Annotated in this window: 44 protein-coding genes and 1 pseudogene (1 of these 45 running past the window's edge); 27 read left to right on the top strand and 18 right to left on the bottom strand. The window is 64.9% G+C overall.

Annotated elements, in window-relative coordinates; genetic code table 11:
* Positions 1 to 88, bottom strand: the 5' end (the start) of a protein-coding gene (locus GKO32_RS40260; protein ID WP_154759576.1) for a FadR/GntR family transcriptional regulator. The gene continues 725 nt to the left of window position 1, outside the view; the window shows 88 of its 813 coding nt (coding positions 1–88); it begins with the start codon at positions 86 to 88; its stop codon lies off the left edge, out of view.
* Positions 89 to 370: 282 nt separating this feature from the next.
* Here GKO32_RS40260 and GKO32_RS26245 point away from each other — a divergent pair, with 282 nt between their 5' ends.
* From GKO32_RS26245 to GKO32_RS26200, 10 genes are all read left to right on the top strand, one after another.
* A complete protein-coding gene (locus GKO32_RS26245) occupies positions 371 to 1,297 on the top strand; it encodes a fumarylacetoacetate hydrolase family protein (protein ID WP_166459738.1) in 927 nt (308 codons plus the stop codon).
* 274 nt (positions 1,298 to 1,571) lie between these two features.
* A complete protein-coding gene (locus GKO32_RS26240; RefSeq protein ID WP_154759574.1) occupies positions 1,572 to 2,561 on the top strand; it encodes an amidohydrolase family protein in 990 nt (329 codons plus the stop codon).
* Between the two features lie 5 nt (positions 2,562 to 2,566).
* Positions 2,567 to 2,995 carry a NifU family protein gene (locus tag GKO32_RS26235; protein ID WP_154759573.1) on the top strand — a complete coding sequence of 143 codons (429 nt, stop codon included), beginning with the start codon at positions 2,567 to 2,569 and terminating at the stop codon, positions 2,993 to 2,995.
* The gene (locus GKO32_RS26230; protein ID WP_154759572.1) at positions 2,992 to 4,005 is read left to right on the top strand and encodes an ABC transporter substrate-binding protein; all 1,014 of its coding nucleotides are present in this window, start codon (positions 2,992 to 2,994) and stop codon (positions 4,003 to 4,005) included. The genes GKO32_RS26235 and GKO32_RS26230 overlap by 4 nt, the downstream gene beginning before the upstream one ends.
* The gene (locus GKO32_RS26225) at positions 4,002 to 4,871 is read left to right on the top strand and encodes an ABC transporter permease (RefSeq protein WP_154759571.1); all 870 of its coding nucleotides are present in this window, start codon (positions 4,002 to 4,004) and stop codon (positions 4,869 to 4,871) included. The genes GKO32_RS26230 and GKO32_RS26225 overlap by 4 nt, the downstream gene beginning before the upstream one ends.
* Complete coding sequence (locus GKO32_RS26220) at positions 4,838 to 5,647, top strand: ABC transporter permease (RefSeq protein WP_154759570.1); 810 nt, start codon at positions 4,838 to 4,840, stop codon at positions 5,645 to 5,647. Before GKO32_RS26225 ends, GKO32_RS26220 begins: the two co-directional genes overlap by 34 nt.
* Positions 5,644 to 6,537, top strand: coding sequence for an ABC transporter ATP-binding protein (locus GKO32_RS26215; protein ID WP_246244697.1), 894 nt, complete (start codon positions 5,644 to 5,646; stop codon positions 6,535 to 6,537). The genes GKO32_RS26220 and GKO32_RS26215 overlap by 4 nt, the downstream gene beginning before the upstream one ends.
* On the top strand, positions 6,534 to 8,318 hold the full coding sequence (locus tag GKO32_RS26210) for an FAD-dependent monooxygenase (RefSeq protein WP_154759569.1): 1,785 nt from the start codon (positions 6,534 to 6,536) through the stop codon (positions 8,316 to 8,318). The genes GKO32_RS26215 and GKO32_RS26210 overlap by 4 nt, the downstream gene beginning before the upstream one ends.
* Positions 8,315 to 9,424 carry an amidohydrolase family protein gene (locus GKO32_RS26205; protein WP_154759568.1) on the top strand — a complete coding sequence of 370 codons (1,110 nt, stop codon included), beginning with the start codon at positions 8,315 to 8,317 and terminating at the stop codon, positions 9,422 to 9,424. Before GKO32_RS26210 ends, GKO32_RS26205 begins: the two co-directional genes overlap by 4 nt.
* Complete coding sequence (locus GKO32_RS26200; RefSeq protein WP_154759567.1) at positions 9,421 to 9,867, top strand: DUF59 domain-containing protein; 447 nt, start codon at positions 9,421 to 9,423, stop codon at positions 9,865 to 9,867. Before GKO32_RS26205 ends, GKO32_RS26200 begins: the two co-directional genes overlap by 4 nt.
* Before the next feature lie 191 nt (positions 9,868 to 10,058).
* Here the strand turns inward: GKO32_RS26200 and GKO32_RS26195 are convergent, their stop codons facing one another.
* On the bottom strand, positions 10,059 to 10,484 hold the full coding sequence (locus tag GKO32_RS26195) for a nitroreductase family deazaflavin-dependent oxidoreductase (RefSeq protein WP_154759566.1): 426 nt from the start codon (positions 10,482 to 10,484) through the stop codon (positions 10,059 to 10,061).
* Positions 10,485 to 10,783: 299 nt separating this feature from the next.
* Here GKO32_RS26195 and GKO32_RS26190 point away from each other — a divergent pair, with 299 nt between their 5' ends.
* Positions 10,784 to 11,980 carry an IS110 family RNA-guided transposase gene (locus GKO32_RS26190; RefSeq protein WP_154759565.1) on the top strand — a complete coding sequence of 399 codons (1,197 nt, stop codon included), beginning with the start codon at positions 10,784 to 10,786 and terminating at the stop codon, positions 11,978 to 11,980.
* Positions 11,981 to 13,333: 1,353 nt separating this feature from the next.
* The gene (locus tag GKO32_RS26185) at positions 13,334 to 13,570 is read left to right on the top strand and encodes a hypothetical protein (protein ID WP_154759564.1); all 237 of its coding nucleotides are present in this window, start codon (positions 13,334 to 13,336) and stop codon (positions 13,568 to 13,570) included.
* A gap of 211 nt (positions 13,571 to 13,781) precedes the next feature.
* Here GKO32_RS26185 and GKO32_RS26180 read toward each other — a convergent pair whose 3' ends face one another.
* Entirely contained in the window at positions 13,782 to 14,939 is a 1,158-nt protein-coding gene (locus GKO32_RS26180) for a PucR family transcriptional regulator (RefSeq protein WP_166459737.1), read from the bottom strand.
* 194 nt (positions 14,940 to 15,133) lie between these two features.
* Between GKO32_RS26180 and GKO32_RS26175 the strand changes: the two genes are divergently transcribed.
* The 3 genes from GKO32_RS26175 to GKO32_RS26165 are packed head-to-tail and all read left to right on the top strand — an operon-like array spanning position 15,134 to position 20,342.
* Positions 15,134 to 16,819 carry a hydantoinase B/oxoprolinase family protein gene (locus GKO32_RS26175; RefSeq protein ID WP_154759562.1) on the top strand — a complete coding sequence of 562 codons (1,686 nt, stop codon included), beginning with the start codon at positions 15,134 to 15,136 and terminating at the stop codon, positions 16,817 to 16,819.
* A 29-nt stretch (positions 16,820 to 16,848) separates the two neighbouring features.
* Positions 16,849 to 18,936 (top strand): hydantoinase/oxoprolinase family protein, encoded by a 2,088-nt coding sequence (locus GKO32_RS26170; protein ID WP_154759561.1) that lies wholly within the window; start codon positions 16,849 to 16,851, stop codon positions 18,934 to 18,936.
* Between the two features lie 44 nt (positions 18,937 to 18,980).
* Complete coding sequence (locus GKO32_RS26165) at positions 18,981 to 20,342, top strand: MFS transporter (protein WP_154759560.1); 1,362 nt, start codon at positions 18,981 to 18,983, stop codon at positions 20,340 to 20,342.
* Positions 20,343 to 20,379: 37 nt separating this feature from the next.
* Here the strand turns inward: GKO32_RS26165 and GKO32_RS26160 are convergent, their stop codons facing one another.
* Entirely contained in the window at positions 20,380 to 20,541 is a 162-nt protein-coding gene (locus GKO32_RS26160; protein WP_154759559.1) for a hypothetical protein, read from the bottom strand.
* A 90-nt stretch (positions 20,542 to 20,631) separates the two neighbouring features.
* Positions 20,632 to 22,050, bottom strand: a complete 1,419-nt coding sequence (locus GKO32_RS26155; protein ID WP_312868556.1) for an aldehyde dehydrogenase family protein — start codon at positions 22,048 to 22,050, stop codon at positions 20,632 to 20,634.
* A 160-nt stretch (positions 22,051 to 22,210) separates the two neighbouring features.
* Here GKO32_RS26155 and GKO32_RS26150 point away from each other — a divergent pair, with 160 nt between their 5' ends.
* Complete coding sequence (locus GKO32_RS26150; RefSeq protein ID WP_166459736.1) at positions 22,211 to 23,002, top strand: enoyl-CoA hydratase/isomerase family protein; 792 nt, start codon at positions 22,211 to 22,213, stop codon at positions 23,000 to 23,002.
* Positions 23,003 to 23,170: 168 nt separating this feature from the next.
* Here GKO32_RS26150 and GKO32_RS26145 read toward each other — a convergent pair whose 3' ends face one another.
* The 8 genes from GKO32_RS26145 to GKO32_RS26110 all read right to left on the bottom strand — a co-directional run bounded on the left by GKO32_RS26145 (position 23,171) and on the right by GKO32_RS26110 (position 34,869).
* Positions 23,171 to 24,124 carry a hydroxymethylglutaryl-CoA lyase gene (locus tag GKO32_RS26145; RefSeq protein WP_312868555.1) on the bottom strand — a complete coding sequence of 318 codons (954 nt, stop codon included), beginning with the start codon at positions 24,122 to 24,124 and terminating at the stop codon, positions 23,171 to 23,173.
* On the bottom strand, positions 24,115 to 25,332 hold the full coding sequence (locus GKO32_RS26140; protein ID WP_154759555.1) for a CaiB/BaiF CoA transferase family protein: 1,218 nt from the start codon (positions 25,330 to 25,332) through the stop codon (positions 24,115 to 24,117). The genes GKO32_RS26145 and GKO32_RS26140 overlap by 10 nt, the downstream gene beginning before the upstream one ends.
* Before the next feature lie 31 nt (positions 25,333 to 25,363).
* On the bottom strand, positions 25,364 to 26,848 hold the full coding sequence (locus GKO32_RS26135) for an aldehyde dehydrogenase (protein WP_154759554.1): 1,485 nt from the start codon (positions 26,846 to 26,848) through the stop codon (positions 25,364 to 25,366).
* Positions 26,841 to 28,583: a phytoene desaturase family protein gene (locus tag GKO32_RS26130; protein ID WP_154759553.1), complete on the bottom strand. Its 1,743-nt coding sequence runs from the start codon at positions 28,581 to 28,583 to the stop codon at positions 26,841 to 26,843. Before GKO32_RS26130 ends, GKO32_RS26135 begins: the two co-directional genes overlap by 8 nt.
* Positions 28,584 to 28,585: 2 nt before the next feature.
* The gene (locus GKO32_RS26125; RefSeq protein WP_154759552.1) at positions 28,586 to 28,936 is read right to left on the bottom strand and encodes a RedY/HapK family protein; all 351 of its coding nucleotides are present in this window, start codon (positions 28,934 to 28,936) and stop codon (positions 28,586 to 28,588) included.
* Between the two features lie 30 nt (positions 28,937 to 28,966).
* Positions 28,967 to 30,403, bottom strand: coding sequence for a gamma-aminobutyraldehyde dehydrogenase (locus tag GKO32_RS26120; RefSeq protein WP_154759551.1), 1,437 nt, complete (start codon positions 30,401 to 30,403; stop codon positions 28,967 to 28,969).
* Positions 30,403 to 33,321, bottom strand: coding sequence for an aminotransferase class III-fold pyridoxal phosphate-dependent enzyme (locus GKO32_RS26115; protein WP_154759550.1), 2,919 nt, complete (start codon positions 33,319 to 33,321; stop codon positions 30,403 to 30,405). Before GKO32_RS26115 ends, GKO32_RS26120 begins: the two co-directional genes overlap by 1 nt.
* A 69-nt stretch (positions 33,322 to 33,390) precedes the next feature.
* The gene (locus tag GKO32_RS26110) at positions 33,391 to 34,869 is read right to left on the bottom strand and encodes an APC family permease (protein WP_154759549.1); all 1,479 of its coding nucleotides are present in this window, start codon (positions 34,867 to 34,869) and stop codon (positions 33,391 to 33,393) included.
* 151 nt (positions 34,870 to 35,020) lie between these two features.
* On the opposite strand from GKO32_RS26110, the gene GKO32_RS26105 reads away from it, so the two are divergent.
* A complete protein-coding gene (locus GKO32_RS26105; RefSeq protein WP_154759548.1) occupies positions 35,021 to 36,268 on the top strand; it encodes an RsbRD N-terminal domain-containing protein in 1,248 nt (415 codons plus the stop codon).
* On the opposite strand, the gene GKO32_RS26100 is transcribed toward GKO32_RS26105, so the two are convergent.
* Positions 36,226 to 37,407, bottom strand: coding sequence for an ROK family transcriptional regulator (locus tag GKO32_RS26100; protein ID WP_154759547.1), 1,182 nt, complete (start codon positions 37,405 to 37,407; stop codon positions 36,226 to 36,228). The two genes, GKO32_RS26105 and GKO32_RS26100, sit on opposite strands and share 43 nt — an antisense overlap.
* A gap of 123 nt (positions 37,408 to 37,530) precedes the next feature.
* On the opposite strand from GKO32_RS26100, the gene GKO32_RS26095 reads away from it, so the two are divergent.
* Entirely contained in the window at positions 37,531 to 38,880 is a 1,350-nt protein-coding gene (locus GKO32_RS26095; protein ID WP_154759546.1) for an aspartate aminotransferase family protein, read from the top strand.
* A 452-nt stretch (positions 38,881 to 39,332) separates the two neighbouring features.
* Here the strand turns inward: GKO32_RS26095 and GKO32_RS26090 are convergent, their stop codons facing one another.
* Complete coding sequence (locus GKO32_RS26090; RefSeq protein WP_208024546.1) at positions 39,333 to 39,809, bottom strand: VOC family protein; 477 nt, start codon at positions 39,807 to 39,809, stop codon at positions 39,333 to 39,335.
* A 207-nt stretch (positions 39,810 to 40,016) separates the two neighbouring features.
* Between GKO32_RS26090 and GKO32_RS26085 the strand changes: the two genes are divergently transcribed.
* Complete coding sequence (locus GKO32_RS26085) at positions 40,017 to 41,009, top strand: IS110 family transposase (RefSeq protein ID WP_154759583.1); 993 nt, start codon at positions 40,017 to 40,019, stop codon at positions 41,007 to 41,009.
* A 5-nt stretch (positions 41,010 to 41,014) separates the two neighbouring features.
* Here the strand turns inward: GKO32_RS26085 and GKO32_RS26080 are convergent, their stop codons facing one another.
* Together GKO32_RS26080 and GKO32_RS38175 are read right to left on the bottom strand one after the other, a co-directional pair.
* Positions 41,015 to 41,962, bottom strand: coding sequence for a fumarylacetoacetate hydrolase family protein (locus GKO32_RS26080; RefSeq protein WP_154759545.1), 948 nt, complete (start codon positions 41,960 to 41,962; stop codon positions 41,015 to 41,017).
* Between the two features lie 95 nt (positions 41,963 to 42,057).
* A complete protein-coding gene (locus GKO32_RS38175) occupies positions 42,058 to 42,276 on the bottom strand; it encodes a response regulator transcription factor (RefSeq protein ID WP_166459735.1) in 219 nt (72 codons plus the stop codon).
* A gap of 51 nt (positions 42,277 to 42,327) precedes the next feature.
* On the opposite strand from GKO32_RS38175, the gene GKO32_RS26070 reads away from it, so the two are divergent.
* A complete protein-coding gene (locus GKO32_RS26070) occupies positions 42,328 to 42,660 on the top strand; it encodes a hypothetical protein (protein WP_166459734.1) in 333 nt (110 codons plus the stop codon).
* Here the strand turns inward: GKO32_RS26070 and GKO32_RS26065 are convergent.
* A pseudogene (locus GKO32_RS26065) lies at positions 42,657 to 43,476 on the bottom strand (IS5 family transposase). The gene GKO32_RS26070 and the pseudogene GKO32_RS26065 overlap by 4 nt on opposite strands.
* Positions 43,477 to 43,639: 163 nt before the next feature.
* Between GKO32_RS26065 and GKO32_RS26060 the strand changes: the two are divergent.
* From GKO32_RS26060 to GKO32_RS26030, 7 genes are all read left to right on the top strand, one after another.
* The gene (locus tag GKO32_RS26060) at positions 43,640 to 44,764 is read left to right on the top strand and encodes an IS701 family transposase (RefSeq protein ID WP_154759582.1); all 1,125 of its coding nucleotides are present in this window, start codon (positions 43,640 to 43,642) and stop codon (positions 44,762 to 44,764) included.
* Positions 44,765 to 44,911: 147 nt separating this feature from the next.
* Complete coding sequence (pglX, locus tag GKO32_RS26055; RefSeq protein WP_312868558.1) at positions 44,912 to 48,877, top strand: BREX-6 system adenine-specific DNA-methyltransferase PglX; 3,966 nt, start codon at positions 44,912 to 44,914, stop codon at positions 48,875 to 48,877.
* On the top strand, positions 48,874 to 51,801 hold the full coding sequence (gene pglZ, locus GKO32_RS26050; protein WP_154759542.1) for a BREX-6 system phosphatase PglZ: 2,928 nt from the start codon (positions 48,874 to 48,876) through the stop codon (positions 51,799 to 51,801). Before pglX ends, pglZ begins: the two co-directional genes overlap by 4 nt.
* Positions 51,798 to 53,120 carry a BREX system ATP-binding protein BrxD gene (brxD, locus tag GKO32_RS26045; protein ID WP_154759541.1) on the top strand — a complete coding sequence of 441 codons (1,323 nt, stop codon included), beginning with the start codon at positions 51,798 to 51,800 and terminating at the stop codon, positions 53,118 to 53,120. Before pglZ ends, brxD begins: the two co-directional genes overlap by 4 nt.
* Complete coding sequence (locus GKO32_RS26040; protein WP_208024544.1) at positions 53,117 to 55,882, top strand: DEAD/DEAH box helicase; 2,766 nt, start codon at positions 53,117 to 53,119, stop codon at positions 55,880 to 55,882. Before brxD ends, GKO32_RS26040 begins: the two co-directional genes overlap by 4 nt.
* A gap of 908 nt (positions 55,883 to 56,790) precedes the next feature.
* Entirely contained in the window at positions 56,791 to 57,069 is a 279-nt protein-coding gene (locus tag GKO32_RS26035) for a hypothetical protein (RefSeq protein WP_154759540.1), read from the top strand.
* A 150-nt stretch (positions 57,070 to 57,219) separates the two neighbouring features.
* The gene (locus GKO32_RS26030; RefSeq protein ID WP_154759539.1) at positions 57,220 to 57,552 is read left to right on the top strand and encodes a hypothetical protein; all 333 of its coding nucleotides are present in this window, start codon (positions 57,220 to 57,222) and stop codon (positions 57,550 to 57,552) included.
* Positions 57,553 to 57,671: the final 119 nt, after the last annotated feature.

The raw sequence follows: 57,671 nt of genomic DNA, 5'->3' as shown, positions 1-57,671 counted from the left end.
ACTGGACGATGTCTCCTGCCCGGCGTGTACGCCTGAGCTGAAAGGTGGATCCGTTGGGCCACGCCGCGGGAGTGCTCCGTTCCGTCACTCCCGGATTGTAGGCGGTTTGTAACCCCGGGGCGTTCACAGTGGTGCTGGATCTTGGTGTGGCGGGACGAAAGAAATGGTGCTCGGGCTGCGGTGACACGGCCTGTCCGGCCTGGTGACGGCCACGCGGAAGACCCGGCTGAAGTCACTGCCGGGGCCGCCGGCTCATTTATACAAGATTACCTGGACATCGGGTGGATGGGGATTTTAAGGTGACGGCAGGTACGGCCGGCAGGTCGCCCGGTCCCGCATGACGGGAACGCCGAAAGTGGAGGGAGCCCCAGTGCAACTCGTGAACTTTGGTCCGGCGGGCCTGGAACGACCGGGAGTCGACTGCGGAGAGCGGATCCTTGATGTCGTCGGGGCGCTGACCCGTCGCGGTCACCATGCGGTCTCGGCGATGGTCGACCTGATCTCGCTACCGGAGTGGCGGCTGGTCGTGGACACACTCGTAACCGGGGCGACTGAAGCCGACTACGTGACGAAAGAAGGGCTGCGCCTCGGCCCGCCCGTCACCCGGCCCCCGAAAGTCCTGGTGGTCGGTGCGAACACCTATTCGCATGTGAAGGAGGCCGCGGTCGTCTCGAAGGGCCGGACGCCGAACCGGCCGATGATCGTCGCCAAGGCGAGCACGGCGGTGGTGGGGCCCTACGACGACGTGGTGTGCCCCACCGAAGCTGTCACCATGGATTACGAGGTCGAACTCGGCGTGATCATCGGCCAAGCGGCTCGACATGTGACCGTCGAGGACGCATATCGGTACATCGCCGGCTACACGGTGGTCAACGATATGTCCGACCGTAATCTCCAGACGGCCGCCCATGAGGACGTCGACTTCTACCGGGGGCACTATCTGGGCAAGAGCTACGACGGCTTCTGTCCGGCCGGGCCCGCGCTGATCACTCCCGACGAGGTCGGCGACTTGCTGGACCCTGCGTCCATCACGTTGCGCTCGTATGTCAACGACGATCTGCGCCAGGACTCCGACCTGACCGACCTGTGCTTCGGGGTACCTGAGCTCGTGTCCTACATGTCGGGCGTGATGACCCTCTTACCCGGCGATCTGATCTGCACCGGCAGCCCCGCCGGAGTGGGTGCCTTCCGGAATCCACCGGCCTACCTCCGCCCTGGCGACACCGTGCGCACCGAAGTGGGGCGGGTGGGTGTCATGGTCAACCGCATCGTCGCCCCGGGGAACCGTGCCGGCTGAGTGATCCGTGGCGCTGTCGCGTGACCCGGTGGTTCGGCGGCCTGGTGCCGCTGCCTCGGTCGTTTCGAGGTCCGGGGTCTTGACATGTGACCGCTGTAACAACTACAAACAGCAGGTCACTAGATGACCTCGCACTATCTGAGCGAGAAGAAATTACCGCGGTCAGCGGCACACATGACAGGGCGCGCCGACGGGCGCACGGGCCCGCTTCCACCGGACAGGTTCAGCGCAGGCCGAGCAGTAACACTCACCCAGAGGGCAAAGGAGCCACGACATGCGTGAGGGCGCGACGATTTTCGACAACGTCGTCCACATTCACAACCTGAGTGAGGACAACGTCATCGAGCCTATGGGCCGCCTCGCTCAGAACTTCTTTTACCGCAACCTGCGTGAAACGCGCGGTGAGGGCGTCGACTACGGCAGGTTCGCGCAGGCCTGGAGCGCTCGGGAAGTGGGCAATCTGCTCTTCCACCCCGGGTCACAGATCGACTACGCGATGGTGCAGACGGTTCCGATGTTCGACCTGTACGTCGACGGGCTGGATGCCGTCGAACGTCAGCACGAGCTGGTTCGGCTGTTCCCCGACGCCGTGGTGTTCTGCGGTGGGACCGACCCGATGCTCCGCGGGCTGAACACGGCGATGCACGACCTCGACCACCAGATCGTCGACCTGGGTGCTCGCTCCATCAAGTTCTACACCGCGCACACAGGCGGCATGTCGTGGCGGATGGACGACCCGAAGGTGGCCTTCCCGATGTACGAGCGGATGCTCGAGCACGGAGTGGACATCGCCCAAGTGCACAAGGGCAACCCGATCGGTCCCGAACCGCTGGCGGCCCTGGCTGCGCACGACGTCGGCGAGGCCGCGCTGGCATTCCCCCAGATGCGGTTCATCATCCATCACCTGGGTGTCCCGTACGAGGACGAGACGATTGCGATCGCCGCGCGCTACCCGAACATCTATCTGTCCATGTCGACGTGGATCAACTTCATCGAGGTCGCGCCTCGGCTGACTGCCGAGCGGTTGGGCAAAGCGCTGTACGGCGTGGGGTCCGACCGGATCCTGTTCGGCAGCGAGGCACCGATCGGACCGGACCCGCAGTCGCTCCTCGACGCAGTGTGGAACTTCCAGATCCCCGAAGACCTGCGGGAGGGCTACGGCTATCCGGCAATATCCGACGCCGACCGTGCCAAGATGTGCGGCGGCAACCTGCTCGATCTCCTGGGCATGCCACCGCTGGCCGAATCGGCTGTGGCGTCGTGACCGCCATGCGCGAGACGCCCCAGCCGTCGGACTACACCGACGCCGAGCTGGCGCTGGGCCTGTCGGTGCAGTCGGAGCTCAACAGCACGATCCGGCCTCTGCTGAACGTCGACGCCGGTGACGTCATGATCACCTCGGTCCATGACCACCACGTCACGCTTGAGCTCTTGGGAGGTTGCTCCCGCTGCCTGCTCAGCGCCGGGTGCATCAGCTATTCGGTGCTGAGCAGGCTCGACGAGCGGTTCGCCGCTGACGGTGCAACCTTCGAGGTGGTCAACGCGCCGGTGTCGAACAACCCGGTGCTCATCGGTCCGGCTCAGCCCGGCCACTCGCCCGCATCGGAGCGCGCTGCGACTCAGTCACAACGGCCGGACAGGACTTCTCGGGGAGACACGCAGGAAAGGACTCCTCGACGATTGGAGTACAGACAATGACGAAGCGACCAGTGCGCGAGGTGGCCTTGGTGGCCATGGCCTTCGCCCTTGCCGCGTGCGGGGCCACCGCCGGGCCCACCGATGAGGGAAACGGCGCGAGCGACGGCTCTCCCGGAAAGGCCGGCACGATCAAGGTCGGGGTGAGCCCGACGCTGTCGGCGACCTCCCTGTACCAGGCGATGGGCGACGGCGGACAGCTGAAGGACGCCGGCATCACGGTCACCACCGAGCCGATCACCTCGGGGCCGCAGGCGATTCCGCTGCTCCTGAACGGCCAGACCCAGATCACGTCTGCCGACCCGATGAGCGTAGCCGTGGCCATCTCGAAGAACGTCCCGATCGAGATCGTTGCCCAGGGCGCCGCGTTCGCAGACCGTCCGGAGCTGGACGCCACCGCCCTTGTCACCAAGGCGGGCGGGCCGGCACGCCTCACCGACCTCAAGAACGCGAAGGTCGCTGTCGTCGGGCTCAACACCATCAGCCAGCTGGGCATCCAGGCTGCTGTCGACAGCGCCGGTGGAGATTCCTCCACCATCAACGTCGTCGAGCTGCCCCTGCCCAACATGGTCGACGCGGTCAACCGCGGTCAGGTGGCGGCGGCACTCATCGCCGAGCCGTTCCTCTCGTCCGCTCTCCAAGTCGGACTGCGTCCGATGGCGAATCCGCTGTCCGAACAGATCGCCGGGGTGGGTCAGCTTGTCTACGTCGCCACCAAGAAGTGGGCGGCGGCCAACCCGGATGCAGTCCGAGGCTTCGCCACGGCGATGAAGGCCGCGAACGAGCAACTGGCCGCCGGCCCGGAACAGATCCGCAAGATCGGCGCGCGGATCACTCAGCTCACGCCGGCACAGCTGGGCCAGATCCGGCTGCCGAACTTCACGCCGTCCACTGTGGACGTGGACAAATTGCAGGGCCTGATCGACCAGATGGTCAAGTACCACTACCTGAGTTCGTCCCTGAAGGCGTCGTCCTTCGTCAATCCGGCGGCAACCGCTCGCGTAGGTCGATGATGACTTCAACACTCAAGGAATCCAGGTCGCCGCTGGTGCGGGCACTCATGCCTGGGCGTCCCCCGGCGACGCACCGAGAGCGGCGGCGGTCGAAGCGGCAGGCCCGGACGGTCGCCTCACAGCTCGTCGCCTGCCTGGCTGCTGTGCTCCTCTGGCAGATCGCGTGCTCCACGGGCGTCGTCTCGTCCACCAGCATCGCCTCACCAGTGGAGGTCGTGCGTGCCCTGGGACCACTGCTCAGGGCGAGCTCGTTCTGGGCGGCTCTGTCCGATACCCTGCAGACCTGGGCGCTGGGACTGGGCCTGTCGATACTCGTCGGGATTCCCCTCGGCCTGCTGCTCGGCGCGAGTTTTCTCGGCTACCGGCTGACCCGATTCACGATCGAGTTCTGCCGGTCGATCCCAGCCGTAGCGCTGCTCCCGCTGGCGCTGCTCCTGTATGGCGCGACTCCTCGTATGGCACTCGTCCTGGTCGTGTTCGGCTCCGTATGGCCGATCCTGGTGCAAAGCGTGTACGGCGCCCGTTCGGTGGACCGGGTGGCACGGGACATGGCGGCGTCCTACCGGATCCGCCGTCTGGACCGCGTGTTCCGCCTGCTGGTGCCGAGCGCAGGCCCACTGATGGCAACCGGCATCCGGATCGCCGCGACGATGAGCCTGCTACTGGTCATCGGTGCGGAGGTCATCGGCGGCGCTCCGGGCATCGGCCTGGAATTTCAGAACTACTCGCAGGCAGGTGACATTCCGGCGATGTTCGCCCTTGTCGTCGTGAGCGCGGTCCTCGGACTGGCTCTCAACCTCGGACTGCAAGCCACCGAGAGGAGGGTGTTGTCGTGGCACGCCGTGCACCGCGTACCCAGTCAGTAGTCCGAATCCCAGGGCTGCTGCTCCTCGAGATCGCGCTCCCCATCACGATCGTCGCGGTGTGGTGGGTGGCGAGCAAGGGCAGCCAGTCGCTCTACTTCCCGCCCTTGTCCGACATTGTCGACTCGTTCCAGAGGCTGTGGTTGTTCGACCATGTTCGATCCGATGTGATCCCGAGCCTCCGCAACCTGGGCCTCGGTTACCTCGCGGCCTGTGCCCTGGGCATCGGGCTCGGCCTGCTGCTGGGCGCGGTCCACTGGCTCGGCGACGCCCTCAGCCCGGTCGTGGAGTTTCTGCGAGCCATTCCCGGCGTGGCGCTCTTGCCGCTGGCCATCGTGCTGCTCGGGATCGAGCCGTCGATGCGGGTCGCCATCATCTGCTACGGCGCGACGTGGCCGGTGCTTCTGAACACCATCGACGGGGTGCGCAGCGTCGATCCCGTAGTCCGGGACGTCGCCGCGTGCTACCGCCTCCCGCGCCGCGACAGAATGCTGCGGATCGCCCTGCCGGCCGCCGGTCCCTACATCGTGGCCGGCATGAAGACCGCGTTGTCGTTGGGCATCACGCTCATCGTCGTGAGCGAGCTGATGGCCTCCACGGACGGCATTGGCTACGTCACGCTCCAGGCCCAGCGCAGTTTCGCGGCGACGGATATGTGGGCGGGCATCCTGCTGCTGGGCATCCTCGGGTACGTGCTCAATTTGGCTTTCCAGGGCTTCGAGAACCTCGCGCTGCGGTGGCACCACCGCATGCACCAGTCGATCAAAGGTGAAGGATGATGGAGAAGCTGGAGGCACCGGTGCTCAGTCAGGTGCGACCGAACCAGGATTCGCCGATGCCCCCGGACCGGGACGCCGCGCCGGGATCGGCGCTGCTGTCCGTGCATGAGCTCTCGAAGACCTACCGGTCCGCGGGTGCGGATCATCAGGTCCTACGGGACGTCGATCTCGATGTCCGAAACGGCGAGATCGTGTGCGTGGTAGGGGCGTCCGGCGCCGGCAAGACAACGCTGATGCGCTGTATCAGCGGTCTCCTGGCGCCGACCTCTGGCGAAGTACTCTTCGATGGTGCCCGGGTGGAACGACCACCTGCCCATCTCGCCGTCGTGTTCCAGGATTACAGCCGCTCGCTGTTGCCGTGGATGTCGGTGCTGAACAACGTCGTACTGCCCCTTCGGTCCCAGGGCTTGAGTCGTGACCGACGAACGCGGGGTGCCCGCACTGCCCTTGAGGCCGTCGGCATCCCGAGCACACACCACGGCCACTACCCCTGGCAGCTCTCGGGGGGTATGCAGCAGCGGGTGTCGATCGCCCGTGCCATCGCGTACGGCTCCAAGTTGCTCGTCATGGACGAGCCGTTCGCGTCGGTCGACGCGCAGACCCGCGCCGACCTTGAGGACTTGACGCTGGGTCTCCGTGATCGGCTCGGGGTATCGATCGTGCTTGTCACCCACGATATCGACGAGGCGGTCTATCTCGCGGACCGGGTCGTGGTCGTCGGAGGTTCCCCGGCCGGCGTCATCGAGACGGTGAGCGTTCCCCTCGGAAGCCCGCGCGATCAGATCGCGACCAAGGCGAAGCCGGAATTCGTCGAGTTGCGTGGGCACGTGTTCGAGCTCATCCGGCAATCGCTCGGCGCTTCCGCAGGAGTGGGGCAGGAGCCGTCGTGAGCACGGGCGCCGAGCAGCAGGAAATTGCGACTTCGGTTCTCGTCGTCGGTGGCGGGCCGGTGGGCTTGGCCCTCGCAGTCGGCCTCGACCGGCACGGAGTCGACTGCGTGGTCGTCGAGCGGCGAGCGGCCCCCACCGAACACCCGAAGTCGCGCGGCCTGACCTCTCGCTCCATGGAATTGTTGCGTGTGTGGGGCCTCGACGCGGAGGTGCGCGCCGGTGGACTCCAGCCGGAGCTGTCGTACGTCGGCGCGATGGGTTGGGTTCAGCACCACTGCGAGACCATCGCGGGCCGGGTTTTCGGTGTCACCAGGCCAGAGATGACATCGCACTCACCGGCCGGCAAATGCGCCGTGGCGCAAGACGTGGTGGAGCGCGTGCTCAGCGACGCCGCTGGTCGAGCACCGCGAGTCGACCTGCGGCGCGGTCACGAATTTCTTGATATCGAGGTACACGAAACCGGGGTGGTGGCGCGCGTCCGCCGGCTCGCGGACGGCCGTACGGTGCGGGTCCGGGCTCGATACCTCGTCGCGTGCGACGGCGCGAGCAGCGTCGTACGCGAGCGCGTGGGGGTGCCGACGACGGGGCCCGGCGTGCTCGCAGACATGGTCAGTTACTACTATCGCGCGGACACAGCGCACCTTCCACACGCCCACACGACTTCGGTCTTCATGGTCTACCCCGACGACCCCACCGTCCAACCTGGGCCGGTCCTGGCGAGTGACCCCACGGCTCAGCGCTGGCTGTATCTCCAGCGCCTCGAGAGTCCCGAGCAACCGGCTCTCACCGAGTCCGAGCTGGTTCGCACGGCGCGGGGCCATTGGGGGATCCCTGATTTGGCAGTGATCCCGCTCAAGACCATCCGCTGGCAGATACGCGCCGCTGCGGCGGCGACGTTCCGGACCGGACCGGTATTGCTCGCCGGCGACGCGGCGCATTGCGTGCCCCCGACCGGTGGACTCGGGCTCAATACCGGGCTGCAGGACATCCAGAACCTGGCCTGGAAGCTCGCCGCGGTCGCCAACGGGATCGCGGACGACGCCCTGCTGGACACGTACGACGCGGAGCGTCGACCGGTTGCCGAGGCCGTCCTCGAGTGGTCGGTGTCCAATTACCGGAGGCTGATGGTCGAAGCACCTGTCGCGGCCGGGTCGCGGACCACCGATCCTCAGCGGTGGCGCCGGCTCATCGTGGACACCGACAACCACACACATTGCGAGGGCATGTCGATGGGCTACGTCTACCGCAGCGATGCTGTGGTAGACGACGGCAGCCCGCTGCCCGCACCCGATGCCCGCCATTACTGGCCGACCGACCGGCCGGGGGCCCGCTTTCCTCACATGTGGCTCGATGTGGGGGAGACCGCGTCGACCATCGACTGGTTCGACACCGAGTTCGTCCTGGTCTGCGGCACCGAGGCGAGCGCGTGGTCCGCCGCCGGCGAAGCGTACGCGGGGAACGGACAGATCCCACTGGTCGTACGCACCCTGCCGTTCATGGCGCTCCCGGTCGACATCGGCACGGACGGTGCGGTGCTCGTGCGTCCGGACGGGCACGTGGCCTGGCGCTCCCTCGACGCGACCGGGGCCTCCGTAGAAGCCCTGACCGCGGTCCTCGACGCGGTTCACGGTCGTGGGCGGGCCGATCTGGTCGACGCCGCTCCGGTCCGGCAGCCCAGGCCGATCCAGCCCCCGGACGTCGGGCGATCCACTTCCAGTCCCCGCGAGGAGTTCAGCAGTTCGACCACGCTCGACCGCACCCAGGCAAGGAGATCGTCGTGACCACGACCGCCACCCCCAGCGTCCGGACCGCTACCCGGCCGCTCGAGGACGTGTTCGTCATGGACTCCACCGTCCACGGCTACAACACAACCCGGGAAAACCACACGCCGGGCCCGTTTCGGGAACGAGTGGGGATGCAGTTGTCACAGATGCTCATCGACGGTCACCAGAACTTGGTGCCGGACGGCGACCCCAAGTGGACTCTCAGCAAGGAGCGGTTCCGCCGCGGCGCTGACCCCGAGCTGCTGGGCCGGGCTCTGTTCCATGAGAGCGACACCGACGTGTGCGTCTACCACGGCATCCCGCTTTACGGCATCTACCGTGACGGAGGCTCGCCGCTGTGGGTCGGGAAGGCGATGCGGGAACGGTGGCCCGGCCGAGTCGCCCTTTACGGTCCGGTGTCGCCGTGGGAGCCGGGCGCCGTGGAGGAGGTCGACCGGCTGTTGGACGAGGACGAGGTCGTCGGCATCAAGATGTACCCGATGGACATCATCCGAGGGGAGATCCACAGCTACCGCCTGGATGACCCCGAGATCGCCTACCCGATCCTGGAGCGTATCCAGCAGCGCGGCATCAAGGTCGTCGCCACCCACAAGGCCATGCCCCAGGGACAGGTGCCGAGCGAGCCCTTCGCACCCTGGGACGTCGCGGGCGCGGCATCGACATTCCCCGATCTGACTTTCGAGATCGTGCACGGCGGCATAGCCTTCCTCGAAGAAACCGCCTGGCAGATCCAACGCTTCCCCAACGTCGCGGTCAACCTCGAACAGAGCAGCGCCATTCTCATGATCCGCCAGCCCACTCGCTTTGCACACCTGCTGGGCCAGCTGCTCTTCTGGGGCGGGGAGGACCGTATCTTCTGGTCCTCGGGCGCCATCGGGCGGCATCCGCAACCATTCCTGGAGCGATTCTGGCAATTCGAGATCCCGGAACGCATGCAGGAGGAGTTCGGGTATCCGCCGCTCACCGAGGAGGTCAAGCGGAAGATCCTCGGCCTGAATCACGCCCGGCTGCTCGGCTGGGACGTCGACCAGGTCCGCTCCGGCCTCGCAGCCGACTCGATCGGTCTGACGAAGGAATTGGACGAGCCGTGGAGCGCCGCGTGACGACCCCGACCGAAGCCGACGTCAGGCACTTGCTCAATACGATCATCGATCCGTGCAGCCGCGCAGCGGGCACCCCAGCCGGGCTTGACGACATGGGCCTCGTTCTGGATGTCGAAGTGACCCACGGAGCGCAAAGCAGCGTTCGCGTGACGCTGGGGCTGACAGAGTACGGCTGTCTGATGGGTTCACCGTTCATCGCCGAGGCCTACAAGCTGTTGGAGCCGCTGTTCGGGCCGGACCGCGTCCGCGTCGAGCTGGACGGGCGATTCGAATGGAAGCCGGAGCACATGAGCCCCGGCTACCAGAAGGTTCTCGCGGCTGCGCACGTCGATGGGCGCTTGCGATTGGACCCGAGAGCACACGCCATGCCGCTGCTGATGATCGAGCCCGTCGCGTCGCAAGCCGCCAGTCGCGACCGGCGCTGTCCAACGCAGCGGCACTGAGCTGGCCGAACGAAGGGTGCGCGGATCGCAGCACCTCGAGTCGTGTGCGAGGCAGGCGGTCGACGCGTCGACCGCCTGCCTCGGCACCCGGCACGGCCAGCTGGGCCACCCCGCAGCCGCTCCCGTTTTTTCTCGCCGAGCCCCGTCCCGGATTCGATGTTCTCGTTTTGTACCGGTTTCGGCGCCGGATCTTAGACGCGGCTGAGAGCCAGGACTGGAATCGTTCGGACGCCAGCCAATTTGTCGGCGTAGTCGGCGAAGAACGGGGCATGGTCGGTTTGCTTTTTCCAAACCTGGTCTCGCTCGGCACCGGTCAACTCCCGGACCGACACGGGATAGGTCTCCGTGGCTGTTTCGACGGTGCCTGTGCCGGCGGCGGTCAGGTTCCGGTACCACTGGGGGCTCGTCGGCTGGCCTCCGTTGGTGCCGAATACGTAGAGCGTATTCGCGTCGTCGGCGTCGGCCAGACACACTACCGGGTGCACGTACTCGCGACCGCTGGACCGGCCGCGATGATGCAGGATTACCACGGGCACACCTTCGAGGTGCCCGCCGATCCGGCCGCCGTTAGTGCGAAACTCGGCAATAATCTGCTGGTTCAAGTCGATGTCGCTCATCGTTGTTACCTCTCGACTTCGTCTGGGATTTGTTATGGCTGGATGCCTACGAACTGCACCCGAATTGGTCAGGCATCCCTACCTTCTTCCTTGGGTTGTCCCGGGCCAGTCGTAGGGTTCGGGGACCCGGGGGTGCCGGGTGTGGCTTTCAGGCATCTGCTGTTGGTGTGGCTTCCTTCGATTGGCCGCCCGGCACCCCTCGACGACTCGGCCGCTGATTGAAAATTGCGACTCGATCGCTGCGTAGGGATAGGTCGGCGAGGTCGTCTGTGGGACAACATGCTGGTGCGAGTCGGGAGATGCAGGTGGAACGTGCGTGGGCCGGGGTGGATATCGGCAAGGGACACCATCACGTCGTGGTGATCGACGCCGAGGGCACCCGGATGCTGTCGCGCCGGGTGAACAACGATGAGACGGTGTTGCTGGAGCTGATCGGACAGGTCACGGCGCTGGCCGACGAGGTGCGCTGGGCTGTCGATGTCAGCACCGGTGGCGCCGCGTTGTTGCTGGCGCTGCTGGTCGCCCACGGCCAGCAGGTGTTCTACCTGTCCGGAAGCCAGGTCAATCGTGCTGCTGGCGGTTACCGGGGCGAGGGCAAGACCGACGCGAAAGACGCCGCGATCATCGCCGACCAAGTCCGCATGCGCCGGGACCTGACCCCGCTGCGCGTCGATAACGAGCTCATTGTGGAACTGCGGATGCTCATCGCCCGCCGCCGGGACCTCGCCGGTGACCGCGTCCGCCTGGTCAACCGGCTGCACGAGCAACTGTTGGGCATCAGCCCCGCCCTGGAACGCGTCCTGGACCTGACCAACCGCGGGCCGCTGGTCTTGCTCACCCACGTCCAGACCCCGGCTGCCGTCCGCCAACTCGGCGCGGCTGGACTCGAAGAATGGCTGCGCACGCAGAAGGTTCGCAACGCCACCACGCTGGCCGCCACTGTCGCGACAGCTGCGGGCTCCCAGCAGACCACCCTTCCCGGTGAGCGGTTGGCCGCGCAGCTCGTCGCGGACATGGCCAAGGGGGTGATCGCCCTCGATGAGCAACTCAAACACACCGACAAGCTCATCGAGGGCCGGTTTCGCCGCCACCGGCACGCCACCATCCTGCTGAGCATGCCCGGCATCGGGGCACTGCTCGGCGCGGAGTTCCTGGCCGCCACCGGCGGCGACTTGACCGCGTTCGCCTCCGCCGACCATCTGGCCGGCTACGCCGGCCTGGCCCCAGCACCCCGCGATTCCGGCCGGATCAGCGGCAACCTGCACCGTCCCCGCCGTTACCACCGCGGCCTGCAACGCGCCCTCTACACCTCGGCCCTGGTCAGCATCCGCTGCCACGACCCATCGCGAATCTTCTATGACCGCAAGAGATCCGAGGGTAAACGCCACACCCAAGCCGTCCTCGCCCTGGCACGCCGACGTGTCAACGTCGTGTGGGCACTGCTGCGCGACCAGCGGTGCTTCGAGCCAGCACCGCCACAAGCTACCGCTGCCTGACGTAATCACCTTGACAACCTCATTGAAAATCGACCGGGCTCAACTCGGCTCCCATGCGTCTCAACCAACCCGCTGGCGTCTCTATGCCGATCCGGTCCGAGAACCGCCGGCCCGGCGTGGAGACATGGCACCGTGACTCGCGGCGCGGCCCGGTCGCCTGTACCACGGCGGCGCACTGTTCGACGTACCACCCCATCGCACCCGATGTTCCGTTGGTGCGTTAAGGCTCGCGCATGGTCCTCCCCGGACAGAAGCGTGGTACGGGGGATCGACCTGACAGGGGCCGAGGATCACGTATCCGTTCACCTCGATTTCGGCGAGGCACGGTGGGCGCCCGGAGTTCGTAATGCGGCGAGCAATGATACGGCCACCTGCCAGTCGATCCATGTCAGGGGCCAACTCCACAGTAATGCGACCGGAGGACGCCGATGGAGTAGTACGCCTACACCTTGTTCGCCTCCGACTATTCGCGTGCGAAATCCGACAGGGTGAGCTGGACTGGGGCCGACATCGTTATGGGCTTCTCCTCGGATCGGGCGATTATTGTGGTCAAGCCTCTATCTGAGCTGCCTGCTTCGTCAAGCTCCTGGGGGATTGGGTGACTCATGGGCAAGAACCGCTTCCCCTCGTGCAGCTGGGTGGCTCGTCGATCTTGTGCTGACCGATGAAGTATTGACGCCTGGGGTGTTCTTACGCCACGCGCAAAGGCCGTACGCCAACCGACTGCGGTTGGCGAAGGCGGGCATCGGGAACCCGACCGGAGCCCGTTCCGTTCGGAGGTCCGTCGGAGGCGGTCGAGGAAGCGCAGCCCGCCGCGGAACGAGTGTCGCCGCTCGTCGAGCGGCCCCGGAAACCGCGGCTCGAACTCCGCTGTCTGGTACTCGGCGAGGTTCTGCGCGAACAGGACGAGCCGCGGTTCGTTCGCCGCGTCTGCTACCGCCAGCGGTCATGTGCTCTGGACATCCTTCCTGTGGTGCCGCTAAACTACATACAGTTTGGCGCCTTCGGCAAGGCGAACGCACAGACCGATTGGGACATGACGCGCGCGGCGTCATTCTGCTCGCTGGACTCGAATACGGATCCGCTGTGTGCTCTTCGCGACACGTCGGCCACTGGCCATGCGAGCACCGGAAAATTTGTCAGACAACGATAAGCAAGTTGTAAGCGTGAGGCACGTCAGCGTAGCGACGATGTGGGCCCTGACGGTCACCGCAGGCCCTTCGCCGAGCCGGCGGGCGTCGTCGGCGGCCGGATGGCGTTCGACTTCGACAACTGAGAGCGCGTTATCGAGCCGGCCGCCAGGTGCCGGCAGTGGCGCCGTCCGGGTGGCCGCAAGTGATCAGTGGAGGCGCGATGCCCACATTCGTCCTTGTACCCGATGCGTGGCTGGTCATGGCATCCGGTAGCACGGCGACTGCGGGAGCGCGGATTCGACGCGACACCGGTCACGCTGCCCCTTCTGTCCCACGGCAGCCGGCCGACGAGTTGCGCCTCGCCGGCGCAGTCGACGCCCTGGCCGGTGAACTGGTTGCCCGTGGCTCGTCGGAGGTGGTGCTGGGGTCGGGCAAGGCTGGGGCGGCTATCCCGTGACCGGCGCGGCGCACGCCCAGCGGGTCCGGTCCGCTCGGTCGTCCATTGCAACGCTCTCGTTGCCACGTCTGGCGCTCGACGTTATGCCGTCAACCGATAGCCGCGCCATTTCCTGAAAGCCGGGGGAGCGAAGGCGAACTGCCTGCCAGGGAACGTGGAGAATGCGCAGGTCGACAGCGGAGTTGGCCGAGAATTGCGCTCAAGGGCAGGTCTACGAAATCCGGGGATTCGTCGACGGAGTCTCAGGTGAGTGTGCCCAGTCGATGCTGGCCAGCGACGCCACGAGCGACCGAAAGGTCCGTACGTCCCAGCCCGTGAGGGTGCGCCAGCGCTCCAGTCGGTAGGCCAGCGTATTCGGGCTTATCTGAAGTCGGCGTCCGCTCTCCGCGAGTGAGAAGCCCGCGCGGGCAAACGCCCGGACTGCGTCGGCAAGGGCCGGGTTGTCCAAGGCGACATCTCTGCCATGCCGCATGATGGGCCGTAGCCGGTGGCGGAAGGTGTGGAGGAGGACCTGCAGCCAGTCCTCGGCAAAACGGACGTCACGCCTCAATCGGAGTGCGGCTTCGAGCGAGTCCCGGGCATCCACGACGGAGACGGCAGCGCCTTCGATCCCTGGGCGCGAAAGACCGATTCCCGCCGGCGCGTCTGGTGAAACGCTGCGAAGGGCTGTCAGAAGTGTCTCATCGGTCCCTTGCCCGATCATGACCGTCACTGCCCCGTCGTCAGTCACCAATGCCGGCAGTCCCGACTCGGCGAGCGCGGCGTCGAGGCGGTCGATATCGCCCAGGCCGGTCAGCGTGGTGCAGAGAGCAACGAAGCCGGTATTCGGATCGAAGTCCAGAGCCCGAGCGACCCGCCTCCCCTCGGCCACGTCAACGGGCGTACGAAGCGTGTCCAGAAACTGGCGACGGAGGGCAACGCGGGTGGTTGTCGCAGATCGCTGTTCGATTGCGTGCGCACTCGCAGCCGCATTTGTGACCCGGTGCGACGAGGACCACAACGGAGCCACTTCACCCAACAGTTGCGCGGAAAGATCGGGCTCGTGGTGCGTCGCTCGTACCAGAAGCTCGTTCCATATCTCCTGATACACAACCTGACACGCCTCGACCAGGTCAGGCAGGTTGATCCTCTGCGCGGCTCGCCTCCTGCCAAGCGCACGCACGCGATTGACCATCGCCGGCGACGGGGGGACGCGGTCTCTCAATCCTGCCAGGATCTCAAGGAGATGGGCATGAACCTGCTCGCGGTGTTCCTCTTCGGGGACCTGGGCGTAGCCGCGAATCTCGCGGCGGACCCGCTCGACGATCCTGCAGGCCAGCTCGTCGACGTCTTCGAGCATCTCGTTGAGCAGCGCGGCGACCGGCGACATGTCCGTGGAATCCTCAAGATCTTGGCGCAGACTTCGGGTTTTGCAGTATAGCCCCTTGTCGGACCGCCGATTTACGCTGCATTGGCGTGCTGGAGGCGGCGCGCCCTGGCCGTTCGAGGCATCACGGACGACGCATGCGTGCATCGCACGGACGTCGTTTCCTGTGGGCCCTGAAGAAATGATGAGGAGTGGAAGTGAGCCAACGACGGCCCACGCGAGCTCAAGACGTCCCGGACGGGGAGCTGGTGCCCGATGAACTGGACATCGAGCTGTTCAGACACGCGTGCAGCTCCATACTCGACGAGATCGAACTCAATCTGACCAGGACCGCATACAGTCCGCTGATCTACGACTACAAGGACTATGTCGTCGGGCTGTTGGACAACAGCTTCGCCTTGCTGAGTCAATCGGAGCTCAGCCTGCCCGCGTTCGTCGCCGACCTCGGACCGGTGGTTGCCGATGCCGTTGGCGTCGTTCGTGCGGAGAACCTCGCCCCAGGTGACGTCCTCGTCTCGAACTATGCGGCCGCCCAGGGCCATCACCTCAACAACGTGGTGATGATCGCGCCCATCTTCCAGGAAGACCGCGTTATCGCCTATGTCGCAATCCGGGGCCACTGGGCCGACGTGGGTGGGCTCGAGCCGGGGTCGATGAGCTGGAACGCGCGCGACATCCATCAGGAGGGGACCCAGTATCGCGGGCTCCGGATCATGCGGGCCGGCGAGATCGTCCACGAGAACGTGGCCACCTGTCTCGCCAACACCCGATTCGAGGAATACGTGCGTGGTGACCTGATGGCGCAACTGGGTGGCTGCCAGTTGGGCCTGAGCAGGTGGCAGGAGCGAATCACGTCCCGATGGACTTGTGAAGAAGTCGAAGCCTTCACGTCGGCTCAGATGGGGCAGAGTGCGACGCTGGCCCGGAGCAGGGTCGCTGCCCTGCCCGATGGCGCCTTCACCGCGACATGTCGTACCGACGATGCCGGCGTCCCCGGCACCGATCCGCTGCAGTTCACGGTCCGGGTCGAGATCGACGGGGACCGCATGATTATCGACTTGACTGCTGTCCCGGATCAGGTCGAGGCACCCATCAACAGTAATGCTGCTGTCGGGGACGCTCGGGTGGCCTACAAGTCGGTGATCGCACCTGATCATCCGACGGACGAGGGTCTCTTCGCCCCGTTGGAAGTGCGCACCCGGCCGGGAAGCATCCTGACCGCGAGCAAGGGTGCCGCCATGGGGCACTGGAACAGCACGATGCCGACGGTCGTCGATCTCGTGTTGCAAGCCTTCGGCACCTGCAGTTCGGACCTTGCCCCCGCCGGCCACCACGCGTCCATCGGCGGCTTCATCTTTTCCGGCAGGCGCCCCGACGGGTCGTGGTGGCAGAGCGTCGACACCGCCGGCGGTGGCTGGGGAGCCAGCTCTCGAGCCGACGGTTTCAGCCCATTGAGGACGCTGAGCCATGGCGACAACCGGTCCATTTCAGTCGAAGTGCTCGAAGGCTCCTTCCCACTCACCGTGGAACACGTCCGTTACCGGCCCGACACCGGGGGGCGGGGGCGGTATCGCGGCGGCTGTGGTGTCGAACGATTGATCACCACGAACGAGGATGCCTATCTGACCACGTCCGTGGAGCGGACCCTCGACCCACCCTGGGGAGTCGCCGGTGGCGAACCAGGCGTGCCCGGTGGTGTGGATGTCTGCGTTCCCGGCGCTGATACGTGGGTCGCATACAACAAGGCCTCATCGGTCGCGCTTCCCGCCGGAAGTCGAGTCCGCATTCGAAGCGCCGGTGGCGGAGGCTGGGGCCCGCCCGCCGACCGGGACCCGGCCGCACATGCTGCTGACTTGCGCGACGGCTTCGTCACGAAGCTCTGACCGACCCCAGCGTGAAAGGAAGAAACCGAATGACGACGGAGCCTCTGCGGGATGAAACCCAGAGCGCCGCGCGGATGGGAGTCGACATCGGAGGGACGTTCACAGACGTCGCCGTGGTTGACGTCAACGGACGACTGCGAATCGGTAAGACTCTGACGACGCCTCACCGCGAGGAGGAAGGCGTCGTCGCCGCGATATCGCAGTCCGGCACGGCCCTCGACGAAATCGATGTCCTTGTTCACGGAACCACCCTGGTCATCAATGCGCTGGTCGAGCGCCGGGGGGCGAAGCTGGCGCTCGTCACGACACTGGGGTTTCGTGACGTCTACCTGATGGGGCTCGGCAATCGGGCCGAAAACTTCAACATCTTCTACCGTCGCGACGAACCACTTGTCCCGCGACATCTGGTCTACGAGGTGGACGAGCGAGTCGATGCCTCCGGTAACGTGGTGCGCGCCTTACCCACCGGCTCCATCAGCGAACTCGCCGAGCGACTGCGGAACGACGAGGTCGAAGCTGTCGCCATTGCCTTCCTGAATTCCTATGCCTTTCCTCATCACGAGGAAGAGATGGCCGCCGCGCTCGCCGCCGAACTACCCGGTATCTACATCACGACCTCTTCGAGGGTGAGCAGGGTCTGGCGCGAGTACGAGCGTTTCAGCACAAGTGTGGCTAATGCCTACGTCGGGCCGGTCATCGACCGATACTTCACGGCAATCGAACAAGCGCTCGGCGACATGGACTTTCGTGCGGCATTCGTGGTCCTGGATTCCAACGGGGGAGCTCTCTCAATACCCGCGGTCAAACAATTCCCTGTCAGGCTCCTTGAGTCCGGGCCGGTCGGGGGTGTCCTCGGAACTCGTGACGTGGCCCAAGCGCTGGCGCTCGATCATGTGATCTCCTTTGACATGGGCGGCACGACCGCGAAATCTGCGTTGGTCGAAAACGGAAACTTCGGTTCGATCGATGTCTCGTGGCCGGTAGGTTATGCGACTGGATACCCGGTTCAGGCACCCTGCGTGGACATTGTCGAGGTAGGGGCGGGCGGAGGATCCATCGCTTGGGTGGACGAGAGCGGTCGCCTGCGCGTCGGGCCGCGCTCGGCGGGTGCGGATCCCGGACCTGCTTGCTACGGGAACGGAGGAATTGACCTCACCGTCACCGACGCGAACGTATATTGTGGACGCCTGCAGCGCGACTTCTTTCTGGGCAGCATCGAGATCCACCCCGAACTCGCAGCCGCAGCCGTGGAGCGCGTCGCCGACAAGGTGAATATGGATCCTCTGCGGCTTGCGCTCGGGGTGCTGCGGCTCGCGAATCTCTCCATGGCCGAGGTCGTACGCAGGCAGTCGGTTGTCAGGGGCCGCGACCCGCAACTGCTGACGATGGTCGGGTTCGGGGGTGCGGGGCCACTTCACGCCTGTGACGTCGCGATGGAGGTCGGTGTGCCGCGGGTGATCATTCCCGTGTGTCCTGGCCACTTCTCGGCGCTGGGAATGCTGAACGCCGATATCCGCTTCGACCGCGCTGACATAGTCCACGAATCTTTGGACGATTTCGACTGTGCCACGGTCAATGCGCGTCTTCGTGAAATCGGTGCGAACTTGACGAGCGTAGTAGATGACCATGTCGGCGCCGCAGGTGATCCGGTATTCGACTACGCGCTGGCCCTGCGGTATCAGGGGCAAGAGCACACATTGCACATTCCGGCCCCTCGGTTCGGACTGCGTATCGACCCCGACGACATGAAGTATTTCCGCCAGTCTTTCGAGGCCGAGCATCGCATACGTTATCGGCACGATCATTCCGACTCTGTGGTGGAGGCCGTTGGTGTCTCCGTCGGTGTACGACGCGCGCTACCCCAGGTGCGTCTGGCCTCGGTTCCGTCTTATGGCGGAGCGGGGCAAAGTGAGGAGCGGCTTGTTCACTTCACCTCCGATGGCGGCCACTTGACCGCGTTCGTGGAGCGAGGCTCTCTTCGCGAGGGCGACAAAGTGCAAGGGCCCGCAGTCGTCTACGAAGAGGGAGCGAACATCGTCATCCCACCCGGCGCTGTGGCGGTGGTTCTGGCGGGTGGCCACCTGGATATCGATCTGGTCGGCGGCGACAAACAATAGCAGCGTTTTCTCGGATCCATCCGACCCACACAGAGAGGTGTGGCATGAGCGGAATGACACAACTATCGGAAATGCATGCTGTCGATCCGGTGGCCAGACGGCGAGCGGTCATGGCGAGCACTGTCGGGTCGGTTCTGGAGTTCTACGAGTTCGTCATCTACGGGACCGCCGCGGCCCTCGTGTTCCCCAAGCTCTTCTTCACCGGACTCGATCCGCTGGCAGCGACGTACCTGTCGTTCGGCTCACTCGCGGTCGGGTTCGCCGCTCGACCGCTGGGAGGTCTGATCTTCGGTCACTTCGGTGATCGCTACGGCCGAAAGCGCATGCTGGTGATCACGATGGCACTGATCGGGTCCAGCACCGTTCTGATGGGCTTGCTTCCCACATCTGCACAGGTGGGTTCCTGGGCTGCGGTCATACTCGTCACGCTCCGCCTCGTTCAGGGCATCGCGCTCGGTGGCGAGTGGAGCGGGGCTGTATTGACCTCGATGGAGCATGCGCGACCCGACCGGCGCGGCTTCGTGACTAGCCTGGTCTCGGCGGGTGGACCGGCAGGGATCGTGCTCGCCAGTCTGGTGACCGCCTTGGTCGCAGCCTTGACGGGGAAGGAATTCCTGACGTGGGGATGGCGGGTGCCCTTTCTCCTGGGCATCGTTCTCTTCGTCGTGGCACTTTATTTGCGACGCCGGGTCACCGAATCTCCCCAGTTCGCGGCGGTCGTCGCGGATTCCGCGGTGCGCAGTGAGCGGGCACCGGTCATCGCGGTACTGGGGCGCTATCCGTTCCAGGTCGTCATGGGGATGCTCGGATCGATCGCGCCGCTGTTCCTGCAATCCATGGTCTCCACGTTCGTGGTGACCTACTCGGTCTCGGCCGGGCTCGACCGCTCCCTGGTACTGACGACGGTCTCGGCGGGGAATGCGGCGCTGATCGTCATCCTGACCGCCACCGCGATATTGTCTGACAAGGTGGGTCGCAAGCCGGTGTTGCTTCTCGGTGCGGCGCTGGGGGTTGTCCTCGCCTGGCCGTTCTTCTGGCTTCTTCAAGGGGCCACGGTAGGCGGGCTGATCGTTGCGGTGGCAATCATCAACCCGGTCGTCGTGGGGGCGATGAGCGGACCGCTGGCCGCCTGGCTGGGCGAGCAGTTCCCGACTCGAGTCCGCTACACTGGAACCTCGTTGAGCTACCAGGCAGCGGCTACTCTGGGCGCGGGGCTGGCGCCGGTTGTCGCCACCGCATTGCTCACAGCAGGCGGAGGCAGCCCGTTCTACATCGCCGGGCTCGTTGCTGTGTTGTCGGCACTCGGTGGGGTGGCGATTGTGCTGACGCGGTCACGTCAGACCGCGCCGAGCCCTGTCCCCAACGTCGACAGGCCCGATCCGAAGCCGGTGTCCGATCCCGGCTGAACAATTGCGGCTGCGGTTCTTGTGCCGGTTCGGCGGATCAGGTCGAGGGGTCTTGGAGGATTTCGCGGTTGAGGGTGACGTTGAACGACTCGAAGAGGGCGTTGTCGGCACTGGAGCCGTCCGTGCCACCACAGCGAGGCTCAATGCCCTGGTCACCGGCGACCTCATCCAGGTGCGCATCCCTACCACCGTCGGGCACGGCGAATTGATACGAAAGGCCGGCGTGACGGCGCTGTGCCCGCTGACCGGCTCGGTCTCCGCGGGCACAGCGCCGTCACGGGCGTCGGGCCTACTGCTGGATCGCCTTGGCCTGCAGGAACTCTTCCAGGCCTGCGACGCCCAGCTCGCGCCCGAGGCCGGACTGCTTGTATCCGCCGAACGGTGCCCTCGAGTTGTATGCTGCGCCGTTGATGTCGATCGACCCGGCTTGGAGTCGCCCGGCGACGGCGAGGGCCCGGTCCCGGTCGGCCGACCACACACCGCCGGCGAGGCCGTACCGCGAGTTGTTGGCGATCGCGACAGCGTGGTGGTCGTCGTCGAAGGGGATGACCGCGAGCACGGGCCCGAACACCTCTTCCTGAGCCAGTGTGCTCTCCGGATCCACATCGGCGAGCACCGTGGGCGCGACGTAGTGCCCGGTCGGCAGGTCAGCCGGTCGAGCCGTTCCGCCAGTGATCAGCCGGGCTCCTTCGGCAACAGCGGTTTCGATGAAATCCACCACGCGTTTCCGCTGCGGCCCGGACGCAACCGGTCCCATCCGGGTCGTCTCCTCGGTGGGGTCGCCGACCGTCGTTCGCGACGCGGCGGCCTCGGCCATGTCAACGGCCTCGGCGTAGCGGCTTGCCGGCACCAACATGCGGCTCCAGGCGCTGCACGTCTGACCGCTGTTGAGGAATGCATTCGCCACCCCGACCTTTACCGCGGTGGCGAGATCGGCGTCTTCGAGAATGATGTTGGCCGACTTGCCGCCCAGTTCCAGCGCCACCGGCCGTACGCGCGCTCCGCACAGGCCACCGATGTGCCGGCCCACCGCCGTCGATCCGGTGAACGAGACCATGTCGACGTCCGGATGGTCGACCAGCGCCTCACCGACCTCAGGGCCGCGGCCGAGCACGAAGTTGAGCACGCCGGGGGGCAGGCCCGCCTCCGCGACGGCCTCGAACAGCTGCCACACCACGAGCGGGGTCACCTCGCTCGGCTTCAACACGACCGTGCAGCCCGCGGCGAGAGCAGGAGCGATCTTGCAGAGGATCTGGTAGAGGGGATAGTTCCACGGCGTGATCGCGGCGACGACTCCGACCGGTTCGTGGACGATGGTGGAGTTGCGGACGGTTTCGGTGAACCGATGGCTGTCGAGCAGATCGCAGTAGTCGGACAGGACCTGGACCGGCAGGGCGGCCTGAATCCGCGTCGTCAGGCGGATCGGGCAACCAAGGTCGGCGGTGATCGTTTCGGCGAGGGACTGCTGTCGCGCGCCCAGTGCGTCCCGCAACGCGACGAGATGGGCCTTCCGTTGCTCCGGTGTGGTCGTGGCCCAGCCCGGAAGGGCACGGCGCGCCGCGGACACAGCTGCACCGACATCCCCGGCACTGCCCATCCGCACCGTGGTGATGGTTTCTTCCGTGGCCGGGTTTTCCACCTCCAGACGCTCCGAGCCGATCGCGGGCACCCAGGAGCCCTCGATGAAGAACTGGTCGTACGGCGGCACAGGCCCTCCCGGTTCGAGCTGGTGAAATCGTGTGAGAGATATTGCCGATATCGGCATGATCTTCGATCGATCGATCGATCGAAAGCCAAACATGTTCCGCGACCGATGTCAATGCGATATACGACAGGCCTGCAATAGGCAGAATGAGAAAGGGGTCCCGGTGTCCGAGGAGAATTCGTCGTCAGTCCGGTGGTCGGTGGAAGGCCGGCTCGGACGGATCACGATCGGAGCCCAGGGTGGTCTGTCCACTGAGGACACGGAGTTCGGGCGCTGCATGTCGGCCGCTGTCCGGGCACTGTCCGATGACCGGGCGGTCCGTGCCGTGGTGCTCAGGAGTGCCGGCCGGGTCTTCTGCGCCGGCCTCGATCTCGAACAGGTACCGGGTCTGGCCGACGCGCGGACCGCGCAGCGGCTGCTTCGGGAGCTGAACGCCGGGTTCGCCGATCTCGCCGAGCTGCCCAAGCCGGTGGTGGCGGCCGTCGATGGTGCCGCGTTCGGCGGTGGCGCGAATCTCGCGCGGGCCTGTGACTTCATCGTGGCGTCCGAGAAGGCGACGTTCTGCGAGGCGTTCGTTCGCATCGGCCTGGCCAGTGATGTGGGCAGCCTGTACACCCTGGTGCGGCGCGTCGGCCACCAACGGGCCCGTGAGCTGTTGATGACGGGCCGGGTCGTCGGAGCCGAGGAGGCGCTGCGGATTGGCGCCGTGGACGAGGTGGTTGCGTCCGATCGGCTTGAGCAACGGGCGGACGAGTTGGCCGGAAGTCTCGCCGACGGGCCACCGCTGGCGATGGCTGCGATCAAGGCGGGACTCGCCCGGAGCGGTGGAATGGGGCTGCGCGAGTCGCTCGCGCTCGAGATGGATCTGCAGGCGACCCAGTTCGCCTCGCAGGACTTCCACGGCGCGGTCGCCGCCTTCCGCGAGAAGCGGCCGTTCGAGTTCGACGGCCGCTAGCAGGCATCACACAGGGAGCGACGCGGCGGCGTCCCGAACACCGGGGCGACGCCGCGCCCCCTCATCAACCAAGGGGAGTGCGCATTCGTATCGGTCCGGCTTGTTCGAGCACATCAGCACCTACGCCGATCGAGGAAACCGTCCGCCGGGGCGGCGCACCTTGGCCTGTCACACAAGCCTGCCGGCTGGGCGAGGAGGTGGCACACGCGCGCGGTCGCCTGCTTTCAACAGATTACTGGGCAGCGTGCGGCCGACCGCGTTTTCGGCGGCTGTGGCGGCCCGCAGCAGGAGTTCGAGGTTTACGCCCGTTTCGACGGCCATGTCCTGGCAGAGGTACACAAGCTCTTCAGTGGCAACGTTTCCACTCGCACCCGGTGCGAACGGGCATCCGCCGAGACCGCCGATCGAGGCGTCGATGTCCACGATTCCCACCTGCATCGCGGCAAGGATGCCGGCGAGCCCGGCGCCGCGGGTGTTGTGCATGTGCAGACCGATCGGAGTCGATGCCACCCGCTCGCGCACCGATTCCACGAGCTCCACAATTCGCGTGGGAGTCGCCGTCCCGATCGTGTCGGCCAAGCAGACTCGATCGACACCCGATTCGTGTGCGTGCCCGACGACCTCGTGCACTCTCGCCGGGCTGGTTGGCCCGTCGAAGGGACAGTCCCACGCGGTGGCAACGATCACCTCACACTGGCCCCCGACCTTCTGCACCGCTGCCACGATCTCGGGTATCGCGTCGGTGGCCTCCCGCGTCGAACGGCCGGCATTCGCCTGACTGTGGCCGTCGGCGGCCGAGACGACGTATTCCAGATTCGTGATGCCGGCGTCGATCGCGCGGTCGGCTCCCCGTGAGTTCGCGACGAGCGCCGACCATTCGATCTCGGGCCATCGATGAAGCTCGGCGGCGACCTGGTCGGCGTCGGCCATGGCTGGGACGGCACGGGGCGACACGAACGCGGTCGCTTCGATTCTCCGCAGACCGGCAGCGACAAGGCTTTCGAGGAGGCGCAGTTTGTCAGCGGTCGGAATGGGTTTTTCGATCTGCAGGCCATCCCTGGGCCCCACCTCTCTGAGATTGATGGCAGCGGGAAGGGACAAGGGAAAGCCGCTCAATGGCACTCCTTCTGGTCCACGCCTTCCGGCGTCGAAGCGAGAATCTCGCTGAATACCTCGGCGTTGTGGTAACCGGGTTCGGCGGGGCCGGCCCAGCGTACGGACCCCGGAGACGCCGAGAACTTCGGGACGACACCGGGCCCGAGCACGTTCTCGCCGACTCTCTCGTCGTAATGGGGGACCAGCATCTCCCTGGCACGGAAGTGCGGGTCGGAAACGATTTCCTCCGCCGTCCACAACGGACCGGCGACGACGTCGGCATCATCGAGCAGCCGTTGCACGGTGGCCGCGTCGTGCCCGGCCACCCACTCCGCGACGATTCCCTCGACAAGGTCCTGGTTCCGCCCGCGGTCCACATGCGTCGCGAACCGGGGATCGTCCGCCAGTTCCGGGCGGGCCATGGCCCGGCACAGCCGCCGGAAAACCGTGTCCTGATTGGCCGCGACGATGATCCAGACTCCGTCCGCCGTTTTGAACAGATTCGACGGCGCGATGCCGTCCAGTCGCGTACCCGAAGGCCGGCGGATACGGCCGAGACGATCGAATTCCGGGATCATGGATTCGGTCAGCGCGAGGCAGGATTCAGCCAGCGAGACATCGACGACCTGCCCCAGGCCTGTCCTCGACCGGTGCTGCAGCGCTGTCACGGCACCGAGCGCGGCGAACAGGCCCCCGAGTGAGTCGCCCAGGGAGATGGCCATTCGTGGTGGCGCCTGTCCCGGATATCCGTTGATCGCCCGCAAGCCCCCCATCGCCTCGGCCACGGATGCGTATCCAGGTCGCTCGCTGTACGGGCCCGTCTGCCCGAACCCCGAGACCCGGACCAGGACGAGCCCCTTGTTCACCCCCGATAACGTGGGGTAACCCAGATTCCATTTCTCCATTGTTCCCGGCCGGAAATTCTCGACCACCACGTCGGCCATCCGTGCGAGTTCGAGGAACAGATTCTGGCCGTCCGGCGAACGAAGATCCAACGTGATACAGCGCTTGTTCCGTGCCTGCACGGTCCACCAAAGGTGGTGGTCGCGATAGGCTTCCTGGCCCCAGGTTCGTAACGGGTCGGGACGATCGGGCGCCTCCACCTTGATCACGTCGGCGCCGTAGTCGGCGAGCAGCCGGGTCGCAAACGGACCGGCCACCACGGAGCCGAGTTCGATGACACGAATTCCGGTCAGCGGGCCGTGTTCGGTCCGCACCGTGGGCTCTGGGGGCATGGGTGCCCGCACTCCTTTCTGTGCAAGAAACTCAGGTACGCAGTACGAACGGATCTTCCATCCGGCCCTGATCCAGGTTGACCCAGACACTCTTGGGGTGGCAGTACTCGTTCAGTACCGACGGGCCGTTCTCGACTCCCATGCCGCTCTGCTTGAAACCCGCACGCGGGGACAGCGGTGACATCGCCCGGTAAGTGTTGACCCATATCGTTCCGCACTCCAGTGATTCCGCCATCCGGTGGGCACGCCCGAGATCCGATGTCCATACTCCGGCGGCGAGACCGAATTCGGTGTCATTCGCCTGCCGGACGACCTCGTCTTCCGTGGTGAAACGCAGGGCCGCCATCACCGGACCGAAGATTTCCTCCTGGCAAATGGTGTGCGTATTCTCGACCCCGGTGAAAATCGTCGGCTGATAGAACCACCCGTCGCCCTGTCCGACGGGCCGGGCACCCCCCAGCAGGAGATCGCCACCCTCCCGCAGGCCCAGTTCGACGTAGCGTTCGACCTTCTCGACCTGTTCCCTGAGCGCAAGGGGCCCGAGTTCGGTGGTCGCCTCCAGCGGATCGCCGATGCGAATCGACTTCGCGCGATCGACCACCTTCGCCAATACCTCGTCGTAGATCGAATCCTGAAGGAAAACTCGTGAACCCGCGATACAGCTCTGCCCGCCGGCCGCGAAGATCCCCGCCACGATGCCGGTCGCCGCGTTGTCCAGGTCCGCATCCGCGAAGACGATATTGGGCGATTTTCCACCCAGCTCCAGCGCCACGCCCGCGAGCCGGCTGCCCGCTTCCCGGGCGATAGCACGGCCGGTCGCGGTACTGCCGGTAAAGGCGATCTTGGCGACTCCCGGATTCCGGACCAGTGGTGCGCCGGCCTCGGTTCCGTAACCGGTGACGATGTTGATGACACCGGGTGGAAATCCCGCCTGATCGAACAGTTGCGCCAGGGCGAGCACGGAGGCGGCGGTGTGTTCGGACGGTTTGACCACCACGGTGTTTCCTGCCGCGAGTGCGGGCGCGACCTTCGTGGTGGTCAGCAACAACGGCGAATTCCAGGGGGTGATCGCGCCGATCACCCCGAGCGGTTCCCTGCGTGTGTAGTTGAGGATCGCCGGATCCAGTGTGTTCAGCAGTTCACCGTTGACCTTGTCGGCCAGGCCGCCGAAGTAGTGATAGTACTCGGGCAGCGTTTTGACCTGGCCCAGCATTTCCCGCAGGAGCTTGCCGTTGTCGAGCGACTCCTTGCGGGCCAGTTCTTCGGCGTTCTCCTCGATCAGGTCGCCGAGGCGCCTGAGCAGCTTTCCGCGTTTGGTCGGGGTGAGCCGGGGCCAGATCCCGTCCGAAAAGGCGTTCCGCGCCGCGACGACGGCATCGGCGACGTCCACGTGGTTGCCCCGTGCGGCCCGGTACCACGGCCGGCCCGTTGCCGGGTTGAAGCTGTCGAAGTATTCACCTGTCGCCGGTGGACGCCAATCCCCGCCGATGAAATGGTCGTAGTATTGCTCAGTCATGCCGCTCGGCCTTCGAGCCAAGTTGCGAACTGCGGGTGAAGAATTTGACGACCTGGCGGAGCGCGGGCTGGCGTGCGACCCGATAGCCCAATTCGCGACCGTACTTGCTGCCCATGACACGATCGGGCAAGCCCCGGTGAAGCTTGGCCGTGACCGGCGCCGATGGGACGGTTCCGGAGCCGTCAAGGTCGTCCAGCACCGTTTTCGCCGCGTTGTGCCCGTTCGCGCCCATGACACCGCCGCCGGGGTGGGTACCCGAACCGCAGAGATAGTAACCGCCGACCGGAGTCCGGTAGTCGGCCAGCGCGGGAATCGGCCGGTTGCCGAAGAGCTGGTCGAAGTACATTGCTCCGTGGAAGATGTTGCCACCGGTCAGGTGATATTCGCGTTCCAGGTCCAGCGGGGTGAGCACGACCCGGTCCAGAATATGCTCGCGGAGATTCGGCGCGTAACGGAACACCGTCTCGAGAACCGCGTCGGCGAACTCGTCACGTTTTTCGTCCCAGGTGGTACCGGCGAGTTCGTAGGGAATCTGCAGTACGCCAAGGGTCATCGTGTGTTTGCCGGGGGGCGCGAGAGTCGGATCGGTCGTGGACTGGATCATCGCTTCGACCACGAATTCGTCCGGTAGTTCACCGCGCCGTTGAGCTTCCCACGCCAGCTCGAACGCTTCCACCGAGGCGTTCATGATCTGCTGGGCTTCGTGCTGGGGACCGCGGCCAGGGGGAAAGCCGATGTACTCGGGAAGTTCATCGATAAGCAGATGAATTCGCGCCATGGAACCGCGGTAGTCGAACTGGCCGATCGACTTCCTGACCGCGGGCTTCAGCGCTCCGCTGGGCAGCAGGTCGAGCGAGCGCAACGGATCGGCGTTCGATACGACTACGGGCGCATGGAAGATTTCGCCCGACTGCAGCCGTACCCCGGTGGTGCGACCGCGTGACACCAGCACCTCCGCCACGGGCGAACTGACCCGGATGACCGCGCCGTGGGCCTCGGCCGACTTCGCGATCGCTCCCGTGATGCCGCCCATCCCGCCCTTGACCAGGCCCCATTGGCCGAGGTGACCCTTGAATTCGCCGACCGAATGGTGTCCGTACACACCTGCCGTGCCCGGGGTCGACGGGCCACCCCAGATCGATACCATGCCGAAGAAGGTGAACAGTCCCTTGATGTTGCCGGACTCGAAGTAGCGATCAAGAAGGTCCTTGATCGAGGACAGCACGAACTCGTCGAAAAGTCCCTCTGCGCCTGCCTCTTCGAAAGCGCGCATGACCTCGGAGCGGCTGGTCGGAGGTCGCATGAGAAACGGCGTGATAATGGACGCGAACTGCTTGACGTGAAGGCCGAAATCCAGGAACGACTTGGCGTCGGCCTCGCTGAACTTGGCCAGCTCCTTGAGGGTGCGGTCCATGTCCTTCCAGAGGAACAGGTGACTGCCGTCCGGGAAGATACCGACCTCGAGTGCGTCGTTCTGGTACAACTCGAGCCCGTATCTCTCCAGCTCCAGGTCCCGCAGGAGCTCCGGCCGGAGCAGGCCCGCGATGAACGCGCAGGAAGACCACTGGGCGCCGGGGATGAGTTCTTCGGTGACACACGCACCACCGACCACATCGCGGGCCTCGAGCACGAGGACACGGCGGCCCGCCCGGGCAAGATAGTTCGCCGTGATCAGACCATTGTGACCGGCACCGACGACAATCGCGTCGTAGGCCCTGGTTCCGTTTTCAGACATGATCAGTGCACCTTCGGTATCGCAGTGACGAAAGACGAACGCACGGAGGCCGGATCGACCAGTTCGTCGAAGCCGGACATGACAGGACGCAGCGACGGGTCGTTGTCCCGGATCCGCACCCAGTCATCCCAGTCGCTGACCTCCAGGAACTCGACGACATCCGCGTCCAGCGCCTCGGCCGTCGCGCCGGTCACCACGTAGGCGTCGAATCGTTTGACCACACCGGTGTGCGCGAGGCAAAGCGGTTGGTCCACTTTGGCCGAGAACTCCGCGAACTGTGCCGCGGAGACACCGGAACGGGTCCGGAACATATTCACCACGAGCGTGCGACCGCCGGCGGAATGGTCCATCATCGTCATCCTTCACATTGGCGGAAAAAGGCCTCAGCCCTCGACAAGGTTGATCATCACGTGCTTGATCTCGGTGTAGCCCTCGAGCGAATACGCCGACATGTCGTTGCCGTAGCCGGACTGCTTGAAGCCGCCGTGGGGCATCTCCGGCACGATCGGGGCGTGCTCGTTGATCCACACGGTGCCGAACTGCAGGCGCCGGGCCGCTCGCATGGCACGGGACACGCTCGCCGTGAACACCGAGGAGGCGAGCCCGTATTCGATGTCGTTGGCCCACTCGAACGCTTGCGCTTCGTCGGCGAAAGGCGTGGTGGTGACAACCGGTCCGAACACCTCTCGTTGCACGATCTCGGAGTGCTGCGGAGCATCGACGATCAGCGACGGCTTGTACCAGAAGCCGGGACCCTCGGCGGGACCACCGACGGTGAGCTCACCGTCGCCCGCCGCCACGGCGCGTTCCACGAATCGCGCGACACGGTCGCGGTGCTGCTCCGATATGACGGGCCCCATCTCGGTCGTGGCCAGTTTCGGGTCGCCCATGGCCACGTTGCCGACGGCTTTGGCCAACTCGGCCGCGAAGTCATCGTGAATGGAGGCCGCCACGTAAACGCGGGACGCGGCCATGCAGTCCTGCCCGGAATTGCCGTATCCGCCTTCGACGATCTTGCGTATCGCGAGTTCGATGTCTGCGTCCTCGAAAACGAGAACCGGTGCTTTGCCACCCAGTTCGAGGGCGAGGCGTTTGAGGTTTGCGCCGGCGGCCACGGCGACGCGCTTGCCCGTGGCCGAGTCACCGGTGAGCGAGGTCATCCGGATCCGGGGATGAGTCGTGATCGCCTCCCCCACGGTGCCGCCGTGCCCGGTGACCACGTTGAACACGCCCGCGGGAAACAGGTCGGCGGCGAGTTCGGCCAGCTTGAGGGCGGTGAGCGGGGTTTGTTCACTCGGTTTGAGAACGAGTGTGTTGCCGGTCACCAGTGCGGGCCCGATCTTCCACGTCGCCAGTACCAACGGGAAATTCCATGCGGCGATACTGCCGACGACACCGAGCGGGTCACGCCGGAGAAAACTGGTGTGGGTCGGCGAGTACTCGCCGGCGGCCTTACCCTCGAGAACCCGGGCGGCGCCCGCGAAGAAACGGAAGTTGTCGACCGCGAAATCGACCTCCTCGCGAGCGATGTGCAAGGGCTTTCCGACATTGGTCGATTCCAGCGACGCGAATTCGTCGGCGTTGGCTTCGAGCCGGTCGGCGAGCGTCAGCAATGCCTTCGCCCGCTCGGCCGGCGACGTCTCGGCCCAGTCCCAGAAGGCATTTTCCGCGGCCGACACGGCCCGGTCGACGTCCTCCTTGCCGCCAAGCGGAACCGTGGCGACGACTTCACCGTCGGCCGGGTTCACGACAGATTCCGTTGCACCGGATGCCGATGGACAGGCTTCGCCGGCGATGAACATGTTCAGGTTGGTGGCCATCAAAACTCCTCACTCGGACGGGCGGAAAGCTCAGGCCGTGACAAGACCTGATCGAGAGTCTCCACGTAGATATCGACATGGTCCCGGCGGAAGGTCAGGGGTGGCTTGATGGTGAGCACGTTTTCCCGCACACCCGCCGGGAAAACCATCACTCCATGGTGGTTACGGGCCAGTTGGGCGGCGACTGACGCCTCGCGGCGCGCCGGCTTCTTGGTCTCGCGGTCGCGGACGAGTTCGACACCGAGATACAAGCCGCGCGCACGTACTTCCCCGATCAGCGGCTGCCGGTGCTGAAGCTCGCGCAGTGCGTACGCGAAATAGTCACCTACTTCCACCGCATTCTGCCGCAAACCGTCGCCGTCGACGATGTCGAGCACCGCCTCGCCGATGGCACACGAGACAGGATTCCCGCTGAAAGTGGAGAAGCAATCGATAGTGCGGCCGAATTCCTCGGCGATTTCCCGGGTGGTGACGACAGCGCCCAACGGATGGCCGTTTCCCAGGGATTCCCCCATCGTGACGATGTCGGGTACCACATTCTGGCTTTCGAATCCCCACCACGGTCCCAGCCGCCCGACGCCCGTCTGGACTTCGTCGGAGACACAGAGCGCGCCCGCCTTCCGGGCCGCGTCGTACACGTCGGCAAGATAGCCCTCCGGGAGAACGACGGTGCCCGCCTCGCCCATCAGCGGCTCACCGATGAAGGCCGCGGGCCGACGGCCGTCCGCGTCGATTCGTTCGATGACGGCAGCGGCTTCGCTTGCGTATTTCGAGCCCGCGCCCGGATCGCCATAGCCGTAGGGACCGCGATAGCGGTCAGGTATCCGAACCTCGTGTGTCGCGTACCGTGAGATACCCCCACGAGACGAGCCCTCGACGGCGACAACATTTTCGCGCCCGGTGACCTGCCGGGCCATCCGCACGGCGAGTTCGTTGGCCTCACTGCCGGAACGGACAAGAAAGACGACTTCGAGCGGTGCGGGCAAGGTCGCCACCAGTTTTTTGACATAACCGGAAACCTGCGGGGACACGAACCCGCTGCCGGTGGCGAGTTTGCGCATCTGGCGAGTTGCCGCGGCAGTGATCCGTGGTTCGGCATGCCCCACGGGCGCGACGTCGCTCAGCGCATCAAGGTACGCCAGCCCGTCTCCATCGAACAGCCAGACATCCCGGCCACGCACGAAATTCATGGGGCTGGCCCGAAGCCGCACGGTGCCGGATTCCGGTAAGGTCGCCGCGGCCGGCTTCCCGGGGATTTCGCCCGGCATTGGTACCGGGTCGGCCGAAAGTTGTTCCCACGCCGCTCGCTGAGACGGCCGGATCCGGCGCGGCGGTGGCCAGGTGGCGATCTGTGCCGAGGCCAGAAGTTGTATCTGGACGCCTGGCCCGAAACCTGGCTCGACCGGGTGCGGACCGACGACCCCGATCCGGGCACCCGTCGCCAGTTCGTCGCCGATCCGGTGCGCACACTCCAGATTCCACCAGCAGGTGTAAAGCTCGGCGCCGTCTATGTCATGACGCAACACCAGCGGACGGTCTTCGGCCGCGGTGTGTTCGACGACGCCGTGGATCGGGACGCGGACTTCCGTGCCTTCATCGAGGAGCACCGTCGTGCCCAGCCTGGCCGTGGCCGGCTCCTTCAATCCGCCGGCACCGGGACCGGACCATACGAGGGATGCGTCCAGATGCGCCAGTACGCCCGGGCTTCCGTCCAGCCGGCTCCGGACCGCCGCCCGTAGCCCGGCCTGATCGGTCCAGTCGAGATCATCATAGATATCGGCCGCCGGCGTCGCGTCGAGGTCGAGCGCGGGGCGGAGGGAGGACGCGATCGCCTGGCCCGCGGTTTTCACCCCTTCCACCATTTCCGGAGGCAATGCGCATGCGGCCCGGAAAATGGCTTCGGCGAGGTCGGGCGGAGTCCGGGTGAGTTTCCGGATGGCGGGCCAGACATGCCGCGAGCGGCTGCGCCCGTACTCCGATCCCGACTCCGCCACCCGGCGATACCAGGTCACGGCATTCATGCACAGTCGGGTGGCCGCCAACGGATAGACCGCGGCGAGTTCCTCCGCGGTGAGCGGCACGACAGCGTGGAAACCGGCCACCACCTCGGCGGCGGCGGCCAACGGGTCGTCTTTGCGAAGCATCGCATACCCGGCCGCGATGGCGACCTCGACGGCGCGGACGCTGTACATGGCGTCGCCGACGTCGACCATTCCACTGATCCGCAGGACGCCGTTTTCGTCCAGGTCCGCGAGTACGTTGGCATCGTTGAGGTCGTGGTGCACAACGCAATGAGGCAGGTTCGGCAGGCCCGCCCGGATATCATCGAACCACGTCATGATTTCGCCGACGTGTGCCGCGTCCGTCCGATCGTCGACGAACGAGATCGAGCTGTCGATGATCTCGCGGCCGCGTAACACGTCCCAGTCATGACCGGCCAGTCCGTCCGGCCGGGCCAGGCCCGACAGGCCCAGGTGCATGCGGCCCGCCATGGTGCCGAGATCGCGTAACAGGTTTGTCGGATGGTGCGGGATTTCGACCAGCGGGCGGCCACGCAACCAGCTCATCACGCGGACGACATAGGACTTTCCGGCGTAGGAAAGATCAACCTGGTCATCGCCCGACGCAGTCCTGACAAGGCGGGGAACCGGTAGTTCCGGCACGGTCCTGGCAAGATGCCGCAACAGGGTGTTTTGCCAGGCGAGATCGACCGACGAGGGCTCGGCCCGGGTCACACGGACGAAATAGCTCTGCCCATTCGGATCGATGACCTTGAAGTTCTGGTCGATTTCGCCGCCCAGCCGCTCGCTGGCGACACAGGTGATATCGAAGTAACGCAGCAGTGCCGCCGTCAGCATATGCTCGGGAAGCCGCATCAAGGTTGCTTTGCCGGCGTCGTCGGCGGTGACCGAAGTCATCTGCGGATACCTCTCACTGTGTAGTCCAAGTTGAAGGGCTGTCTGTGCCCGCGCACAGCGGGACCGGCGCTATCGGCCGACGTCGCTGAGCAGCCGTGAATAGGCCTCCGGCCTGGCCTTACGAAGGACGAGCCCCCATGCGATGCCGCCGAGCAGGGACGCGAACACCAGACCGACCAGTAGCGTCGCGAGCCAGCCACCGGTGCCCAGCAGGACGTCGACCTGGCTGAGCGCGAAATAGAGAATCGGTGCCAGCCCGGCCATGCCCAGCAGGGGCGCGATCACGGTGTTCCACACGCGCTTGTCGAGATTGTTGCGGCGGAAGAACACGAAGACCGCGATGCTCGCGACGAACTGCAGCAGAATGATGGCCACCGCGCCGATCCCGGTCATCCAGGAGAACAACGTGGTGTACGGGTCGAGGCGGGCCAAGGCGAACACGGCGACGACCACACCCACCATAATGGTCTGGACCACACATGCCACGTGCGGTGACTGGCGCTTGACGTGGGTCCGGCCGAGGAAAGCGGGCAGCGCACCCTGGCGGGCCAGTGAAAACAGGTAGCGTGCGACATTGTTGTGAAAGGTCAGCAGTGCCGCGAACATGCTGGTGATGATCAGAATGTGGATCACTCCGGTCAGCACGGCCGGCAGCACGCGGTCACTGACGGCGAACACCAGATTTCCCGACTGTTCCTTCGCCACGGACACCGCGTTGTCGACGCCCAGGGCGTTCACGATCAGCCAGGAGGTAATCGCGTAGAACACGCCCATGAAGATCACCGAAATATAGGTGGCGCGGGGCACGGTCCGCTTCGGATCCCGGGCTTCTTCACCGTAGATCGCGGTACCTTCGAAGCCGATAAAGGAAGCGTGGGCGAACATGAGAGCGACCCCGACCGCCCCGGCGAAAATTGTCGACGGCGCGAATGGCTGAAAGGAGAATTTGCCGACTGGTGTGTCGGAATTGAACAGGATCGCCACGTTCAGGACGATGATGACCGCGGTTTCCAGTGTTAGCAGCGCGCCCAGGACACGGGCACCGGAGTGAATACGATTCACACCCAGCACAAGGCATATCAGCATGGCCAGGAATGAGTACAGCCACCACGGCACGTCGATGCCGGCCCAGTCCTTCACCAGGTCGTGTGCGTAATAGCCGATGCCACCGTACAGCCCGAGCTGGATGGCGTTGTAGCCGAAAACCGCCAGGCTGGCGGCCCCGAGACCGGGGGAGCGGCCCAACCCCAGCGTGACGTAGGCATAGAAGGCGCCGGCGTTGGTCACGTGCCTGCTCATGGCGACGTACCCGACCGAAAAGACCAGTAGCACGATCGCTATCGCGAGGAACGCGCCGGCGATTCCGATGCCGTTGCCACTACCGATAATGAGCGGGTAAAGCGCGATGACAACGGTCAGCGGTGCGGCGGCGGCGACCACGAAGAACACAATGCCGGTGACGCCGATGCTATTCTTGCTCAGGCCACTTTCCGTGGCCGGCCGACTCCGCTGCGGCTCCGCTGCTTCTGCCGTGGGCGATACGCTCATGTGATCACCGTCTCTTCACGGGTGGATTTCGACTAGTCAATCAGCGCCGACCAGGAAGGGTCAATGGAGCTTTGACCTGCGATGACACGCCTATTATTGTGCGCATGCACAATCCGCACAGATCGTGGGCCCACGGACGAGGGGTGTGGTCATGAGGACATCAGCCGACGACTGGAGCCGAGGCCGTCAAGACGAGGCGGTCCGCTCGATCGCCAAAATGCTGCTCACCGAGCGCCTTGACGAACTGGCCGTCACTGCTCAAGCCCGCCTCGATCGGGAGGAGCCCGCTTATGCGGGGATGATCGAAACCGAGCCGGGGCAGAAACTGGCGGGCATGCGTAGGACACTCCGGCTGGCACTCACCCGGCTCGCGGGCGAAGCGGTGCCCTCCGAAGTCGCGCAAGCCACGGCAGACGTCGGCCGGCAGCGAGCCGAACAAGGCTTTCCGCTACCCGCGGTAGTTCGTTCGTTTCAATTGGACCTCCACACCGTGTGGGAGGCGATCATCGAGGAGGGACGCAGCCGGGGCCTTGCCGACGGACACAATTTTCTCGATGGCCTTCTGGTGGCCTGGGAAGCGATCGATGCCAACAACATCGAAGTCGTCGACGCATACCGGCGTACGCAGGCCCATTTGGACAGTCACCGCTTCGAGATCCGCAGGCGTGCGTTCGAGCGCCTGATCCTGGAGGGAGAACACGACGACGCTGTCGTCGCCGAGGCTTCGGCCGCTCTGGGCATGGCGGCGCACGGCAGCTTCACCGTCGTCGTGGCCGCCGGAGTGCCGATTCAGCATCACGCCCTCACGAAATGTCGCAACGCGCTCCAGCAGGCCAGCCTCCCCTTTCATTTCGGATATCTCGGCGACGAGTTACTGGGAATCGTGAACAGCGGACGTCAACCCGGTCGCGCCATTCACCGCATGCTCCGGCCACTGGACGACTGGCGTTGCGGGACCGCGGAAATCACCGGGCTCGGGAACACCGCCGCCGGAGTACGGCTGGCTCGCGCCGCGATGCGGAGCAGCGTCGAGTCCGGTATCCGCCCCATCAAGTCCCATTGGGTCGGCGCCATCATGTCGGGCAACGAGGAACTCGCGGGCCTCATGGCCGGGGAGGTCCTTACTCCGTTGATGAAACTCCGTGAGTGCGACAGCATCATCGAAACGCTGTGCAGTTTTCTCGAACTCGGATCGGTGGCAGCGGTGGCCGAGCAGACCTACCGGCATCGCAACACCATCCGGAACCGGCTGAAGGCAGTGGAGGACGCGACCGGCCTGAGCCTCGCGGTTCCCAACGAGGCCGCATTACTGGCGATGGCCACGGAATGGCTGAAGTCGCCCCGAGGGCGTGCGTTTTATGAAAGGTATGGCCCGGCCAGCCCATCGGCTTCGGCGTAAAGCCGCTTCGAGCGCACGGTCAGCACGTGGTCGCGCAATTGCCGGTGGGCGGCGCGGAGCCCGGCTTCGGCGGCGCCCCGGATCGTCGACAGGCCGAGCTCACGCGTGCTGGAGGTTACGATGGCCGGCACGACCGGCAGTGCGGATGCCAGTGCGTCGCGAACTTCGGGCAGCACCTTTTCCACGAGCGGCGCGAGACGACCGGTGAAGAAGACGATGGCGGGGTCGAGTGTCACGGCGACGACGCCGACCGCGGTGATGACGGCCGAGGTGAACGCAGCCACAACCGCTTCGCTCCCCGGCAGGGTGCGGGTCCAGGCGTGCTCGATCCGCCGGAGCCGTAAGCCTCGCTGGCGAGCGAAGTCGAGAAATCCCCTGCTGCTCAGTAGCCGGCCGAGGGTCTCATCGCCGACACCGGCCCGCAAAACACCGAGCTCTCCGAAGGCCGCGGTATGTCCGCGCACCAGTTGCCGGTCGACGCAGGCCGCGGCCGTGAAGACGCTGCTGACGCTGAACAGGACGGCATCTCCCCGCTCGCCGAGGTCCTCCTCGGCGAGCGTTCCGAGTAACGCCGCGTTGGCGTCGCTGTCGAAGCTGACCGGTGCTTCGAACTTGCGCTGCATGGTGTCGTGCAGCGCCGTCCCGGCGAGGAAGCCGAGCGCATCCGGGGGGCGCACGACCTCGGCGCCTGCCCGCACGGTGGCCGGGACCGCGACCACGACCTGGCGGAGGGCGCCATCGGCGGCCGCACTCACCCGGCGTACGTGCCGCGCCAGCCAGGCCCCGGCCTCCGCCGCGGAAGCCAGACCGGGCGTGGCGTGCGACTCCTTGGTGATCGCCCGGCCCCGCAGGTCGGTGACCAGCAGACGGGTGTCCTGTACCCCGAAGCTGACGCCGGCCACATGCCCAGCGCTGCGCGCCAGGTCGAGATAGGTCGACCGGCGACCACGGCCGGCCACGCTGTCCACTTCGCCGTCGACAACCAGGCCCGCGATGCGCAGTTCCTCCACGGCACGGGAGACGGTGGCCTTGCTCAGCCCGGTCGACGCCATGACCTGGTTGCGGGTGATCGGGGCCCCGGCAAGAACCACCCCGAGCACGCTGGCCGTGTTGTGGTCACGGGCGGTCGGCGAACTCATCGGACAACCTTAACGAGTGTTTTGTCTCAGTTCCAGCCTGTATGGAGGAAGAACATTGCCTTTTGGTGCTGGTCTGGATAAAGTTTCTGACTGAAACTGAAACTTAGTCCCGAGGTGGTTTCGATGACCTTCACCATGGGCCGGGCACTGGCGAACTATCCGAATCGGTTCGATCCAGGATCGCTGGCCGAACTGGCCCCGGAACTGCGATCGACGATCGAGCGGCGGATGAACGTGCTGGGGCCGGGCTACTCGCTGATCTACCGGGAGCCGGTCGGGTTCGTGTCAGGCCGCGGAGCCCACCTGTTCGACGCGGAGGGCAACGACTTCCTCGACGCGTACAACAACGTGCCGTGTGTCGGCCACTGCCATCCTCATGTGGTGGAGGCGGTGGACCGGCAGATGGCGACGCTGAATACCAACACCCGGTATGTGCAGAACGACCTGGTCGAATACGCCGAACGGCTGGTGGCGACCTTCCCGGTGGAGCTGTCCCGGGTGACGTTCGCGTGCTCGGGTTCAGAGGCCAACGATCTCGCGGTCCGGGTCGCCCGATTCCACACGGGCCACGAGGGCATTGTGGTCACTCGCTACGCCTATCACGGGATCACGCGCGAGACCGCGTCTTTCTCCCCGCACCTGGGAACGGGCTCTCCGCTGGGCCCGAACGTGCGGCTGATCGAACCGCCGGATCCGCGACGGGTACCCGCGGGCACAACATTGGCCGAGTACATGCGGGAACAGGTGCGAGGGGCGATCGCCGACCTGGAGCGCCACGGATCCGGGCTGGCCGCGCTGATCACCGACAACGCGCACACAAGCGACGGAATCTTCACCGATCCGGTCGGCTACCTCCAGGTCATGATCGACGAAGCACACACCGCCGGCGGGATCTACATCGCTGATGAGGTTCAGTCCGGGTTCGCCAGGCTCGGTGAGTCGATGTGGGGCTTCCAGCGCCATGACGTGGTTCCCGATATCGTCACGATGGGCAAGCCGATGGCCAACGGGCTCCCCCTGTCGGGCGTGGTGTTCCGCCCTGAGGTCTCCGACGAGTTCGGCCGGAATGTCCGCTATTTCAACACCTTCGGGGGCAGCTCGGTCCCGATCGCGGCGGCGGCGGCCGTGCTCGACGTCCTGGAGACCGAACGAGTGGCGGAACGCGTCCTGGCCACCGGCACGGCCTTACGTGAGGGACTGCGTGAAATCCTCGCGGAATCCGCGCATGTCGCCGAGGTGCGCGGGGCGGGCTTGTATATCGGTGTCGAGATCGTCACCGACCGCGACACTGCCACGCCGGACCGGTCCCGGACCGAAGCGGTGATCAACGCGCTGCGCGACCAGCACATTCTCATCAACGGCACCGGCATCGGTGTGAACGTCCTGAAGATTCGTCCTCCGCTGGCCTTCACCTTCGACGACGTCGGCCGTTTCCTCGACACTTTCGCGCCGATCGCTCGCACGCACCTCTGACGGCGTCGACGGAGGCTGCTCGGGCTTGCTCGAGCAGTGTCGTCTTGCCGACGCCGGCCGGCCCAGCCATGACGGTGAGCTCGGATGTGATCACCTGCCGGTACGGACGGTCCCTCAAATAGCCAATCGTTGGTAAATGAGATCCGCCAACGCATTGCCCGTCATGCCGGCTGTGCGTCGGCGACCTGCGTCCACTGACGGCTGCCGGCCCGCCTCAGACCGTTGGCGGGTCTCCCGGTCGAGACCCGCCTCGAGGACAGGCCTCAGCTGCCACGCCCATGTGCGCGGCCGATTTCTGTTTTAGACCAAGGAAGGCGACGCGTGGTCCCCATCACCGGGTCGGTTAAAGATCTTGGGTGTGGTTGACCGGTTGTCGTTGTGGAGGTCGGCAGACCACCGGCCGCACCGGTCCGGTCACTCCGCCTATATCCGTCGTTGATGTGGATGCGCACTCACCCGGCAGTGGGGGCCTGCGCGTCGCGCGAGGTGTACAGCCATGGCGAGTGCAGGTCCGCCTTGTCGTGATCCCATTCGTGGACCTCTTCGGTGTACACCCGCAGCGCGAGCCCGTCGGGATCGAGGAACACCAGCGTCCAGCCGAGGAGGCCGCGCAGTTCAGGGGAGTGTTCGACGCCTTCGGCGTCAAGGTGCCGGATCCACGCCTCGATGTCGGAGCGGCCGGGGACAGAGAAGATGAGTGGGTCGAACCCCTTGCAGCCGGCGGCGGTCAGCGGCGCCAAGCGTAGCTCGACCAACGGCAGGGTGGGGATGTCGAGGATGTAGGCGTTGAGTGTGCCGTCGAGGGCGTAGTGGTTGTACTCGGGACGGTGGGTCGCGTCGAGAACGCGCTGGTACCAGCTCAGGCTGGTGGCGAGGTCGCTGACCGGGATCCGGATGTGGTGGATCCCGTTCAGGGTTGGTGTGCTCACTGGTGTGCCCTACCTTTCTTGTTGGGTCTGAATCGGCATTCGTAGGCTTGGTGGACCCAGGGGTTCTGGGCATGGCTGCATGGTGTGAGCCGTCGGATGGCTCAAGGAGCTTGGCCACCCGGAGTCCCCGCGATGACTCGACCGCTCATTGAGAACTGCGAACGATCGCTGTGTAGGGCAACGTCGGCGAGGTCGTCTGTGGGAATGATGACGATCGAGCGTGTGGAGGTGCCGGTGCCCGAGCTGTGGGCCGGAGTGGATGTCGGCAAGGAACGTCACCACTGCGTGGTGATCAACGCCCAGGGCGAGCGGCTGCTGTCGCGTCGGGTGCTCAACGACGAGACCACGCTGCTGAAACTGATCGCTGACGTACTGGAGATCTCGCAGGACGTGTTGTGGGCGGTGGACCTCAACCACGGCGGCGCCGCGCTGCTGATCGCCCTGCTGGTCAACCGCAACCAGCCGATGACTTATCTGACCGGCCTGGCCGTGCACCGCGCCTCCGGCACCTACCGCGGGGAAGGCAAAACCGACGCCAAGGATGCGTTCGTCATCGCCGACCAAGCCCGCATGCGCAACGACCTTGGACAGCTGCGACCCGGCGACGAGAGCGCCGTCGATTTGCGCATCCTGACCACACGCCGCGCCGACCTGGTGGCCGACCGAACCCGGCAGATCAACCGGCTGCACGCGCAACTGCTGGAGATCTTCCCCGTCCTGGAACGCGCGCTCGACCTGACCAACCAGGGCCCGGTCGTCCTGCTCACCGGTTTCCAGACCCCGGCCGCGATCCGCCGAGCGGGCGCGAAACAGATCGAGACCTGGCTGGCCACACGCAAGGTCCGCAACGCCGCCACCCTCGCCGCCACCGGCGGCGATCTGGCCGCGTTCGGCAGCGCCGACCGCCTGGCCGGATTCGCCGGCCTCGCACCCGCACCACGCGATTCCGGTCGAGTCAGCGGCAACCTGCGCCGCCCCAGACGGTTCAACCGCACGCTGCTGCGCGCGTTCTACCTGTCCGCACTGGCCAGCCTCAGAGGCTGCCCCGCCTCCCGCACCTACTACTGGCGCAAGCGACACGAGGGGAAAAACCACAAACAAGCACTGCTCTCCCTCGCCCGTCGACGGGTCAACGTCCTGTGGGCCATGATCCGAAACGGAGCCCGCTACCAAGCCACACCCGTCACCACGGCGGCTTGACAACATCATTGAGAAGCTCCTTTTTCGCTGGTGGTCGGATGACGGGCGGCGACGATCCGGTTTGCGGTGCCGCCGAGTCGGGTGATGTCGGTCCGGACCAGGTCACCGGGCTGCAGGTACCGCGGCGGCTTCCGGAAGGCCGCCACTCCCGCCGGGCTGCCGGTGCAGATGAGATCCCCGGGCATGAGGGTCAGCACCGTCGAGAGATAGGAGATGATCCGCGGCACGTCGAACACGAGGTCCGTCAGGTCCGAGTCCTGGCGGAGTTCGTCGTTCACCCAGGTGCGGAGCCGGATCGCGGCCGGGTCCCGGAAATCGTCCAACTCGTCCACGGTGACCAGCGCCGGACCGCTCGGGCAGAAACCGTCGTAGCTTTTCCCGAGGTAGGGGTTGCGGTAGAAGTCCTGATCCTCGTGGATGGCCCGTTGCAGGTCACGGTCGGCCATGTCGTTGACGACGGTCACCCCGGCGACGACGTCCAGCGCCCGCTCCTCGGGGATGTCGCGGGCAGTGGTCCCGATGACCACGCCGAGCTCGACTTCGTAGTCGAGGGTCTCGACGCCCGGCCGTCGTACGACGTCGTCGGTTGGTCCGACGACCGTCCCGGATGCCTTCCCGACCGCCATCGGCCGGTGGGGTGGCACCCCGCCGGAGATGGCCACCGACTCCTTGACGTGGGAATAGGTGTTGGCGCCCATGAGGATCACCTGGCCGGGGCGCGGTATCGGCGGCCCGATACGCGTGCCGGACACCGGCACCATGTCGGCGTCTTCGGCCTCCTTGACGAGCAGGGCGGCGATCTCTCGCCAGTACGGCAACGAGATCAGATCGGTCAGCGTGCCGACAGCGTGATGTCCGCGCCGTGCGAGCGCGCGACGGACATCAAGTAGCTGCTCACCGAGCAGGATGCCCGGACTTTCGATCTGCGAGGGCCCGAAGCTGGCAAGGCGCACGACACTCCTTTGGGGTGGACTTGCGGCATTTCCGCGGCGGTCATCCAGGGTGTACTTCCTGGAGTGTGACCGACAGCCACATTTGTGGGGGTTCGCTAAAGCAGACCCTGTAGCCGTGCCCGGAAGACGGCTTCGCCGCGCGAGTGCGCATCCAGCTTGGTGTAGAGCGACTTTGAGTAGGTGCGCACCGTCTCGGTGGTCAGTCCGAGTTGCCTGGCGATCTCCTGGTAGGAAAACCCGGAGTCCAGTTCGCGCACCAGATCGAGTTCGCGTGGGGTCAACGCCGGCACCGCAGGTGCCAGTCCGGTTGTCACCGGCTGTGTGTCGGCCTGCTTGACGGCGGCGAGGATCCGGTCCTTCGACCAATGCCTGGCGATAACGACGGGAGAACCGTTGACCATCCGCGATTCGCGGTCGGTGAGCTCGACGACCTGCACGACGCCACCGAGTCGGCCTACCGGCTCAACGTGTACATCCGCGATGCGGGCCTGAACGAAGCCGCGCGCGCCCGGCGACGTCGCCTCAAGTCATGGATAGACGAGCAAATGCGTGCACAAGCCGCCGCAAAGGTCAAGGACAAGCGGTCCGCCGACGATTTCCGCCGTGACGCCGAGAAACAGGCCGCGTACACACTGCTGAACCGGCTGGTCATACTGCGGCTGCTGGAAGCGCCCGGCCCCTCAGGTAAGAGGTCCTAACACAATGAGTTGATCTTGAGTCGGCGCCAGCAGATGATGCTGCATCCGATGCTGAGGAAGGCTTCGTGGATGTCGTCGCGGATTTCCCACCGGAGCGCAGCCGCCGGAACCAGTGCAGCAACGCGAAGCATTGTTCGACGACCCAGCGGTTCAGGCCCAGCCCGGAACCGTGCTCGGTGCCCTTGCGGGCGAACCGGGGCTCGATCCCCTTCGCGCGCACCAGGTCTCGGTGCTTGTTGGAGTCGTAGGCGCGGTCGGCGTAGATCTCGTCAGGGCGACGGCGGGGCCGCCCACGTCGTCCCCGGACAGGCGGAATCGACTCGACCAGCGGGAGCAGTTGGGTGACATCGTGACGGTTGCCGCCGGTCAGCGTCACCGCCAACGGGAGGCCGCCGCCCTCGGTGATCACATGATGCTTCGAGCCCGTCCTGGCCCGATCGACCGGACTGGGACCGGTTTTCGGGCCCCCTTTAACGCGCGAACGTGCGACCCGTCCACCGCGGCCCGCGACCAGTCGATCAGCCCAGCGGCATTCAGCTTGGCCAGCAGCAGCTCGTGCAGACGCTGCCACACCTGCGCATCGTGCCAGTCGCGCAGCCGCCGCCAACAGGTCATCCCCGAGCCGTATCCCATCTCCTGCGGCAGAAACTCCCACGGAATGCCCGTGTACAGCACGAACAGGATCCCGCACAACGCTTTGCGGTCATCCAGCCGCCTGCGGCCAGGGTTGCGGAAACGCCGCTCGACCTTGGGCAGCAACGGCTCGATCAGCTCCCACAGCCCATCCTCGACCTCCCACGGCCTGCGCTGGGCCACACCAACCTCCCGCCAGACGATCACCACTCCGGCAAGATCAAACCACACCCAAGATCATTCTGTTAGGACCTCTAATACTGCAACGACACTTTGTTACGTGTTGGCTGGGTGTGTCGGCTAGGCTCAGCGCTGTCCATAGTGTAGTTGATCTTGTGTGTTGGAGATGGTGACGGGCTGGTCTGCGCGGTTCGCTGAGTTCGCGGGGCGGTTCGCGACGCGGTTTTCGCGGGTCGAGCCGCGCCGGCAGATGGTGTCCTACCTGCGGGGACTGCTGGCCGAGGTCGAGCGGAAGAACGGTTGGACGCTGGCGGAGATGGCCGGTGAGGCCGGCCCGCAGGGTATGCAGCGGCTGCTGAACTTCTATGCCTGGGACGCGGATGGGGTACGTGACGACGTGCGGGGCGCGGTGGTCGAGGTTCTCGGCGACGCCGAACGCGGAGTCTTGATCGCGGACGAGACCGGCTTCGTGAAGAAGGGCATAAAATCCGCTGGCGTGGCACGCCAGTATTCGGGCACGGCCGGGCGGATCGAGAATTCCCAGATCGGGGTGTTCTTGGCGTATGCGTCGGACCGTGGCCGGGCGTTGATCGATCGGGAGTTGTATCTGCCGAAAGACTGGATCGCCGATCGTGACCGGTGCGCTGCCGCCGGCATTCCCGACGATGTCGGTTTCGCGACCAAGCCGGAGCTGGCGCAGCGGATGGTGGAACGTGCACTGGCGGCGAATATTCCGTTTGCGTGGTTCACCGCCGATGAAGCCTACGGCCAGGTCGGACGGCTGCGGCTCTGGCTGGAAGCGCAGGACATCGCACACGTGCTCGCGGTCCCCAAGTCGCAGATGGTGATTTCCATGGATCTGCGGCAGCGGCGCGCCCACGCCGTCATCGCCGAGATCGACCCGGCTATCTGGCAGCGTCTGTCCTGCGGCGATGGCGCCCACGGCCAGCGGATCTACGACTGGGCCGCGGTCGACATCCGGCCCCTGCGTTGCCCCGAGGCCGGGCATTGGCTGCTGGCTCGCCGCTCGATCAGCGACCCGACCGAGATTTCCTACTACATTTGCTTCGGCCCTGCCGAAACCGATTTGCCAGAACTGGTGCGTGTTGCCGGAAGCCGCTGGGCGATCGAAGAAAGCTTCCAAACCGCGAAGAACGAAACCGGACTCGACCACTACCAGGCCCGCAGATACGAAGCCTGGTACCGGCATATCACCCTTTCGATGGCTGCCGCGGCGTTTCTCGTGATCACCCGGGACGCCGCGAAAAAAGGGGCTCCACGCCCGGCCTGATACCGCTAACATCCAACGAAATCCGCAAACTACTCAACCGCGTCACCACGCCAATTCGCCACACAATCCAGCACGCCCTGCACTGGTCACGATGGCGACGAAGCAGCCAAGCCCGAGCCCGAACCAGCCACTACCGCCGCCGACAACATCTCGAAGTGTCGTTGCAGTACTAAGCCGTTACGGGCGCCCGCCGTGCTGACCGGCGGCTGGGAAAGCCGCGGCTACACAGACTTCCGCGACCTCGCCAAAGACCTGGTGCGCGCCGACGAGACCGAGGGCTACGCGTTCCTGCTGCGCCTCACGTTCGAAGACCTCGCCATCGAACTGCCTGGTCTCTACGGGCCTGCGGGTATCGCTGATCTAATTCCAGTCCCGGCGTCGACGCTCCGGCACGTGGTTGACGCGCTCAATGACGATGCGCTGGACAGTTGCTGGACCGACGACATGACCCTCGGCTGGGTCTACCAGTACTGGAATGACCCCGAACGTGAAGCCCTCGACGACAAGCTCAATGGCGGCGGCAAGGTGGAGCCGCACGAGATCGCCAGCAAAACCCAGATGTTCACCGAGCGCTATATGGTGGACTGGCTGCAGAACAGCCTCGGACCCATGTGGCTCGCCATGTGCCGCAAACACGGCTGGACCCCGGAAGTCCAGGCTGACGGCACGCTGGACCGGTTGGAAGAGCGGCGCACGGAGTGGCGGGCCAAGCGCGGGTCCGGCGAAGTCGAGCTGACCGACCTGATGCCGCTGCATACCGAAGCCGAACGCCACTGGGCCTACTACCTGCCGCAACCGATCCCCGACGACGCCGTGGCACAAGCACCCGACACCGTGCGTGACCTGAAGCTGATCGACCCAGCAGCAGGCTCAGGCCATTTCCTCGTCGTGGCGCTGGACCTGCTTGTTCCCCTTTATCGCGAGGAAGCACGGCACCGGGGCGAAGCCGACGCGGAGCGCTGGTCCGACCGGGCGATCATCGAACGCATCTTGTCGCACAACCTGCACGGCATCGATCTTGATCCACGGGCGATCCAGATCGCGGCGGCGGCCCTCTGGCTCAAGGCCCAACAAATTTGCCCTGGCGCCCAACCTGAACGGTTGAACCTGGTCGCGTCGAACCTGCGTCTGGCCGGCCTCGCCGACGACGACCCGGCACTAGTCGAACTGCGCCGCGAGGTCGAACGCGAGACCGGCCTACCCGGCGAGCTGACCGACACCCTGATCCACGCCCTCCGCGGCGCCGACCATCTAGGCAGCCTGCTCAAGGTCGACGCCGCGGTGGACAAGGCACTGGCCCAACACGAAGCCGCGTTCGGCCGGGCGATCAGCGAGCAGGGGTCATTGTTCGACGACGGCACGCCACAGCCCAAACGCACCACCATCGGCCGTGCCGAAGCCAAGGCCACCCTGCTCGACCGCCTGGAAACCTTCCTAACCAGACACACCAACGGCGACGACCTAGGCCTCCGGCTACGCGGCGAACAACTCACTGCAGGCGTCCGCTTCATCCGCCTTGTCCGCGAAGGAACGTACGACCTGGTTATGGCCAACCCGCCATACCAGGGCACCAGCAAAATGGCGAACTCGGCGTATGTAGAGACAATGTACCCACTTGGCAAAGCCGACCTGTATGCAGCATTTCTCCTACGAGGTTTGGAACTGGTGCGCAATGGGGGATATACTGCGCAAGTATCCATGAATGGGTGGATGTACCTTAATCAGTATGCTGAATTTCGAGGGAGCATACTGGAAGAACATTCTGTCCAGTCCGTGGTCGATCTTCTCTGGTCTTCCTTTGAGCAAATGCGCGATAATACTATCGCAATGTACTGCCTGTTGCGGGGAATAACGAAGGGCGTGCAGGCCGCAGGTCTAGTTCCAACACCTCGGGACGAACCACGCGATCGGTCTATTTCGGCACTAAACAGAAAGCGTGCGGCCGTTCTCTGTCACAACGGGAGATGCACCTTCGACCCCGCCAAATTGAAGGTCGTTCCAGATTGGCCTCTTGTCTATTGGTGGGCCAACGACATTATTAACGTGTACACACACTATGCAAAGTTGGCAAACGTCGCCCCTGTGCGTAATGGGATGTCCACGCAAAACAACGCCCGCTTTCTGCGCATGCAATGGGAGTTATTGCCGTCTCGGGTGTATCTGGGGCTTGGCGACCTGAATCCTTGCCCATCCGAAGAGTGGGCTTTGTACATTAAAGGAGCAGAAGGGCGGGCGTGGTTCGAAGACGCGAGGGATGTAGTCCGATTCTCTAACTTTGGCATGGAAGCAAAAGTTTTCAACGAGATGTTGTACGGATCGTACTCCCGGACAGTTAAGAACGAGGGTCTCTACTTCAATAAGGGTGTTGCCTTCGCTCTCATCGGCAGCGGGTTCAGCGCACGCGCCCATCGGTATCGTTCGGTCTTCGGACATATGGGCGCATCGGTTTTTCCCGGCGAGGACAATCTGGCAACTATCGTCTGCCTGTTGAACTCATCTTTTGCTCGATTTATTCTTTCGTCGCTAAATCCGGGAGTGCATTTCCTTGTTGGTGACGTAAACCGACTTCCACTGTTCCCCATGCCGGACGCTGATGCCATCTTCGCTCAGGTCGAGGCGGCATTCGTCACGCATGAATCTCACCGTGAACCCTCTGTCGAGTTTCGTCGCCCTGGCCCTTCGGCCTGGCGTCATGTCCAAGAGTGGGCCCAAGTCGCCATCGACCGTTCACCGGGTACGCCATTGCCAGAATATGTTGAAGAGCTTGATCCTGAACCCGCCGTCGACCACGCTAGTTTCGCGCTCGGCGTGACTCTTGGACGTTTTGATTCCGAGGGAAAGGGCGTGTTGAATCCCACGACTGCCGACCTGTCCCATGTGTTGCCGGGTGGGATCTTGTTTCTTGATCGGACGTTGGACGCCACGGATTGGCGGGACAGTCTTGGGGAGTCCGCCGCGGCGCCGTTGCATACTGCTTGGGCCGAGTACGGTCCGGCGATCGGGACGAGGCGCGGGCTGCGGGACTGGCTTGCGCTTGATTTCTTCAAGGACGTCCATAAAGGCATGTATGAAAACCGGCCTATTCATTGGCCGCTGTCCTCGTCGGGCAAGACCTTCGTGGCGTGGGTTAATATTCACCAGATGAATGAGCAGACGTTGCGGGTGCTGCTCGCCGACCATCTCATGCCGACGCTGAAGCGATTGGAAGGCGAGCTTGCCGATGTCCGCGCAGCCCGGGACGGCGCGGACAAAAAGGCCGCCACTGCCGCCGAGCGGCAATACGTTCGGATGGCCAAGGCACGGGACGAGTTGCGGGCCTTCATCGCCGATGTCGAGCAGTGTGCGGATCGGGGTGCGCCGCCGACCGACGACAAGTGTCCGGCCCGTGAGCGGGACGCACGGTATGCGCCTGATCTCGACGACGGGGTGATGATCAACTCCGCCGCGTTGTGGCCGCTGCTCGACCCGCAGTGGAAAGACCCGAAGAAGTGGTGGAAAGAGCTGGCCGTCGCGAGTGGTCGCAAGGACTACGACTGGTCCCATCTGGCGGTGCGGTATTGGCCGACCAGGGTCGACAAGAAATGCCAGAACGACCCCAGCCTTGGCGTCGCGCACGGCTGTTTCTGGCGTTACCACCAGGCGCGCGCGTGGGCATGGGAGCTGCGGCTGCAGGACGAGATCGGTCCCGATTTCCGGATCGAGGAGCCGCCCTACCATCCAGGAGGACGCGACATTGGTGACCGCGGCGACGACCCGCACCGCGAAACGTTCCTGCGTGACCAGCCCGAGGTCGCCCTCGCGGCCATCGAGAACGAGGCGATCCGGCGGATGGGGCGGGGTAAGAACCGGAAACTCATCGATGAACTGCGTCTTCTCGAAGCGGGTCTGTGGTCGGCGCACGCCGAGGAGTTGTGGGACATGGAGCTGCGACTGGCCGAGAAGCAGGGCGCTGAGCTGTGCATCGTCGCGCCCGACGAGCCCGCTGCCCGCGCGGCGTTCGAGACGAAACATCCGCAGAAGGCGCAAGCCCGCAAGAAACGCCTCGCCGAGCTCGTCCCGCTGATCTTCTTCGCGGACGAGGACTTCGGGAAAAGCGCGGAGGACGACGCATGACGACGGCAGCGGAATCCCCGCCTTCGACGGCGGGAATCGACGGCCCGGTATCCGCGACGCTGGAAAAAGACCTGCGTTCGTGGGTGCGTAAGCAGGGCTTGGTCATGTGGCTGGACCAGGCTGGGCAGTACAGCGAGTTCGTTGATCGGCTCCAAGCGTTGCGCTCCGCCGGGGCTCTGCCGTATGAGGTGCATGCGTTTCGTGGGAGCCACTTGGCGCTGATGCTGGCGTTGGACGGGGTCGCCGCCGGGACCGAAAAGCCGCCGTTGGTCGTTCATCTGCCCGGGTTCACCGAGGAGACCGTCCGTCGGACGCCGCTGTTCGAACTGTACGCGGCGGGCACGCGCTACCGGAAGGCATTGCACACGCTGATCACCGACGCCGCGGCCAGCCGGGTGCGCCCGGACCAGATCGTGGCGTTCACCGCGCAGCCGGACCTGACGCTCGCCGGCGCGGACGCCTGGCTGAGCGCTCTCCTGAACGACACAGGCGGGGGTCTCCCGGCTCAGCTACGTGCTATGAAACCGACTGCCGTATTCGACGACCTGCTTACCGGCGGGTTCGTTGCCACCTGCATCGGCCAGCTCGACGACGAGAACGCCCTGTGGGAACGCCTCGCCGCATGGGTCGGTCTCCCGGAAAACTGGCGTGACATCACGCTGCCGCCAACGCCGCCGCGCGCTGAGGACGTGGCGTTCGCGGCGGCGAGCTGGGCGCTGTGCGTGGAATACGTGCACGACCCGAAACACGAACCAGCCGGGGCGCTGCTCGGTCCTGCGGTGAACCTGCCGAGTCAGATCATCGAGACCTGCCGGACGGTGGCCGCGCACCTTAGGGAGCGATACCCGGACTTCTATCGGCGAACGGCCGACGAGACCGAGGCGTTGCTGGCCGACGAGGTCGAGGCGGCCCGCGCCGAAGACCTCGGCAAGATCGACACGTTCCGGTTCGAGGAGGACAAGGTCCTCAAGGCCGCGTTGGTCGCGCTCGAACGCGCGGACTTCGACCAGGCGGCCGAGTGGGCTGATCCGCGGACGGCACCTGAACCAGCCGGTGCGTCGTTCTGGCTCCGGGACGATCCGGCACGGCAGTCCGCTTGGCAGCTCGTCCATGCTGCAGCCCGGCTTGGTCAGGCGATCGCGCGGGCGGGCGACCGCATCGGCATTGCCAAAGGCATGCACAATGGCATCGAAGCTGCTGTTGCCACCTACGTCGAACGTGGCGCAGCCGTAGATCAGGCGCATCGGCAGCTTGAGCAGCTTCGGATGGCGCTGCTCTACCCGCTTCTGCCCGAGTTCGAAACCCTACGGAGCCGTCTCGACGGGATGCGTCACGCCTGGCGCGTCTGGGCTGACGGCTGGGCACGGGAGTTCAACACGCTCTGCAAGACCCACGGTTTCCTCCCAGGCGCCTCGTATCAGCAGCGGACGCTTTTCGACGAGGTGGTCAAGCCACTGACCAAAGAACCCGGCACCACCGCCTACTTCGTCGTCGACGCGTTGCGGTTCGAGATGGGCGAGGAGCTTTATCGCCAACTAGCCGACACGCCGGCCACTACTGTGCTGATCAAACCCCGGCTCGCCGAGCTGCCGACAGTGACCGCAGTGGGCATGAATGTACTCGCGCCGGTGGAGAAGAACGGTCGGCTGCAGATCTCGCTAGCCGGTGATACCGGTGGCATTCAGGGCTTTCAGGCCGGCGAGTTCCGCGTGCGAGACCCAGAAACACGCAAACGTGCCATGCACGACCGGGTCGGCGGCGCGACATGCCCATGGCTTCCCCTCGACGAGGTTGTCAGCCGAGATATCGCCTGGCTCAAGCGCTCCATCGCCAAAGCACGGCTGATCGTCGTGCACAGCCGAGAGATCGACGACGCTGGTGAGAAAGGCGTCGGCCCTGCGATGTTCGACGTTGTCATGCAGAAGCTGCGGGCCGCGTGGAGAACGTTGCGCGACGCGGGTGTGCGACGCTTCGTCATCACCAGCGACCACGGCTTCCTACTGTTGGACAACACGCGCGCAACTGCCCAAGCCCATGGCCGTCGCATCGATCCGAGCCAGCGGTTTGTGTTCTCGCCGGTGCCGGCTGATCACGTAGGAGAGGCGAGGGTCGCGCTGGCGGACCTCGGCTATCAGGGAGCAACCGGGCAGGTGATGTTCCCGGAGACCACCGCGGTTTTCGATACCGGTCGGGTGGTCAAGAGCTTCGCGCACGGTGGCAACAGTCTGCAGGAACGGGTCATCCCGGTGCTGACCGTGGCGCATCGCGCGGCATCCGGCGGCAGCGGCGTTCAGTACGGCGTCACCGCCGCGGCTAGCGAGGGCGTCGCCGGAATGCATTGCATCGAAGCCAAGGTCGATGTCCTTGGCGACCAATCGCTGGACTTCGGCAGCCCCGCAGAGGTCGAGCTCGCGTTGAGGGTGCACGATGTAGAGAACGTGTTCGTTGAGCTCGGTCAGACTCGTGGCGGCGCGCGGATCTCGGGTGGCGTGGTCGTCGCGACCGTCGGTAAACGTTTCGAGGTCTTCTTCCGCCTCACCGGCGCGCTCGACGAGCGGGTGCGCGTCGAACTTCATCACCCGAGCGCCGAAGTTAACGTGCAGCCGTTCGTACCAGATGCGCGGTTCGCTGTTACCGCCACGCGGGAGATGCCGGCAGCAGCGCCCGCGCAGGCAGCAACCACCACGACGAGCAATGCAAGCTGGCTCCAGCAATTCCCCGAATCGGGTGTCCGACAAGTGTTCGAACATCTGGCAGCGCACGGTACAGTGACCGAAAATGAGGCTACCGCGATGCTGGGCGGCCCGCGTGGCCTGCGGCGCTTTGCCATCAAGTTCGAGGAATATGCCCAGAAGGCTCCTTTCGATGTGCGCATCGACATTGTGGCTGGAGTGAAGCGATACGTACGCGAGGGAAGCACATGAGCACGTTGACCAACAAAGGCGTCGAGCACGTTTTTGAGTCATTGCGTAAAGGCCTGGTGCCGGAACGAGGAATCGATGCGTTTGCCGTCGGCATCGAGAAACAACGCGGAGAACTGCACCGGCAGCTCGACCTTGCGAACAATAGCGAGGGCACCATCAAGTTCCTCCGTGGTGGCTATGGCTGTGGCAAGACCTTCATGGCCCGCCTTGCTCTCTTGGACGCGCGTGCTCGCGGATTCGCGACCAGTTTCGTCGTGGTCTCCGACAACGATCTCAGGTTCCACCGCTTCGACGACGTGTACCGCAAGGTGCTGACCGAGCTCGGCACCGCGTCGGCGCCACGCGGCGCCCTCGGTGACATCCTCGACCGTTGGATCGGCCGTGTGGAGGAAAGCCTGATCGCGGCCGGAGAGGACGACTCGGACCCCGCCTTCGACGCCAAGGTTCGCAAACGCCTCGACGAAGACCTCGCGGCGATGACCGGTGGCCAGGCGCCGCAGGACTTCGTGCGCGTTATTCAGACCATTTTCGATCTGAAGCAACGAGGCGACGTCGCGGAAGCTGGTGCGCTGACGTCGTGGCTGTGCGGCAGCGGCAACGTCGCCGCGTCGGCAAAGAAGGCCGCAGGCATCAAGGGCGACATCGGGAGCCGTGATGCGCTGGATTACCTGCGCGGTGTGCTCGAAATCGTGAAAGCTGCCGGATACTCCGGGCTCGTCATCGTCATCGATGAGGCCGAGACCATTCTTCGCATGCGTTCGGACTCGCGGCACAAATCGCTCAACGGGATTCGGCAGATCGCTGACGCCGCAGGATCATATCCAGGAATTTTATGGATATTCACCGGTACGCCGGAATTTTTCGATTCACGGCACGGCGTCGCTGGCCTTGCACCCTTGCACGACCGAATCCGTTTTCTGAAACAAGGCCGCTTCGCGAGCATGCGACAGGCTCAGCTCGAGCTTGTGCCGTTCGATGCCGACCGGCTTCGTTCGGTCGCTCTTCGTCTCCGCGAGCTGTTCCCCACGTCGGATCGTGGCCGGCTCGATCAGAAGATCAGCACGGCTTTCGTCGAGCAGTTGGTAACGGAGGTGACCATGGGGTTCAAAGGTGACGTCGGCGTGGTACCACGCCAGTTCCTACGTGAGTTCGTCACCCAGCTCGACCTGGTCGAGGAACACGTGGACTACGAGCCTATGACCGAGTATGGGTTCTCGGCCAAGGAACTCAGTCCGGAAGAGCAGCATGTCCTCACCGGCGCTCCGCTCGTCGACTTCGACGAGCACGAGCAGCTTGTGCCTGCCGAGGACGTGTGGTGAGTGTCTTTGCCCGCTTCGCACCGCGCCTCCAGCAGGCGATCGTGTCCAGGCTCGGTTGGTCGAGCCTGCGACCGGTGCAAGAAGAGGCAGGCGAGGCACTGCTCGCCGGCGACAACGCGGTCATCTTGGCGCCAACCGCGGGTGGCAAGACCGAAGCATCGATGTTTCCCACCCTGTCCAAGCTGGTCGAGAACGAGCCCGACGGCGTCGGTGCACTCTACATCGCGCCGCTCAAAGCGCTGCTGAATAACCAGCAGGATCGACTCGGTCGCTATACCGATATGGTCGGCCTGCGTCGGTTCGTGTGGCACGGGGACACCGCCGACCACCACCGCCGCCAGTTTCTCCAGGAGCCCGCTGAGCTTCTGATGACGACGCCGGAATCACTCGAAGTGATGCTGATGTCCCAGCGAGTGGACGAGCATAAGCTGTTCGCCGACCTGCGGACCGTGATCATCGACGAGGTACACGCGCTGGCCGGATCGGACCGGGGTGCCCACTTGTTGAGTGTGCTCGAACGCCTGGCACGAATCTCTCAGCACGACGTTCAGCGCGTGGGGCTGTCCGCGACCGTGGGCAACCCGGAAGCGATCCTAACCTGGCTGCAAGGCACGTCGAACCGACCAGGACGCATCGTAGATCCGCTGAAGGAACCCGTCCGCCGACGTCTTCTAGTCGTCTACCGGGAGAATCTCGCCGAGTTGTCCATCGACGCGGCGCGCGTCGCGAGCGGGCAGAAAAGCCTGTTCTTCTGCCAATCCCGGGCTACGACGGAAGCCGTCGCCGAATACATGAGACGCGCGGGAATCGCCGTGTTCGTGCACCACAGCGCGGTGTCCCGAGAAGATCGCCAAATCGCCGAAGAGCGTTTCCACCACGGCAGCGACACCTGCATCGTGTGCACCTCCACCCTGGAGCTGGGCATCGACGTCGGCGACCTCGATCGGGTCCTGCAGGCGGAGGCACCGGACACTGTGAGTTCGTTTATGCAACGCATGGGCCGAACAGGGCGACGAGGAGGGCAATCGGCCAACACCACGTTCTTCTGCACGACGACCGAGGGCATGCTGCAAGCCATCGCTGTGATCGAGCTGGCCAAGACTGGCTGGGTCGAATCCGTCGAGGTAGAGCAACGTTGCTGGCCGGTCCTTATCCATCAACTGCTCGCGATGTCGCTGGCGACTGGCGGGGTCACGGCCGACGACGCCTGGGAACATCTGGCCCACGTACCCGACTTCCAAGGCATTCACCGAGCCGAATACGACCGACTGCTGAACTGGATGCTCCGAGACGGGGCGTTACGGCTCACCAGCGGCCAACTGGTCCTCGGACCGAAGGCGGAACGCCGATTCGGCCGCAAGAACTTCATGGAACTCTATGCGGTCTTCTCCAGCCCACAGACCTACACGGTGGAAACCGCCAGCGGTCAGCCGCTTGGCTCCCTGAACCAAGCCTTCGTCGACCGACTCGTCGAAGGCATCAGCAGCTTCCTACTCGGCGGCCGCGCATGGACCGCACTGCGACTAGTGCACAACGATCGTCGCCTGGTCGTCGAACCGGCCCCCCGTGGTCGTCGGCCCACGTGGGGCGGATTTCTCCCACAGTTCCTCGGGTTCGACGTCTGCCAGCGCATACTGTCGGTGCTCCAGAGCGACGACCGTTATCCATACCTTGACGACGCGGCATGGGCGGTACTCGCCGAGCACCGCGCTTCCATGCTAGAAATCGTCAACCCTAAGCGCGGCGGAATGGAGTTCGACGACGGCGAGATTCGCTGGTGGACCTTCGCCGGAGGACGTATCAACGCGACGCTTCGCTACGCACTCGAAGCCGTGGGCGTTGGCTGGAAAGTCATCCCGGACAACTTCTTGATCAAGATAAAGGGCGTTGTCGACCGCCGCAGTTTCCTCGACGCACTTGCCAAAATCACGGAACCCGACTTCTGGGAGAACGACCAACTTTGGACGGAAGTCGCCCAATCACTCCCAAACTACCGACTCAGTAAGTTCCAACCACTGATGGCACCATGGGTTGAACGCGAGGTCGTGGCGCGCTACTTGCTCGACATCGGCGGTGCTTGGCGATGGTTGTCCGGGATCGAGGCCACCCTTTCCCGCGTGCCCGACGGCGTCCGCACCTTCACCCGCGAGGACATGGATGCTGTTGGTCAGCTTGCGGAAATCCCAGCGGATCTGCCTCTCCTGCGCCGAGAAGAGGACCGCCCGCTGATCTGGGTCCGCGCGCTACCGCAACTCGAGGCAGCGGTAGCTGCATTGACGTCCGAGCCCATCGTCGGCCTCGACGTCGAAACTACCCTCACGGATCGCACTCTGTGCCTAATCCAGATCGCCGCTGGCGAAGCGACCTATCTCATCGACGCACTCGAGGTACCCGACCTGGCCCCACTCGGACAACTGCTCACCAGCACTGAAACAATAAAGCTGATCCACAACGCCACATTCGAGCGCAACGTCCTCGGCCGGTATGGCTACTCCCTGGAAGGGGTGCTGGATACCCGCGACACGTCACGCCAACTCCGCAGCACAGCTACCGGCCACAGCCTCCGCGAAGTCTGCGCGCGTGAGCTAGGCGTCAAACTCGACAAGCGAGAGCAAGCAAGCGACTGGACCCGGCGCCCCCTCACCGACAGCCAGGAAACCTACGCCGCACTCGATGCCGAAGTCCTGCTCCGCCTACATGCACGGTTTCAGAAGAGTACGGACGACCGCTTCAACACTGGCACTGGCCACGAGGTCCCGTGAGTGCAAGCCCGGGGAATTACGTGATCGTTCACAGTGGTTAAGCCTCGACCATCGATGTCGAGCCTTCACCAATGACTATCCATGTCCACGCTCAAGCAATCGATAGAGGTTCGATTGCAAGGAGTTACCGTGCGACGGTCGGTCTTCACGCTGTTTTCCGCGGGGCAAATCTGGGGCACAGGTGCGCGCTGAACAGCGTCGAGCTGCAGTCAACTGCACTGAACGGCACCGTTTTTTCTGCGGGTTCTCCGTTTGTGCAGGTAGAAAGGTCTAGGCCACCTCGCTGGCAGTGAGGGGGTCAGGGGTTCGAGTCCCCTTAGCTCCACAGTTTTCAAGATCGTCCGGCTCTGCGATTTTCGCAGGTCGGGCGTTGTTTTTAGGTGCGACGAAATTTTGTCCATTGTGGACTTCGCTTCAGTTACTGTTCAGTAAGTGGAGCAAATCTGGAGCAGGGCTTTGACCCCGTTTGAAACGGGGTCACGGAAACTGCTCCAGGCGGGTCACCCAGCTGGGCGGTTCTGCACATTTTCTTTTGTCGGCGGCTGGTTTGTCGTTGTTTCGCATGTGTCGTGCGGCGCGGGCCGCTCAATGCACGCATCGTGGGCATGGCTGGGAATGGTGATCGGGCTGGCGGCGGTGGCGACCGGTTTCTGGTGGTTGTGACGTGTCGTGACGGGCCGATCTGCACGGTCGGGGTGCCTAGCGGCCCTGGGTTTGGTGTTCGGTTAGGGCGGCTGGTGAAGTGCTGGCGCACAGGCCGGGTCCGCGGCTGTCACCAGAACAGGTGTGCATTCGCCAGCGCAGAATCGGCGCGCGGCCACGAACAGGCGGAGGTAGGGCTCATCGAGTTTGGCGTAGTTCTCATCGCGCACACGTTTGACTACATATACGCGGAGATCCTCGATCCGATGATCGCGCACCACCTCGAGCCGCTATCCGACCTTCCGAACGAGATCGAGGCGGTGTGGATCCTCCTCGCCGAGACTCATCTCGTGATCTGGTCGCGTGTGGCGAATCGCTGGACGAACTTGCTGTTCTCCGGTGGCCCTGTGCCGCCTGCCACCGAAGATGACGATGTCCTGATCGCCGTTGATGAGGAGTTCCGCCACCTCATCGGCGACGACCAGGCGTCGCCGTTCGCGTTTACACTCACCGCTAGCGACTCTGCCTTTGGTAGGACCACGTAGGTAAACCGGTTGAACCCCTGACCTGCCGAGACGGTCGCGACGATACAGCGATCAGTCGGCCCGTCAGGCGTCCGGTAACCGCCGTTCCGATACCGTCCGACCGCGTTGTTGATTTCCTCGACCTCTATCTGGACCAGACATCGGGAGAGCATGCTGAACCTCATCGGCGGATATGGCCAACTACTCGACTCCGGGTTGTCGGGCGATCAACGCCAGGAGCAGTTCGTCGCGTTCGTCGTAGACCTGCTCGGCCACCAAGCCGTACACGCGCGTTCTGACGAGCCTCCGGGCTTCGCCGACGGCGGCCGGGTCACGTTCGTCCTGGATGGCAGGTACTACCTCCTGGATATCGTGTGGCCCGAGCAACCGCTCAGCGAAGACCGACTCAGTCGGATCCTGGCCTCGACCCCGGCGCACGGCAATGTGAAACACGCGTTGCTGTGTATGGCGGGATTCCAGGCCCCTCCGACTGGCGCTAGATGACTGATTCCGTGAAGGTCATGTGAAGTGGCCCGGGGTCTGGGCATGGGTGGAGGGTGTCCATGATCATTTTGTGACGAACGATCTGAACACCCTCCTGACGGCACTGTACGTGCTCGTCG

The organism is Amycolatopsis pithecellobii (assembly GCF_009707865.1).
Taxonomy (GTDB): domain Bacteria; phylum Actinomycetota; class Actinomycetes; order Mycobacteriales; family Pseudonocardiaceae; genus Amycolatopsis_E; species Amycolatopsis_E pithecellobii.
This window is presented reverse-complemented; position numbering and strand designations above follow the sequence as displayed.

Bases quoted from the DNA above. Each gene is read 5' to 3' on its own strand.
- GKO32_RS26185 (WP_154759564.1), top strand. From the start codon at position 13,334: ATGCCCACATTCGTCCTTGTACCCGATGCGTGGCTGGTCATGGCATCC.
- brxD (WP_154759541.1), top strand. From the start codon at position 51,798: ATGAGCACGTTGACCAACAAAGGCGTCGAGCACGTTTTTGAGTCATTG.
- GKO32_RS26100 (WP_154759547.1), bottom strand. From the start codon at position 37,407: ATGAGTTCGCCGACCGCCCGTGACCACAACACGGCCAGCGTGCTCGGG.
- GKO32_RS26170 (WP_154759561.1), top strand. From the start codon at position 16,849: ATGACGACGGAGCCTCTGCGGGATGAAACCCAGAGCGCCGCGCGGATG.
- GKO32_RS26135 (WP_154759554.1), bottom strand. From the start codon at position 26,848: ATGACTGAGCAATACTACGACCATTTCATCGGCGGGGATTGGCGTCCA.
- GKO32_RS26235 (WP_154759573.1), top strand. From the start codon at position 2,567: ATGCGCGAGACGCCCCAGCCGTCGGACTACACCGACGCCGAGCTGGCG.
- GKO32_RS26095 (WP_154759546.1), top strand. From the start codon at position 37,531: ATGACCTTCACCATGGGCCGGGCACTGGCGAACTATCCGAATCGGTTC.
- GKO32_RS26085 (WP_154759583.1), top strand. From the start codon at position 40,017: ATGACGATCGAGCGTGTGGAGGTGCCGGTGCCCGAGCTGTGGGCCGGA.
- GKO32_RS26070 (WP_166459734.1), top strand. From the start codon at position 42,328: ATGCCTGGCGATAACGACGGGAGAACCGTTGACCATCCGCGATTCGCG.
- GKO32_RS26230 (WP_154759572.1), top strand. From the start codon at position 2,992: ATGACGAAGCGACCAGTGCGCGAGGTGGCCTTGGTGGCCATGGCCTTC.
- GKO32_RS26225 (WP_154759571.1), top strand. From the start codon at position 4,002: ATGATGACTTCAACACTCAAGGAATCCAGGTCGCCGCTGGTGCGGGCA.
- GKO32_RS26130 (WP_154759553.1), bottom strand. From the start codon at position 28,583: ATGTCTGAAAACGGAACCAGGGCCTACGACGCGATTGTCGTCGGTGCC.
- GKO32_RS26120 (WP_154759551.1), bottom strand. From the start codon at position 30,403: ATGGCCACCAACCTGAACATGTTCATCGCCGGCGAAGCCTGTCCATCG.
- pglZ (WP_154759542.1), top strand. From the start codon at position 48,874: ATGACGACGGCAGCGGAATCCCCGCCTTCGACGGCGGGAATCGACGGC.
- GKO32_RS26215 (WP_246244697.1), top strand. From the start codon at position 5,644: ATGATGGAGAAGCTGGAGGCACCGGTGCTCAGTCAGGTGCGACCGAAC.
- GKO32_RS26060 (WP_154759582.1), top strand. From the start codon at position 43,640: ATGGTGACGGGCTGGTCTGCGCGGTTCGCTGAGTTCGCGGGGCGGTTC.
- GKO32_RS26140 (WP_154759555.1), bottom strand. From the start codon at position 25,332: ATGCCCCCAGAGCCCACGGTGCGGACCGAACACGGCCCGCTGACCGGA.
- GKO32_RS26030 (WP_154759539.1), top strand. From the start codon at position 57,220: ATGCTGAACCTCATCGGCGGATATGGCCAACTACTCGACTCCGGGTTG.
- GKO32_RS26190 (WP_154759565.1), top strand. From the start codon at position 10,784: ATGCAGGTGGAACGTGCGTGGGCCGGGGTGGATATCGGCAAGGGACAC.
- GKO32_RS26105 (WP_154759548.1), top strand. From the start codon at position 35,021: ATGAGGACATCAGCCGACGACTGGAGCCGAGGCCGTCAAGACGAGGCG.
- GKO32_RS26240 (WP_154759574.1), top strand. From the start codon at position 1,572: ATGCGTGAGGGCGCGACGATTTTCGACAACGTCGTCCACATTCACAAC.
- GKO32_RS26110 (WP_154759549.1), bottom strand. From the start codon at position 34,869: ATGAGCGTATCGCCCACGGCAGAAGCAGCGGAGCCGCAGCGGAGTCGG.
- GKO32_RS26195 (WP_154759566.1), bottom strand. From the start codon at position 10,484: ATGAGCGACATCGACTTGAACCAGCAGATTATTGCCGAGTTTCGCACT.
- GKO32_RS26035 (WP_154759540.1), top strand. From the start codon at position 56,791: ATGATCGCGCACCACCTCGAGCCGCTATCCGACCTTCCGAACGAGATC.
- GKO32_RS26165 (WP_154759560.1), top strand. From the start codon at position 18,981: ATGAGCGGAATGACACAACTATCGGAAATGCATGCTGTCGATCCGGTG.
- GKO32_RS26115 (WP_154759550.1), bottom strand. From the start codon at position 33,321: ATGACTTCGGTCACCGCCGACGACGCCGGCAAAGCAACCTTGATGCGG.
- GKO32_RS26125 (WP_154759552.1), bottom strand. From the start codon at position 28,936: ATGATGGACCATTCCGCCGGCGGTCGCACGCTCGTGGTGAATATGTTC.
- GKO32_RS26180 (WP_166459737.1), bottom strand. From the start codon at position 14,939: ATGTCGCCGGTCGCCGCGCTGCTCAACGAGATGCTCGAAGACGTCGAC.